This window comes from Amorphus sp. 3PC139-8 (genome assembly GCF_040750475.1).
Classification (GTDB): Bacteria; Pseudomonadota; Alphaproteobacteria; order Rhizobiales; family Amorphaceae; genus Amorphus.
Genome location: NZ_JABJVY010000015.1, coordinates 57672 through 114558, shown reverse-complemented (window position 1 = coordinate 114558; position 56887 = coordinate 57672). Strand labels below are relative to the sequence as shown.

Here is a 56887-nt window from a genome sequence, read left to right as displayed (position 1 = left end):
TGGATGAAGATGGCGCACGCCGATACACGATGGCGCAAACAGCCTGAGCTTGCCTTCGATTTCGCGCCCATCGCGTCGCACGCCCTCCATCGCCGCGTCGATTTTGGCTAGGGCCTCGCAACTGGCCTCGTAGAGAGCCAGTCCGGGAACGGTGAGGCGCACGGCCCGAGCGGTGCGCTCCAGCAGTCTGGCGTCGAGATGCTCTTCCAGCCTGTGGATGTGCTTTGTGATGGCAGGCTGCGAGATCGCAAGATCCCGCGCCGCGGCGGAGAGCGAGCCGCATTCGACGGTGCGCACGAATGCCCGCAGCGTATTGAGATCCATCTATTCCATCCGGTTATGGTAACTATCGTACCATAACCATAGACACTCGCCATTCCCTTCGCCACGAAAGACGCGAACTGAACGCCTAAGAAATGGATGGAACATGTCGATAAGCAGACGATCGGTGCTCCTGGGAATGACGTTCGCACTTGGCGGCTGCATCACGCAGCGTCCCGTGACGACCCAGACCGCCTCGAACGGTTACGTGCCGGATCCGTACTATGTCAGCATGTACGGTCCGATCACCACGGAGCCTTGGCCGATTCCCGCAATCGACATTTCAAAGATCGATCCGCTGCTGTTGCGGCAGGAGGTCGACTACGCGACCGACCAAAAGGCGGGCACGATCGTTGTCGACGTCAACAGCCGCTTCCTCTACCTCATCCGAGAGAACGGCAAGGCGCTGCGCTACGGCGTCGGCGTCGGTAAGGTCGAGGCGTTCAACTTCGAGGGCAATGCCGATATCGGACGCAAGGCGAAATGGCCGCGCTGGACGCCGACCAAAGACATGATCGCCCGCGAGCCGGAACGTTACGGCCCCTATGCCGGAGGCATGGACGGCGGTCCGGACAATCCGCTGGGACCACGTGCCCTCTATCTCTACCGGGATGGTCGCGACACCCTCTACCGGCTGCACGGGACCACTCAGCCCTACACGATCGGCACAAAGGTTTCCTCGGGATGTATCCGGCTGTTCAATCAGGACATCATCGATCTTTACCGCCGCATACCGGTCGGAACCAAAGTGGTGGTGCTGCCTTCCGACCCGAACGCATCGACCCCCAACTTCGCCGCTCCCGCAACCGGCGTGTAACGGCGAAGCTGACAAAGCGGCGGTGGCTCTACTCCGGCAGCGCGTAGGTCACCACCTGATCTGAGACCTTGGGCAGCAGGATCGTGTTGCCGCCGACGGCGAACGTCACATACTGCTTGCCCTTGTAGGTGTAGACCGCCGGCATGGAAACCGCCGGGGCATCGACCAGATCCCGCCACAGCACGTCGCCGGTCCTCATGTCGAGCGCCCGCACACGGCTGTCCATCGACGCGCCGATGAAGATCAGCCCGGACTTGGTGATCACCGGCGCCCCGATCGTCACCGAGCCCCACGACTTCGGCATATAGAAGCCGTGCTTCTGGACCTGCCCGAACGGCTTGTTCCACAGACGATCGCCGGTCTTGAGGTCATAGGCGGCGATGGTGCCGTAAGGCGGCTTCCAGCACGGCATGCCGGCCCAGTTGAGGAATGTCTCCAGCTTGAAGCCGTAGGGCACCTCGCCCTGCTTATAGTAGCCGCTGGTCTCGCCTTCCTGCGACTTCTGTTGATAGTCCTCGCGCGGAATAAGCGTGTAGATCTGGGCCACATGGTTGGCGTTGATGACGTAAATTCCGGAGGTGGGATCGACGGCACCGCCGCCCCACTGGCCGCCGCCGGTCGTCGGCGGAAAGGCGAGCGTTCCCTGGGTGCTCGGCGGCGTGAACTTGCCCTCGTAGCGCAACTCCTCGAACCTATCGGTGCAGCCGCCGAACGCCACCGCATCGGCGATCTGTGAAATACCGGGAAACTCGTTGGGCAGCACCGGCGCCGGCGTATCCACCCACGGCTGAGTCGGCGAGGCCTGTTCGCCTTCGATGTCGGACGCCGGAACGTCGCGTTCCTCGATCGGATAGATCGGCTCGCCAGTTTCCCGGTTCAGAACGTAGAGAAAGCCTTGTTTGGAGTTCTGTACCAACGCCGGAACCGTCTCGCCGTCCTTTTGGATATCGACCAGCGTCGGCGGCGCGACCGTGTCGTAGTCCCAGATGTCGTGATGGACGAGCTGACGCGACCACACGACCTCGCCGGTGTCCGTGTCGAGTGCGGTGACCGAGGTCGCCAGCGGCAGCTTTTCCTTGCGGTTGCCGCCATAGTAGTTGGGGCTCGGCGACGACACCGGGATGTAGAGCAGGCCTCGCTCCGGATCGATCGACATCGAGGCCCAAACATTGGCCGTGCCAGTGCGTTCGATCACGTCGTTGGGCAGCGCGTGGAACATCCACTTGAGCTCGCCGCTCTGCGCATCCAGCGCGAACACAGTGCCGGGAGGGGCTGCGGAATCGGTCCAGTCCTTGCCGGCCCAGCCGACGAACAGCGTGTCGTGATAGACCGTCGGCGGCTGCAGAAGCGACAGCGGCCACGCCGCGTTCACTGTGTTCCACTGGTTGACGTCAACCACGCCGTTGTCGCCGAACGAAGCACAGGGCTTGCCGGTGTCGGCGTCGACACCGTGGAGCTTGGCGTCCATGGTACCGATATAGACGATCTTCTGACAGGCTTCGCCCTCGGCCGGCTCATCGGCCTGCCAGTAGGCGACACCCCGATTCTTCATCGCCGGCTGGGTCAGCGCCTCCAAAACCGCGTCCGGGTCGTAAACCCATTTCTCTTCGCCCGTGTCCGGCTCCAGCGCGATGATCCGGTAGAACGGTGTCCCGAGATAGAGCGTGTCGTTCACGAACAACGGCGTGGCGGACCAGACCGACGTCGGAATATCGCCGGAGCCGTCCGACACGTCTCCGGTATGATACTCCCAGGCCTTCTTTAGCTTGCCGACATTCTCCGGCGTGATCTGGTCGGCGGGCGAATATTTCTGCGCCCTCAAGTCGCCATTGAAGGTGGCCCAGGTGTCGGTGGTCTCCATCCAAGCGTCCGGACCGGACTTCCCGGGCGCTTTTGACGCCTCGCCGGGCGCGGTTCCAGCCGGCCCGGTTTCCACGGTTGCCCCTTGGCCCGCAGGCGAAATCGTGGTCCGCGGGACGCTCTCCGGACCGTTCTCGACCGCACCGGTGTTCGGCGCGTCGGACGAGGATGCCGCCGGCGCATTTCCTGCGCCCGCGGCACCGTCCTGATTCTGCGCCAACACGGGCATGCCGGCCAGTGAAAGAGACAGCGCCGTGGAAAGAGCTAAGACGAATTTGGATCTTATCATCATGGCCGGTCAGGCTCCCTTTCCGGCAGCAATGGCGGAGCGGCTATCGCGGGCAGGATCGATCACGATGTAGATCAGCCAGGCGAAGCCCGCGACGGCGACGGCCGCAAGCAGAATGTTCGTTTCCAGCAGCCAGGCGGCGAAGCCGGTTCCGAGAATGTCGAGCAGGACGAGGATCGCCATCACCACCACGACCCAGCGCGGCAGGTGATGGCCGAAGGCGAGAATGAGCCCTCCGAGAAGGAGAAGCCCGGTCGTCACCAACACCAGGTAGGATCCCGGCGTGAAGGCTATGCCGTTTCCGGCGCTGAAAGCTGCGAGCGCGGCAAGGACCACTGCAACGAGCGCAGCCAAGCATAGGAGCCAAGCGCCGAATGCGCCGGCTCTCCTCGATTGTGATGCCATTGGTTGTTTTCCCCGTGATTACGCGCCATGGACCGACCACGGAATGGCCATCCTTTCGTCAACGAGCGGCCCGGTACCGCCGTTCCATGGCTGTGGCCCGCTGTCGCGGACAGACGCGAAATCCACGCCCATGTCGGGCGTTATCGGGATCAAAAACGCAGGATCAACAGGTGGACGGCCAAGCTTCCGGCAATGGCGAGAAATAGCGAAACTGTTCCAGCCGGGATTGTCTATCCGATATATCGACGTATATCTAAATCCATGCGCGACAGATCTTCTCACTCCGGCGGAAATCGCCCCGATCCTTTTTCCGACGATGCCCCCGGCAAGCGGTGGCGCCATCGCCGGGGCGGCCGGCGTGGCGGGCGATTGTTCGACTATGGCGAACTTCGGCTGCTCGTTCTCGCCATGATCGACCAGGCGCCGAGCCACGGCTACGAGCTGATCAAGTCGATCGAAGAGCGTTTTTCAGGCCGCTACAGTCCGAGCCCGGGCGTGATCTACCCGACCCTCGCCTGGCTGGACGACATGGGCTACGTCCAGATCGACGCCGAACACGGCGGTCGCAAGCGCTACGCGGTGACGGAGGACGGCAAGTCCTTTCTGGAGGCCAACCGCGCAGCGGCGGAAGACCTCCTATCCCGTAGCGCGGACACCGGCCCTGACGATCCGGTCCCCGCCCCGGTGATCCGGGCGATGGAAAATCTGAAGCTCGCCTTGCGGCTTCGGATCGACCGCGGCGCCATCGACCAGGAGACCGCCGACAAAATCGCCGCAGCGCTCGATGCCGCTGCCCAGGCCGTGGAGCGCAGTTGAGCGCGAGCGTTCCAGGTGATCCGCTTTACACCGGCTACGCTTCGAGGGCCGCTTGCAGCACCTGGTCAAGGACCGCTTCGTCGTCGGCATCCGGACGAGCACCGATCGCATGGAAGTAAACGCGGACATTGGCGCGAGCGACTTCTTCGGCAGACTGATCCGTCGGAGCCGACGTTCCCTCACCGGCCGCTGCCGCGATCAGGAGCTGTTCCAGATGCTCCGTCTCGATCTCAATCGTTGACAGCCGTTTGCGCACATCCAGCACGAGATCGAGCGCAACCCCCTCCGCGCCGCGCTTCATCCGCCGACGCGCCTTGCGCAGCGGCTTGACCACATTCTCATGCCAGTCTTCCACCTGCCCAAGCAGGGCCGCCATTTCCGCTTCGCCAAACGTCGCGCGGCCGGCTTTCGCGCACCAGAGGCAAAAAAGGAGCAGATTGACGTCGACCACCAGCCGGTCCTGCAGCTCCAGGCAGGCATCCGACACGCCGGGCTTGCCATAGGTTTCCAGGGAAAAAGTCCAGAAGGGATGGTCGGGAAACGCCGACATGCGCAAACTCCGCTGAAGCCTGAATCGCGCAGCATATGGCTACGCCGCAGCGCAGCATTCGCGCACCGGCCCCAATGCCGCAACAGGCAGCAAAAAGATTGATCGGAGGCGGCGTTTTGCATACAGTATACATATGAGCGTGTCCCTCTCCCTCCCCGTCCGCCAGCCCCGCCTGCGCGACCAGGTTTATGCGAGCCTTCGCGAGATGGTGCGTCTGGGCACCTTTCCCGACGGCGGCGCCGTGGAACAGGATCTGTCGAAGCAGCTCGGCGTCTCCAGGACGCCCGTGCGCGAGGCCCTGTTTCAGCTCTGCCGGGAGGGCGTTTTAGAGGATACCGGACGGGGCTATCGCGTTCCGGAAGTCACCCGCGAGGCGATGGAGGAGATTATCGAGCTGCGGCTACTGATCGAGCCTCAGGCGGCGGCAATGGCGGTTGCCCGTGCCGAAGTGGCCGAAATCGCCGCCATTGCATCGGAGGTCCGCGGCGAAGAGGCCGCCTACGAGGAGAGCGATACCCAGGCTTTCATTCTCCACAATTCCAACTTCCGGACCCGCCTCTTGCGCGCGTGCGGTAACGCGCGCCTCGCCCAAGTTTTGGAGACGCTCGACGACCAGATCCAACGGATCCGGGTCGCGACGCTATCGGTCGCGGAAAATCAGGCCACGACCCTCGACTATCACCGCGCCATTTGTGCCGCCTTCGAACAGCGCGACGAGGCGGCCGCCGCGGACAGCATGCGCAGCTTGCTGGCGACGGCAAAGAGCTACTACGAAAGCCAGTGGTAGAGCCTCCGACGCGCTTCTTTCGGCAGTATCTCGCCAACCTGCCAAAGCGCCATTCGGCCTGGCCGGCCCAGTGGCGCAAGGCCGATCTCAAACGCTCCTACGATGTCGTGATCGTGGGCGGCGGCGTACATGGTCTGGCGACGGCCTATCATCTTGCGCGCGACCATGGCATCCGCAGCGTCGCGGTCATCGAAAGCGGATGGCTCGGCGGCGGCAACACCGCCCGCAACACCGCGCTCCTCCGGTCCACCTATCGCCATCCGGCAAGCGCTGCTTTCTTTCAGGATGCGCTTCGGCGGTACCGGACCCTCGGTAGCGAGCTCGACTACAATTTGATGGTGACGCAGCGCGGCTATCTTCAGCTCGCCCACGACGAGGTCGATCGCAGCGAGTTCCGGGCGATGGTCGACACCATGGCCTCCGTCGGCGCCCACGCCGAAATTCTGTCAGCCGAAGCGGTGTGCAAACGTCTTCCCCTTCTTCAGGCGGAGATCGTCGGCGGTCTCTGGCAACAAGACGCCGCAACGGTCCGACACGATGCGGTCGCCTGGGCCTACGCCCGCGCCGCGTCGCATCTCGGGGTCGATATCGTCGAAGGCGTCAGCGTATCGACGCTTCTGGAACGCATCGGGAAAGCCGTGGGCGTCGAGACGTCCGCCGGCGCGGTCGAGGCCGATCAGGTCGTGCTAGCCGCCGGCTGGACATCCAAGCCGCTCGCCGAAACCGTTGGCTTGTCGCTCCCGATCGTCCCTTATCCGCTGATGGCGGCCGTCACCGAACCGATCGCGCCGGTCCTGGATCCGGTCGTCGTCTCCATGCGCCACCGGGCCTTGGTCCAGCAGACCGCGCGTGGCGAATTCGTGCTTGGCATCGCGCAGAGCGATGCGGAGGGAGAAACCGAGCCCGACCCGTTCGGCCTCGCCGCCCAGTCCGTGCGAGGGCTTGTGACGCTGTTTCCGACGCTCGCAGGGGTTCGGCTGATGCGGATGTGGGAGGGCGTGATCGACGTCACCCCCGACGCAAGCCCGCTGTTGGGGCAAACGGCTGTATCCGGTCTTTTCGTCAATTGCGGCTGGTCGGCGGGCGGCATGAAGGCCGCGCCCACCGCCGGCCATGCCCTCGCCACCGAAATCGCGACGGGCACACCGACGAAGCTCGCCGCCCCTTTCTCGCCCCGGCGCTACCAGAGCGGCGCGCTGATTGAGGAAAAGATCGAGGCGCGAGGACGATGAAGATCCCCCCGTCCGAGGGCGACATCTCCTTCGTCTTCAACCGTCGTCGTCTCGTCGGTCGGTCCGACGATACCGTCGCCTCGGCTCTTTTGCGCAATGGCATCATCGCCACAGGCTTCAGCCCGCGCCGGCGCCGGCCGCGTGGCATTATGAGCGCCAATTTCGACGAACCGGCCGCGCTGGTCCATCGCCTAGCACCCGCCCCGGTGCACGCCAATGCCCGCGCGACCACTTTGCCCCTGACGCCCGGACTTGAGGTGCGTGGCGCTCACGCCGATCGCCGTTCCGCCCTGGCGATCGCAAGTCTCGCGCGCTTCACGGTCGCCGGCTTCTACCACAAACTCTGGACCGGCACCCGCGCCTGGCACACCGTGGAGCCGATCTTGCGCCGGCTCGCAAGCGACGGCCCGATCGGCGGGAAGCCGGACGCCTTCTCGGTGAAGCGGATCGATTGCGACGTCCTCGTTGTGGGGGCCGGGCCGGCGGGACGCGCCGCTGCCGCAAGTGCCCAAAAGGACGGACAGTCCGTGCTGATTGCAGATGCGGCACCATCCACGTCCATTGAGGCGTCCTTCGGCGTCACATGCCTATCCGCGACCTTGGTCGTCGCACTACAGCGGAACGGCGCGCTCGCCCTGGAAGAGCAAGCCAGCGGCGCCGTGCTCTGGGAGATCCGAGCGCCCCGCGTGGTGCTTGCAACCGGGCGCACGTCCCTCCTGCCGATCTTCGAGAACAACGACCTGCCCGGCGTGATGCTCGCCTCAGCCGCCGCCGACTATGTTGAACATTTCGCAGTTCTGCCCGGTCAGCGCGTGCTTGTCGCAAGCGATGAACCGAAAACCGCCCAGCGCGCCGCCGAACTTTTGAAACAGGCGGGCGCCGCCGTGACCGTTCTCGATCCCAGCGACCGGATCGTCGCCGCGCTCGGACGTGGCCGCGTTACGGCCGCCCGGGTCGAAACCAAGCACGGATACCAAACCCTTCCCGTGGACCTTCTCGCGGTGGATGCCGGCAGCCTGCCCCGGCTCGACCTGATCGATGCCGCGCCGACCGTTTGTCCCGAGATCGAATTGGCCGGAAGTGTTGCCGCCCCGGAGGCTTCCGCTCTCGCCGTCCCCAAGGGTGATCCCTGGCGGCAATTCGTCGACATCTGTAACGACATGACCGTCGGCGATTTGGCACTTTCGTTGCGCGAGGGGTTTGCGCATCCCGAACACGTGAAGCGTTACACCACCGCCGCGATGGGGCCGGACCAGGGCGCACTTGCCCGTCACTCGGTCGCAGCGACGCTCACTCATTTGACCGGAGAACCGGTGGCGCGGTCCCGCCGCCGAATGCCAATCGCTCCGATCCCGCTCGGCACCCTCGCAAAGCTTGCGGAATAGGACGCTGGGCAAAAATCGATGCCGATTAATCGCCTGCTGCATGCAGCCCCGGCCGGCCCGTGAGAGCGAACCAGATTGTCAGGACGGCCCGCCACCTTTAAGCACGGGCGGTTCGCAGGAGCAGGCATAAATGACGCGTGAGAACGAAAGCCGCAAAATAACGGACCGCGACATTTCGCTGACCTTCGCGAAAGGTATGGGCGTGTTGAAGGCCTTCGATACGTCGTCGACCCATTTGACGCTCCCCCAAATCGCCCGCACGACCGGGCTGGACCGTGCAACCGCCAGACGGCTGGTCCTGACCCTCGTGCATCTGGGCTACGTCCGGCAGGACGACCGCGTCTTTTCGCTGACGCCGCGCATTCTGGTTCTCGCCAGCGGTTTCTTGCAGGCACGCCAATTCGGAAAGACGATCGATCCCGTCCTGCGCTCTTTCTCGCAGCAGGTTCCGGGCGGTATTTCCATGGCGATGATCGACGGCCTGGAAGCGGTTTACGTGGCCCATGCCAGTGCCGACGCCAGACCCGCAAGCATCGGGTTCACGGTCGGCAGCCGGGTGCCGCTGCTCAGCACTGCGATCGGGCGCGCCCTTGTCTCCTCGTGTTCGCCGGAGCAGGCCCAAATCCTGATCGAAAATGCTCCGTTGAAGAGCTTTACCGCCAGCACCCTTCTCGACCGCGAAAAGGTTGCCGCCGATATCGCGCTCACGTCAGAGCGCGGCTACGCATTCGTCGACGGTGAGTTCGAAGCCGGCGTGGCCGCTGTCGCGACGCCCGTGCGCTCGGAGAGTGGCGAATGCGCCTCGCTCGGCATTTCGGGCGACAGCGCGCGCTTTCTGGATGAAGGCTATCGGAGCAGCATCGTCAACACACTACGGGAGTGCTCGAAGGCCGTCGCCGGACTTCTATGAATTCTCTGTATGTGATGTCGGAGCAGCCTACTGGTTAGAGACGTTGTGCGAATTCGAGCGCGTCCCGGTCCGGGTGATCCGGGCTGACATCGACCAGCACATGGTCCCAGTCGCTCAGCGAGGCAGACGCAGGAAGCGACGCTACCTCTCGGCTCAGTTTGTCCGTTCCGACCGCGCGCCCGAAAAGGCTCGAAGGCACGTCCCGATCATCCGACCGCCGAATGGCCGGGACGCCCGTCTCAAACCGCCACGCCCGGCTTGCCTGCCAGCCGAGACGACGGGTCGCCGCTTCGAGCTCTCGGTCGATCGGTTCGGACGGATCCAGACGTGCGAGTGCGACAGACATCCGCGTGCCCGCTTCCGCGTCCGCCTCTCCGATCCCGATGCCGCGCACGAACGCCGGCTCGCCCAGACGGGTGGAGGGCGGAAACGTGTCCACCTCGTCGCGCCCGTCGACCCAAAACCAGTTTCCCACCCCCACCAGATGCACGCGGTTGTCGGACGAAGCGGCCCCCAATGCCATGTGCTCGATCATGCCGGCATAGGTCTTGGGCAGTGAAAATGGCACCGGATCGGTTGGCGCCAACCCTTTCAAGGTCATGACCGGCGCGTGCAGCACCGTGATCCACATCGACGTGAAGCCGTGCCGCACCATCATCTGCCGCACAGATTCGCTGAGCGGAAAATAGCCGTCGAGAATATCCTCGAAGGCACGCCCGGCCACCGCGCGCACAGCACACTTCATATTCGCACCCTGCGCCATCTGGAATCGCTCGACACGGTCGTGTTCCCGCCGATTAGACGGAGGCGTCCCAAGGACAGTCGGCGCGGCGCTTCATATCCGCCTGCCAGCTCGCCTCTTTCCAGTCATGGGTCGAAGCGATCGCGTCGTTGGAAAGCGGTCCGACGAGATCGGCAACCGATCCGTTTCGCATCGGCAGGGCGTCTTCCTTGTTGTTTTCGACGGCCTTGATGGCTTTGCGCAGCATCAGGCGGTAGCGCACGATCGCTGCGTCCCCTCGCCCGAGATGTTCCCGCGTGCGGTCCTGGATCCGGCCCTGCCCTTCCACGGCCCATTGATCATGGACGTTGATGTCCAGACCCATGCCCGTATAGGTCAAGGTGTCCTGCTCTTCCGGATCGTAGTGATAGTTGTTCGACCGGTTCTTCAGGGGCGCATAGTCGGGCAAGCGGTGCTCTTTCAGCCGCTGCTCGCGCATAAGCTCTTTGTTCACCGGCTTCGCGAAGCTGGTGAAGATCGTATACCAGTAGCAATTCTCGTCATCGATCGGCACATGCCACTGCGTGATGATCATCTCGCGCGACATGGGAATGCAGATCGCCTCGGGGAAAATCTGGTTCGTGACGCGCACATGCGTCAGGTCGTTTTGCATGTGACGAAGCGCGGTGATCTTCAGTCCGAAATCCGTCTCCTCGACCTGAAGATCCGGACGCGGATACTCGCGCAGGACCTGGGTCATCGGCATGTCGGTGTGGGCCGCCTTGTCGCGAAACTGCTTGCCGTAGCTGTCGGCTGGATCGTCATCCTGCAGGAATCGGTGGAGGAACGAGGCGTGCGAGGGATCGATCCCGACCTCGAGCGCCTGAAGCCAGTTGCACTCCCAAAGCCCCTTGAACGCAAATACGTGGCTGTCCGGCGCGCGGAAACAGTCGAAATTGGGAAAGTCCGGCGCATCGCCCGGCCCCATATAGGCAAAGAAGATGCCCTTCTTTTCCACCACCGGATAGGTCGGGCCATCTTCGACTATGTCGATTGCATCGGAGTCGGGATAGTAAATCGGCGGTTCGTCGACAGAGGCCACGCGCTGCTTGAGAACGAACTTCCCGTTTTCATCGCGCGTGAGCGCCAACCGTTCGCCCAACAGGTTGACGGGCACGATCGGCCGTTGCTCCTGCAGCTCGTCGACCAAGGCGGCGGGCTGCCAATAGCGCCGCAAGACAGCGCCGGCCGGAGTGCCGGGGCCAATTCGGGTAATCTGATCGTTCAGCTTCTGACTGATCATTCGAACGTCCTCCGATCCGATCTGCGTTTTTATCTCAGCGCAGGAGCGGGATCCTAGTTGTCGAGTGAATGGGCTGCGTCCGCGACGACCGTGTCGGCCGGCGGCTCGCCCTCGCCCATATAGGCGAAGATCGCCTCGCCCTGCTCGCGCACCGGAAAGCTGGGCAGCTTGATCGTCTTATACATGGTCGAATCCTCCGGCTCCGCCGGCTGCTCCACGCATTGGCCGGTACGGTCGAAATGCCAGCCGTGAAAGGGACAGCGCAGACCGTTGTCCTCGCGCCTGCCGAAGACGAGATCGGCGCCGCGATGCGGACAATGACGTCCGATCAGACCGAGTTCCCCTTGATCGTCGCGGAAGAGCACAAGGCGCCGGCCATAAAGCGTAATCGGAATGACGGGACGGCGTCCCGCAAGATCGACGATATCGGCTATCTTGACCCAGGCGTTCGGCGCCGCCGCGTCTTCGGTGTCCAACTGATCCGTCATCTCAGATCCCATGTCGTTCGAATCTCTCATGCCCGCGCCGGTGCCGCTCTTGACAACGTCGCCTTAGGCCAACATTTTTGCGCGATATCCGAACTAAAAGTCGTATAATGAACATATGCCATTCGCAACGGGTGTCAATGAGCTCGCCGGCAACGGTTCAAAAGCGCGTGCCGGACAATCGGCGCACGAGAGCCAGATCCTTCGCTTGTTGCGTGGAAGCGAAAGCATCGGCGCGGTCCCATTCAGCCTCTAGGGTTGAGGCTCCTAAACAGCGGGATATGGACAGATGAGGATTTCCGTCCTTTACGGCACAGAGACCGGCAACGCGGAGATGCTGGCGGAAGACATTCAATCGGCGCTCGCTGAGGAGCACGACGTCACCTGCGCCAATCTCGCCGACACCGATCCAGCCGAGTTGGAAGGTGAGACCTTCCATGTCATCGTCTGCTCCACCTATGATGACGGTAATCTTCCTGCCTCGGCACAGCCCTTCGCCGACCGGTTGAAAAAAGGCGCACATGACCTTGCCGGCATTCGCTTCGCGATCTTCGGACTGGGCGATTCCGAATATGACGAGACCTTCACCCATGGCTCTTTGAAGCTCTCCGAGATGCTCATTGCCCATGGCGCCACCCAGGTCGGTACCCGCTCCGTGCACGACGCAGCCGGAAACGACCTGCCGGAAGATCTGGCGGTGCCGTGGATCACCGATATTCTGACCGACCTGTCCGTCCAGCCAGAGGAAGTGTGAAGCGTGTCGGAAAGCTCAAAGACCGTGCCGGCAGATCTGAAATCCGGCAAGTCGCGGTTCACCGATGAGCAGGCTCGGGTGGCAGCCGAGGTTATCGAGCGGGCAAAGCGTGCCGAATTGGAAACCGTGCGGCTTTCCTTCGTCGACCAGCACGGGGTCCTACGCGGCAAGACGCTCGTCGCGGACGAGCTGGCAGGTGCCTTCCGCAACGGCTTGGCGATGACATCGACGCTGCTGTTGAAAGACACCTCGCACCGGACGGTGTTTCCGGTGTGGGACGACGATATCGGCTTCGGTCCCGGCAGGTTCACCGGCGCCGGAGACGTTCTGATCGTGCCCGATCCGGAGACGTTCAAGATCCTGCCGTGGTCGCCGCATAGCGGCTGGATGCTGTGCGATGTGCGCGACAAGAACGGCGACGAGATGCCGTTTTGCACCCGCTCCATTCTGAAACGGGCCGTCGCGCAGTTGAAGGAAGACAATCTCGCTCTGGTCTGCGGGCTGGAGTTCGAGTTCTACGTCTTCCGCGTCGACAACACGCGCCTCGACCACGCCGATTCCGGGATGCCCTCCGCCCCGCCCGACACGAGCCTCGTCTCGCACGGCTATCAATACCTGACCGAAGCCCGCTACGACGCGCTGGAAGAGGTGATGGACGAGCTGCGACGCGCGTGCCAGAAGCTCGGATTGCCCGTCCGCTCCATGGAAGCGGAGTTCGGCCCCTCTCAGTGCGAGTTCACCTTCGCGCCAGGTTCTCCCCTGGAACAGGCCGACGGGACGGTTCTGTTCCGCTCTCTGGTCAAGCAGGTGTGCGCGCGCAGGGGCCTGCACGCGACCTTCATGTGCCGCCCCAAGCTGAATGGCATCGTCCCCAGCGGCTGGCATATGCATCAGTCGATCGTCGATACCGACACCGGCGACAATCTGATGATCCCGCACGATGATGGCACTCTGTCCAAGATTGCCGGAAACTGGATTGCCGGTCTGCTCGACCATGCCAAGGAGAGCTGTCTGCTGACGACGCCGACCGTCAACGGATACAAGCGCTACCAGCCGTTCCTGCTTGCCCCGGACCGCATTCAATGGGGCCGCGACAACAAGGGCGCGATGATCCGCGGCTTGATGGCTCCCAACGATAAGGCGTCGCGCGTGGAAAGCCGGGTGGCCGAACCCACCGCGAACCCGTATCTCTTCATCGCGTCGCAGATTCTGAGCGGTCACGATGGCGTCCGGCGCAACCTGAAGGCACCGCCGCCCGTGGAAAATCCCTACACCAGCGATGCCGTAAGCCTACCGCGCAGCCTGATCTCCGCGCTAGAGCACTTCGACGAGAGCGCCTTCTATCGCGAGGCGCTGGGCGCGGATTTCACGCGCTACCTCTCGCAGATCAAGCACGCCGAATGGTCACGCTATCTCACGACCGTCTCTGAATGGGAGCAGAGCGAATATTTTTCGCTGTTTTGATCATGCCCCACCTTGTGCTCGAATATTCCGATACGCTCGATCCGGCTCCGGATGTCGCCGTCATGATGCGCTCCCTGTGCGATGCGGTCGTGGAGACCGGCATCGTGCGGCGCGCCGATCTGAAAGCGCGGGCGATCCCTTATGCAGATTTTCTGCTCGATGACGGATCGACCGGTTTCGTCCATCTGACGCTATCGCTTCTGGAAGGCCGCACACCGGAGAAAAAGGAAGCGTTGGCCATCGCCTGCCGCGCCGCCCTTGTCGAAACCTGTCCGCAGGCCGATGCCATCAGTGTCGACGTCCGCGACATGGATGCGACGGCGTACAAGAAGCATGTGAAGCATCGAGACACCTCGGCATGATCGAGGCGAAGGCGCTGACGCCGGAAGCCTTCGCGCCGTTCGGTCAGGTGCTCCAAAACGGCGTCGGGACGGTGAAAGCGATCCGCGATGGCTCCGTGACGCTCACCAAGACGGCGACGCGGTGCGTCCACGACGCAACCGCCGACAACTTCGCCATCGATTTCTACGAGGCGGCGCCCGAGGCCGGCCGTCTCACGATGACACAGGCCGAACAGCATCCGCATTCCGCTCAACTGTTCGTGCCGTTGAACGCCAATCGCTATCTGGTCGTCGTCTGGGAAAGCGAGCCCGGCGACCGCAGCGTTCCCCAAGCCTTCCTCGCCGGCGGTCGCGACCTCGTCGTTTACAATCCCGGTGTCTGGCACCACGGCATCGTCGCGCTGGACCGGCAAACGCTGTTCGTCTCGGCCATGTGGAAGACGCCAGACGGGACGGACACGGTTTTCCGTACGCTACAACGTCCTTTCGAGGTGTCTTGGCTGCGATGAAGACCGGGGTCCTGGCCGTTGATATCGGCTTCGAGTTCGTCGACCTGGCGTTCGACCGGAACGGCCGGGTCACCACGGCGAAACATCCGGTTGGTCAGGCAGCTCCGGACCAGGCCATCCTCCGCGCAATCGAAGCCATTTCGGCCGATGCCGACTTCGAGCTCTCCCAGCTAACAGCTATCCGCGTCGCGTCTACCGGCGGTCTCAACGCGCTTTTTTCCCGGCGCGGCGGCCGTGTCGCGCTGATCACCAATACGGGCTTTGCCGATACGCTCTTTCTCGGCCGACAGAACAGGCGCGACCTCTATGATCCGGTCGCCCGGCTGGCAACGCCCGCCTTTCTCGTCTTGACTGACGACATCCACGAGGTGGGTGGCCGGCTGGATGCCACAGGCGACGAGATCGCCCCGCTCGACACGCAGGGCCTGTCGGAGATCATCGACCGGCTCGAAGCCGATCCGGTCGACGCGGTCGCCATTTGCCTGCTTCACGCCCACCTCGAGCCCACGCACGAGAAAGCCTGCGCGGACGCGATTACGGCGCGCCTTCCCGAGTTGCCGGTGGTCGTGTCACACGTCGCAGATCCGAACCCGCGCGAGTTCGAACGGACGGTCTCGACATGTCTGGAAGCTTGGCTGCTGCCCTCGCAAGCGACGGTCATGCGCAATCTCGCAGCCGCTTTCGAGCAGCGCGGGTTCGCAGGCAACTTGCAGTTCTGCGATGGGACGGGCCAGCTTCTGTCGCTCAAGGCCGCTTGCGCGGACGTCAGCGCGCATCTGACGAGCGGTCCCGCGTCTGCGGCCCGCCACGCGGCCGATCTTGCCCGCGAGGCTGGCGTTGTAACGGCGATCACGCTCGACATCGGGTCCACGACCACGGACATGGCGCTGATCCGCGACGGCATGCCGACCACCACGCGGCATTCGCAGGTAGCCGACGTTCCGCTTCGCCGGATCATGAGCGACGTCCACAGTTGCACCATGGGCGGACTGGCGCAGGCAAAGCCCGACGGCTTGGGCGGCATCCTCATGCAGCTGCCCGACGGTGACACCTATCCGATATTGACCGAATGCCTCGCCAGGCTCGGCACGCTCTCGCTCGCCGCTGACGAGAAAACGGCAACGCGGCTCGATGCCCTTGCCCGCGAGACGGGCAGCGAAAGCCGGGAGGAGGCGGCACGAGCCGTCGTGGCGGCCGCCGAGCAAACGGTGGCCCAGGCCGTGCTGCGCTATGCCGTCCAGCGCAACGTCGATCCCGCCCGCGTCACCCTGGTCGCCATGGGCGGACTGGGCAGCACACTCGTTCCCGGCATCGCCGACCGGTTGGGGTGCACAGACATCCTTTTGCCCGTTGCCTCTGCGGTTGCCGGTGCGATGGGGATGCTGTCCATGACGTCGAGCGACACGGCTCGCATCCGCGTCGACGCCGCGCTGAAGGATCTCGGCCAGACAGGGCTCGATAGGTATTTCCGCCGGCTGCGTGCTCTGCTTCCAGCCGCGTCCGATACCACCGTCGAGTGGCTGAGCCTGGAGATCGCGCCGACGGCCTCCATGCACCCGTTCGACGTTGAGCTCGACACGCCGACCAATGCGCCGGACCGGATCATCGCTGCCTTCGTGGAGCAATATGCAGCCCGCTACGGCATCACGCCCCCCTTCTCCGGTCACCTGTTCGCGATGACGCTGTCGCGCGGGGCGGCCACACCGGACAGGCGCTGGCCGCTTCCGAGCATGGACGAAAGCGTGACCATAGCTGAAGGCTGGACGCGTGCCGCCGTTCCGGGCGGCTTCAGGATGACGAGATCGCGGTCATGACCCAGCCCGCCGTTCCGGACGCATTCAATCTCGACGTCGTGCAGATGCGCCTCGATGCAATCGCCCAAGGCATGCAAGAGACAATCTTCCGGACCGCCGTTTCGCCGGTGGTGCGCGAAGGCGCCGATGCGTCGTGCGCCCTGTTTTCCGCCACAGGCGAACTGCTTGCGCTGTCCGATGCCATCCCGCTTCTGCTGGGCGCCCTGCCAGGTTCTGTAGACGCGATCCTCGCGCGCTTTCCCGCCGAGACCATGGCGGAGGGCGACATCTTCTTCATGAACGACCCCTTCGATGGCGGAACGCACCTGCCCGACATCACCGTTCTCGTCCCGATCTTCTCGCAGAGACGGCTTATCGCATTCGCGGCGAGCATTCTGCACCACCAGGACATTGGTGGCATGCGCCCCGGCTCTGTGCCTCCGGATGCGACGAGTATTTTCCAGGAAGGGTTGCGCCTGCCCCCGACCCGCCTTGCCCGCAACGGGACGATCCTGCCTGAGGCGGAAGGCCTGATCCGGCTCAATTCCCGCGTTCCAGACACGGTGCTCGGCGATATCGCGGCCCAGATCGCCGCGGCCGAGGACGCCGCCCGCTCATTGCGCACCATCGCTACCGAAACCGGGGAATCCGCCTTTCTGGACGCCACCGCAGCCTGTCTCGACCGAGCAGAACATCAGTCGGAAAGCCTAATCGCCGCCCTGCCCGACGGACCGTTCCAGGGAGCTGACGGACTCGACCCGACACCGGGCCGGCCGCCGGTGGAGGTTCGGGTCCGCCTGACGCTCGCAGATGGGCGCATCTCGGCCGACTTTACCGGCTCGTCGCCGCAAGTCGCAGCTCCAATCAACTGCGTGCGCTCGGGGCCCCTTTCGGCCCTGCTCTACGCCGTGCTCAGCCTCGCTCCGGCCACGATGTACCGAAACGGCGGCCTCTTGCGCCGCATCTCGTTGACATTGCCGGAGGCGAGCGTGGTGAACGCGGCACCGCCAGCGCCCGTCAACGCGCGCACGGGCATGGTCCGCTGCATCACCGCGGCCGTACTGCAGGCGCTGGCCCAGGCCGCGCCCGAGCGGATGCCGGCTGCCAATTCGGGCATGTCCTTCGTGCTTGCCTTTTCAGGCTCCTGGCCGGACGGACGTTCCTTCGTCACGACCGAAATCATCGCTGGAGGCGCCGGAGGCGGTCCGGATGCCGATGGCGCCGACGCGGTTTCGACCGACGTCGGCAACGCCATGAACATGCCCGCCGAAGCGCTGGAGGAAATCGCACCGATCCGCCTCGTGTCCGCCCGGATCAGACGCGGCTCCGGCGGCCCCGGACGCTGGCGCGGCGGCAATGGCATCGAGCGCGTCTACGAGGCGCTGGTCGATGCCGTCTCTGTCTCGCTGCGCGGCGACCGGTTCGAGCGGGTCTCCGAAGGCCTGATGGGGGGCGGCCGGCCACAGTCCTCGCGCGCGACGGTCCTGCGCACCGACGGGACCCAGATCTCCCTAACTGCCCGTTCCGCCTTCACCCTCGATCGAGGCGACCGTCTCGTCGTCGAAAGCTGCGGTGGGGCCGGCTACGGAGCCGCGACGCCCGCCTGAGACCGCCGTCGGGTCAGAGCCGGCCGGGAAGCAGCAGCACGATCTGCGGCACGAGGATCAAGATCGCAAGCCGCACGATATCGCTGAGGATGAACGGCACGACGCCGGCCATGATGGTCTTCAGCGGCAATTCCGTCGCCACCGACTTCACCATGAAAAGGTTCATGCCGACCGGCGGGGAAATCAGGCCGAGCTCCACCGTGACGACGGCGATGATGCCGAACCAGACCGGATCGAACCCGCTGTCGACGATGACAGGGAAGAAGATCGGCACGGTGAGAAGGATCATCGCCAGGCTTTCCATGAAGCAGCCCAGCACGATGTAGAAGACCATGATCGCGATCAGCACCTGCCACGGCCCGAGCCCGGCATCGCGCATGAAGTCGACCATACCGAAGGAAAGCTGCGACGTGGAGACGAGGAAGCCGAGCACTTCCGCGCCGATCAGGATGAAGAATATCGTCGCCGTCGTCTCCACCGTTGCCCGAAGCGCCTGCACGAAGCCCTTCCAGCGCATCCCCTTCGCGACCGCATAGACGAGCGCGAACGCGGCGCCGGCGCCGCCCGCCTCAGTCGGCGTGAAAAAGCCGCCATAAAGCCCGCCCATCACGAGGGCGAAGAGCCCAAACGCCGGCGCGAACAGCCGACCCGCCTCGAGCCACGAGGCAAGACTGGCTGGCCCTTGTTCCGGGTCCAGCTCGGTCTCTCCCCGCCAAATGCGCGCCATGATGAAGACGGTGATGACGTAGAGGATGTAGGCCAGTACGCCCGGCAGGATGCCCGCGAGGAACATCTCGCCGACCGACTGCTCTGTGATCAGCGCATAGAGCAAAAGCGCGATCGAAGGCGGGATCATGATTCCGAGCGTCCCGCCGGCGGCGAGCGATCCGGTCGCAAGCCGCGGATCGTAGCCCCGCTTGCGCATCTCTGGATAGGCGACCTTGGTCATGGTCGAGGCGGTCGCCAGCGACGAACCGGAGACGGTGGAAAACACGGCGCTCGCCGTCACGCCTGCAGCGCCGAGCCCGCCAGGCCGGCCGCGCGTGAGCTTTTCCGCGCCATGAAACAGATCGGCCGCCATGCCCGATTGAGAGATGAGATTGCCCATCAGCATGAACAGCGGCACGAGCGTGAAGGAGTAGTTCGAGGCCGTTTCGAACGCAGCGGTCTGCAACACGCTGAGCGCCGGCGCGATCCCGACGATCGCGGCGAACCCGCCGACGCCGACCAACACCATGGCGAGCCCAACGGGAGCACCCAGAAGCACGATCGCGAACAAAAGCGCGATCGAAATGAGACCGATCGACAGCGGATCCATCATCCCAGCTCCGCTTCCTTAACGATCGGGTCGAACACTTCGGCAAGCGAGACGATGGCGAAGGCCACGCATTCGATCGTGACCACGACATAGATCGCCCACATCGGAACGCCCCAGTCCTGGGTCACCTCGCCCTGCTCCCAGGTTTCCAGGACCTGATTTGCGAAAAGCCACGCCAACGTCGCCGCGAAGGCGAAAAGGATCACAAACCAGAAACGGTCGAGAACCCGGTGCACGCCACGCGGCAACAGTCCGGTCAGGACGTCGACCCGGATGAGCCCGTTTTCGAGACCGGCCGGCAATGCGGCGAACACGGCGATCAGCAGCGCGTAGCTCGCCAGTTCCACGGCCCCCGGGATCATCAGATTAATCTGTGCTCCCGAGGCATCGAAGACGCTACGAGCCAAAATATTGAATGCCACAACGACGAACAGAGCCAGGACGGCCGCGATCGCGAGCAGTTCGCTGGCCGCAACCGCAAGACGGGCAACGCGCGCGAGCGGACCGTGATGGCGGGTTGAGAATGTCATGATACGGGCTCGATCGAGGCAGGAACAAAAAACGCCGGCCCGACCCTGACGGGCCGGACCGGATTAGGTCTTGTATCCCAAGCTGCCGTCGATGCGACGATCAGCTCAGCTCCGCCTCGCATTGGGCCACGTATTCCTCGACCTTTTCGTAGGTCTCGGTGCCCGGAAGGCCCTTGGAATCGAGCTCTTCGAGATAGATCTCCTTCGCCCGCTCCGCGGCGGCTTCCCATTCGGCAAGCTCGTCCTCGGGAATCTCGTAGATTTCCGAGTCCGTCTTCAGCATCTCGATGGCTTCCGCATCAGCCGCGTCATAGCCCTGGCCGGCGATCAGCGACCATTTCATGCCGGAATTCTCGTCGATAGCGGCCTTGGCCTCGTCCGATAGAGCCTCATACTTCGCCTTGTTCATCGTGGTAACGAAAGCGAGCGAGTAGAAGCCGAAATCGGTGTGGTACTTGGTGAGCTCGGCCAGTCGGAAAGCCACGACCGATTCCCACGTGATCATGTAGCCGTCGATGACACCTCGCTCGAGGTTTTCATAGATGGCCGGAGCGGGCAGACCGACGGGCTCCGCGCCCAGCTCGTCGAGCAACGTACCGATGACGGCAGTCGGGCGGCGCAGCTTCTTGCCCTGCAGATCAGCGAGCGTCTTCACCGGCTCCTCGCCCATGTGGAGCTGGCCCGGCCCGTGAGTGTGGACGAACAGGACATGCGTGTCCTTGTATTCGTCGTCCAGCGCGCCGGAATCGTAGAGCTTCTGGAACGCGCACGAGCCGACTTCGGCCGTGTCGAACAGCCCTGGCAATTCCATGATCTGACTCAGCGGGAAGCGGCCGGCGGTATAGCCCTGAACCGTCCAAGCGATGTCGGCGACGCCGTTTTTGGCGTTGTCATAGCCCGCCGGGGCCTTGCCGAGCGTCTGTGCCGGGAAGATGGTAACGTCGAGCTCGCCGCCCGAAGCCTCGTTGACGGCATCCGCCCACGCCTCAAAGAGCTTATCCTGCTGCCAACTCTGCGCCGGCATGAAATGCGCATAGCGCAGGTTCTCCGCGCCCGCGGACGCCGTGCTCAACCCCACTGCGACAAGGGCGACGGGCAGCATTTTCAGTTTCATGGAAGCCTCGCTGTTGGCAGGAACACCCAAATGCGATCTTTCGCGCGATAATCGCCAATCCGACATTTAATCTCGCAATTAGGAGTGCGAGGCACCGTTCTGTCAAACGAAACCAATGCCGAAATGCCAAAGAAATCGGCGTGGCCTATTTTTTGATCAGAAACGAGCAGTCCGGCGGCATCATTGCGCTGTCGTGCGTCATCCGCCACTGGCAAAGCGCTTGCGAAGCCCGGGCAGAAAGGCCGCGACCAGAAAGGCCAGGCTCACCAAGAGAAAGGCCAGGCTGATCGGCCGCTGAACGAAGACGGCGACATCGCCGTGCGCAAGCAGCATTGCCCTGCGGAAATGCTCCTCCATCAGAGGGCCGAGAATAAAGCCCAATAGGACCGGCATGGCGGGATAGTCGAAAAGCCGCATGAGATAGCCGACAAGACCGAACCCGAGCACTACGAAGATGTCGAAGACGCTGTTGTTGGAGGAATAGACGCCAACGCAGACCAGGACGAGGATTGCCGGATAGAGCAGATGATAAGGGATCGACAGAAGCCGGACCCATAGACCGATCAGGGGAATATTGAGCACCAACAGCATAAGATTGCCGATCCAGAAGCTCATGATAAGCCCCCAGAACATCTCAGGCTGCTCATTGATAAGGTTCGGGCCCGGCGTGATGCCATGCAGGATCATCGCGCCCAATAGAACTGCCACGACGGCATCGCCGGGAATGCCGAGGCTCAGCGTCGGAATGAACGCCGCCTGGACGGAGGCGTTGTTGGCAGCTTCGGGAGCGGAAATCCCTTCCAGGGCGCCCTGCCCGAATTCCTCTGGATGTTTCGACAACCGCTTCTCGCCCGCGTACGCCATCAGCGATGCGATGCCCGGTCCCGTACCTGGCAGCGCGCCAACGAAAGACCCGATCAGCGAGCCGCGAAGCGTCGGCGGCCAAATCCGTTTCCATTCCACCTTCGTTGGCCACATCTCCTTGAAGGCAATGCGCCCGACACCCATCGGCTTGGTCGGTGCCCCTCCGATATTGGCGATGATTTCGGCCACGCCGAACAAGCCCATCGCCAGCGCCACCAGGCTGATGCCGTCAGCCAATTGAAGGATGCCGAAGTTGAACCGGAACATGCCGGTGTTGACGTCGGTCCCCACTAGGCCAAGCGCCACGCCGAAAACCACCATAGCCAGCCCTTTGAAGGGAGAACCGACAGTCATCGTCGATGCCGCGATCAGGCCCAGAAGCATGACCGAGAAATATTCCGGCGAAGAGAATTCGAGCGCCAACTCCGCAATCAGCGGCGCGAACCCCATTACCAACACGATGCCGACCGACGAGCCGACAAAGGAGTTCACCGCCGTCACCAGCAGGGCAAGTGGCGCTTTGCCCTTCTTGGCGAGCGGATAGCCGTCGAGACAGGTGATCGCCGCCGTTGCCGTGCCGGGCAGGTTGAGCAGGATCGAGGCCGTCGAGCCGCCATATTGGGCGCCGTAGAAAATCCCCGCCAGCATGATCAGCGCCGCCGTAGGGTCGAGATAGTAGGTCATCGGTAGCGCCAGCGAGATCGCCGCAAGCGGCCCGATCCCGGGCAACACACCGACAATCGTGCCTACCGTCACACCGACGAAGCAGAACAGCAGCCCGTCGACGCTGAGCGCCTTGTGCAGGCCGAGTGCGATGTGCGCGTAGAATTCGCTCATCGTGGTCCGATCGTGTTGACGGGCAAGCCAAGCCCCCAGATGAACAGGAGTGAACCGAAGAGGGCCATAAACGCGGCGACGAAGCCGACCGCCCACCAGTTCCTCCGGGCTTCCCCAAGCGACGAGATGAACACCAGCGCGATCGTTGCCGGCACGTATCCCGCGCGATCGACAAGGGCCGCGAAGGCCACCATGCCGATTGCGACGGACAGCGCGGAGCGCCAGGCGAAGACGTCGGGGCCCGACATCCCTTCGTCCGCCGGTCCCTCATCCGTCCGTCTGCTGCCGACCCAGGTCTCAGCCGCAATCACGAGGCCGAGCAGCGCGATCAGGCAGCCGATCCCTAGGGGGACAAATCCCGGCCCTGGCCGAAACATGCTGCCGAGCGGATAAGTCGCGGACACGCTCGCCAAGCCGACACCGAACGCGACCACGACCGCAGCCGCGGAATACTCTCTGACCGATGTGTGGATGGTCACGCGCCCTCCCCTCCAAGGGTGTGAACGGCCACTCTAGAGACTTCGCGGGCATCGGGAGCGTTGGCCCGATGCCCGGTCCACGTCATGCGATAGCGTCAATTCGGCCCGATTCCGGCGGCCTCGACAACGCCCTTCCACTTCTCGACTTCGGCAGCGATAAACGCCTTGGACTCCGCTGGCGGCATGCTTTCGATGAGAAAGCCCTTCTCCTCGAAGAAGGCCTGGAGCTTTTCCGACTCCAGCGCCTTGGAGATCTCGTCATAAAGCGTGTCGAGTATCGGCTTGGGCGTCCCTGCCGGCGCGAATACGCCCTGCCAGGAGAAGGCCGCAAAGCCATCGACGCCAGCTTCCTCGATCGTAGGCACATCCGGCAGCAGATAGTGCCGCTGCGTGGAGGTGACGCCCAGCGCCCTCAATCGGCCCGACTTCACATATTCTGAGGTGACCAGAATATCGCCGAACATGCCGTCGATCTGACCGCCCAGAAGGTCCTGAAGCGCCTGCGCGCTACCCTTGTACGGCACGTGCAGAAGCTTGGTGTCGGTTTCCAGCCCGAACAGCTCGCCCGTCATGTGCATCGACGTTCCGACACCCGGCGTGCCGTGGGTAAAGCGCTCCGGATTTTCTTTCGCGTAGTCGATGACGTCCTGAACGCTTTGGAAATCGCTGTCGGCATTGACCACAAGGGCCAACGGCGCAGCGATGACGATGGAGACCGGGTCGAAGTCCGTCACGGGATCGTAAGGCAGGTCGTTGCGCAGCGCGGCACTGATGGCGTTCGAGCCGGTCACACCCATCAGCAGCGTGTAGCCATCCGGCTCGGAGTTGACCACATAGTTGGCCCCGACCGTGCCACCGGCCCCGCCGCGATTCTCCACCACGACCGGCTGACCGAGCGGGCCGGAAATCGCCTCGCCGATCTGTCGGGCGAGAAGATCCGTAGAGCCGCCCGGCGGGAACGGAACCACGAGAGTAATCGGTTTATCGGGATAGCTGTCCTGCGCGGCGGCCGGCGCGACGAGACCAGACGCGATGCCGGCAATCGACGCCACGCCGAGGACAGCGGCCAACAGTTGCCGCCTCTTCAATGTGGTCATTCTGGAAGGCTCCTTCTTTTTTGCAGGCTGAGGACGTTATCGAAAGCGCGTGGGACTGAAGGGGGAGAGATCGACCTCCGGGTCTCGCCCGCTCACCAGGTTCGCGATCTCCCGTCCGGTCGTCGCGCCGCCGCACATGCCGACATGACCATGGCCGAAGCCCAGGAACGCGTTGTCGGCCTTCGGCGCGAGCCCGATGACCGGAAGGCTGTCGGGAAGACAGGGGCGATGCCCCATCCAGTAGGACTCCCTCGACCCGTGCAGGCCGGGGAACAGGTCGTTCCCCTTGCGCAGTAATGACTCTGCGCGCTCGTATCGCGGTGGTGCATTCAATCCGGCGAATTCCACCGTTCCCGCAAGCCGCAGGCCGGAATGCATCGGATTGACCATGATGTTGTGCTCCACCGCCATCACGTTGCGTTCCAGGATCACATTCGGATCGGCCACGGTGACATGATAGCCGCGCTGGCTTTCCAGCGGGATCCGAGCACCCAGTTGACGCGACAGCCGCGCCGACCAGGCTCCGGCCGCCAGCACAACGCCATCGACCTCAAGCCGCTCCCCATCGTCGAGGACGAGCCGATCGACCACGCCGCCCGTCAGCTCGAAACCAGTCACGGACGAGCGCACATGAGTGGCGCCATCCTTGATGGCCTGTCCGTAGATCGCCTTCACCAAGGCCGATGGATCGGGGGTGGATCCGTTGTCGGACGCAAACTGACCGAACCGAAAGGTGCCTTTAAGGGCCGGCTCCAGCTCGGCGAGCTCGTCGCTGTCGACCTCCCGCATTTCCACGCCCAGGTTTCGGCGAAGGTCCATCCCCCATTTCCATCTCCGCGCACTCTCGCGGGAAGAATAGACGTAGAGGCAGCCATTGCGCCGGATCAGGGACGAGGCGCCGGCACGCTGAGCTAGCGGTTCGTACGCTTCGAAAACCGGACGCAGCAGATTGCGAACGGCCGTCGCGATGCGGACAACCTCCTTTTCCGTCGATGCCTGCATGAATTGCAGAAGCCACGGCAGGATGCGCGGCAGATAGTGCGCGCGGATAACCAGCGGCCCTTCCGGGTCGAGCAGCCATTTCGGAATGTTGCGCCACATGCCGGGCATCCCGACCGGCAGACAGGCGCTTGGCGACAGCGAACCGGCATTGCCGAAGGAGCAGGCCTCACCGGCCTCGCGCGGGTCGACGAACGTGATCGTATGGCCGTCGCGTTGAAGCCAACCTGCCGTACAGGCCCCGACCACCCCAGTCCCGACAATCGCGATATGCACCTGGCCCGCTTCCGCTCAATTTCTCAGCACAACACCCTTGCGCATTCTGTTTAGGCACTTAGCATCAGACAAATGAATTATTTTTCTAATTGGATCAGGCCGACTTATGAACGTCACCCTGCGCCAGTTGCGAGCCTTCTTCGAGGTTGCCCAGGCACGGAGTTTTACGGTCGCCGCCCGAAAGATGAATCTGACCCAATCGGCGGTCAGCATGCTGGTTCGCCAGCTGGAAACCGAATACGGGATGCCGCTGTTCGACCGTGCGCAACGGGAAGTCAAATTGACCGAGATCGGGCGCCAGATGCTGCCAGTGACCACCCGGATTCTCGAGGACCTCAAACAGGTCTACGATAGCGCCGAGGATCTGAAGGCGCTCAAGCGGGGTAAGGTGCGGCTGGCCGTGTCGCAGGTGTTCGCCTGCTCCCTGCTGCCGTCCTTAGCGTCCGAGTTTGCCGAACTTTATCCCGACATCAGCCTGCAGGTCATGGACACGACGGGCGATCGCATCATGCCCGCCGTTCAAGACAACGAGGCGGAGATCGGGATCGGCCCGGAACGCCCCATGCCGGCTGGGATCGACGCCGAACTTCTCTGGCGGGAGCCGATCCGAATCGTCGTGCCGCAACATTCGGATCTGGCGCGCGCAGAAACCCTGTCTTGGTCCGATCTGCGCCAGTACAATTGGATCCAGTATTCCGACGATTTCACGCTCTATCTTGAGCGGTCGATCTGGACCAGCCTTCCCTTCGCTCCTGTCCGGCAAACCCGGGTTCGTTACCTGACCACGGCACTTGCCTTCGTCGGACAGGGAATGGGCATCACCGCCGCTCCCGGCTATGCGCGCATTTTCGAAGATCAGTTCTCTGTCAAGTTCGTCGCGGTGACGGGAGAGCAGATCGTCCGTCGTTTCTTTCTGTTCCGCCGAACGGGTCACAGCCTCTCGCCACCCGTCGCGTCTTTCATATCCATGGTCCAAGCCCGACTCACCCAGTCGCACGAGATCCCCCAAACGGACCAAATGTGAACAAGGTTGGGAGAGACGTCTCGCCGCTCACGCCGGCTCGTGTCGCTTGCAGCTCCGCGATCCAGAGGATCCGTCTTCATTCGTGCCTTGCCCTGAGCGCCAAAGGAGCGCAAACCTTGCGGCGCTTTCGACCGGGTTTTCGCCAGCCCGCCGACGATTTTTGAGCCATGGACGATCACCAGCGCACCGACTCCCCTTCCAAATCCGCATCCGAGCCAGACGCCGGCAAAGCCGATGATCGGGATGAAGTGACGGACGCGAGCAAGCGGCGATCGCCGCCGAAGCGGCGCCGGATCGATTGGTCGATCCTGGCCTTCGTGATCCTCGCGATCGTTGCGGCCGTCGCGATCTGGCGCCGTGGCGGTCCGGCGGAAGTCGTCGAAAGCGCCACAGAGGCTGGTTGGACCATCGTCGCGATCGTGCCGCAGCTGGTGCTGGGCATCTTGGTGGCCTCGTTTGCGCAGGCCATCGTGCCCCGCGACAAGGTCGCTCGCGCGCTCGGCACAGATTCCGGAATGAAGGGGCTGATGATTGCCACCTTCATGGGAACGATTATGCCCGGAGGGCCGTTCGCGTCCTTTCCGATCGTGGTCGCGCTCGCTCAAGCGGGCGCGGACACCGGTGCGCTCGTCACCTTCGTCACGGCCTGGGCGACCGTCAGTCTTGCCAGATTGTTCGTCTGGGAAGTTCCCTTCATGGGGCTGGATTTCGGTCTCCTGCGCTTTCTGGCGAGTCTGCCTCTGCCGATCATTGCCGGCCTGATCGCGCGCGCCCTTTGCCGGGCCTATCCGTCGCTTCGCCTGACGGGAAGCTGACGATGGACCCCTCGCTCATTGTCCTGGCCGTGGTTTTGGTGATCCTTCTCGGCTACCTCGCCGTTTGCGATCCCGGCAAGATCATCGAAGCCTTGCGCTCAGCCGGGCGGATGGGGCGCCTCCTGGTGTTCCGGATTCCGCTTGCGATTCTCGCCGCAAGCTTGCTCGGACGTCTAATCCCGACGGACTATGTCTCCGCGCTGATCGGCCACGACAGCGGCTTCCTCGGCATCCTTCTGGCAACGGTCGTGGGCGCCGTCGTTCCCGGCGGGCCGATGCTGTCCTTCCCGCTCGCGCTGATCGTTTGGCAACTCGGTGCGGGCCAGCCGCAAATGGTCGCGTTCCTGACGTCCTGGTCGGTGTTCGCGCTACACCGGATTCTCAGCTACGAGCTTCCCTTGCTCGGACCGCGTTTCGTCCTGGTCCGGATGGTCTCCAGCTTGGTGCTGCCGACGCTCGCCGGGCTGATCGCCGCCGGGCTGATCCTGCTCTGGCACGGTGCCGATCCGCCGCCCGGCGACACCAGCAAGCCCGGACGGTCTGCGGCCCATGCTGCTGAAGCAGATACGAACGCGGTCATGACGTTGCAATGACCGCAACGCAGATTGTGCCGCGCACCTCTGCGCGGCCAATCTGCGCACGCGACCGCGCACCGGTTCGCTGTTCGGAAACATCGCAGGAGAATGACCTATCGCCTCATGCAGCAACCACGTTCGTGGAAGGTCTAGCCTCGCCATGCACCGCCTCACCTTCAGCATCCTCGCGGTCATCCTCGGCCTGGCCGCGTCATTTCCCGCCCATGCCGACAATGTTCTCACGCCCCGCGAGCCGCGTTCGATCGATTTCGATCGCATCGAGCTGAAAACGCCGCCGGACGGCGTGCGTCGTCCGATGGCAGAGCTCTTGCCGGAGGGGCCCGTGCTCGTCCATTTCTGGGCAACCTGGTGCGGTCCGTGTCGGCGCGAATTGCCGGAACTGGCCCGATTTGCCGAGTTGCTTGATCAGGCAGGCGCCGAAGATCGGCTGCTGGTCGTCTCCATCGACCGGGCCGACTACGACCACGTCGCCTTCATGCTGGCCAGCCGTTTCGACGTGATGGATCTCGCCACCTTCCAGGATGGCGATGGCTGGTCGTCGCGTCTGTTCGGGATCAAAGGGCTGCCGACCACCGTGCTTCTGGACTCCGACCATCGCCTGGCCGCCATGCATGCCGGCGTGCTCGACTGGGATGATCCCGACGTCCGCGCCGAACTCATGGCCTCGCTCCAGTCGCCGGAGTCCGCTGCCGGGGACTGATCGACGAACGCCACAACTCTCCGGACATCAGAACCAAGATACTGTTCCGGACGGCGACCGGATTTCCACTTCGCCAGGAACCACCTCAGTGCTGGTGGCCGGCGTGGCTGTGGGCCTTGGCGTTCTCCGCGCCAACCTCGACATGCACGTCCATGTGGCCGCTGTCGAACTCGATCTCGATTTCGACCTCGTTGCCCTGGTGGAGTGGTCGGGTCAGGCCGTTAAGCCGAAGTGCGAGGCCTTCGGGTTCGAGCTTCAGCTCCTTGCCGGGCTGGATCGGCACCTCCGGCAAGACGACGTAGCCAGGCTCGCCGCCCTGGAGTTGGAAGCCGACCAAATCCACCGACCCGGCGAAGTCGGCCTCTCCGCCTTCGATCGCGACCGGCTTATCGGAGCCGTTCTCGATCTCCACGAACACCAAGGCGGTCTCGCCCGATGTGGCGCGGGTCCAGGCGTGAACGGCGCGCACGCCGCCGAGTTCGCTCACATGGTGGTCGTCGTCATGGTCGTGATCGTCATCGCCGGCAAAGGCAGGGAACGAGGTGGCGGCGACGAGAAGGACAGCAAAAGCAACGGCGCGGATCATGACAAGGCTCCGAGAGGTCGTCAGGCGCGGAGGTCGGTAACCACCGGGCGGGTCGAGGCGATCAAAGCCGGGGTGAGCGCGATCAGCACGGTCAGGCTCACGAAGCCGGCAACCAGATGGAGCTCCGGCCAGCTCATCGCCGCGCGCACGAGAATATCGGTGCGTGCCGTCACGATCCGCGAGATCACCGCGGTCGCCGCGACACCGACGGCGAGTCCGGCGACCGCGCCCAGTCCGATCAGGATCGCGGCATAGCTCCAGACCACCGCGAACACGAAGCGGCGCGGAGCGCCGAGCGCGCGCAACAGCGCAAGCCGGCGCGCAAACAGGCGCGTCAGAATCACGAGACCGGCAAGCACGCCCGCCGTCACCAGAACCTGGGTCACGATCGCCATCACCGACATCACTTCGCGCACATCGCCCATCAGGCTGTGCAGGCGGGCAAGCACCGCGCCGGGAAAAAACGCCATGGTGTCAGCTCGGCTGAATTCGGAGCGCAGCGCATAGTTCGCCCAAAGCTCGTCGGCGCGAACGAGCACGGCCGGCGTGCCGGGGAAAAAGTCGGCATCGAACGGCGGGCCAAGCTGATCGATGCGCTCCGGGGCATGGCCGAGCGCCAAGCCGTGCACATCCCAGACTGCCTCGACCGGCACCAGGATCGCCCGGTCCCAGGGCGTCCCGGAAAGTTGCATGCGCCCCACGACCGTGTAGGCATAGTCGCCATGGGCGTCATGCTCGGCTGCCGCGCCGACGCCATGGGCGGCCGTGAAGGTCGCGCCCAACTGAAGCGGCACGCGTGCACCGATCACGGCTTCGGTACGGGACGCAAACATCTGCCCGACAGCGAGGTCGCCGGAAAGATGCGTAACGAAGTCCGCCGTGGTTCCGATCACCGGCGACTGGCCATAGGAATCGCCGTAGGCGATCGGCGCGGCCAGACTCACATGATCGTGGTTGGCGATCTCGCCGTAGACCTCGCCGGACAAAAGCGGCACGTCGCTTGGCTGCAGGTAGACGGCGGCCATCAGCATCGTGATTTCGCTGCCCGGTGCCGCCACGATCAGATCGAACTTTTCGGCGGCCCTGGCCGTGCCATGGCGCAGGCCGCGCTCCTGGGCGATTAGCCCGACGCCGATCCCAACGGAAACCGCAATCAGAACGATGAACAGAAGGTTGGTCCAGCGGAAGCGCCACAACAGCGCCCGAACGAGCGGAAACGGACGATAGCCTGCCACCACGATGGCGCCGACGATCAGGGTCGGCAGCAAAAGCAGGACAAGGACGATCGCGTCCTGGGATGCCGGCGACAGCGAGGCCCAGAGATCGGAGAGCGCGTCAGGCATCGCCGGTCACCGTCTCTCGCAAGCCGCCGTCGACCACCTCGATCATGCGGTCCATCCGGGCATGTACGGCCGGATCGTGGCTGACGGAGATCAGCGTTTTGCCGCCTTCGCGGGCGAGCCGGACGAGATCGTCCACGAGCCGGTCGGCTGCCTCCCGGTCGAGGCTTGCCGTCGGTTCATCGGCGAGAACGATATCGGGATCGGTCGCGAGCGCACGCGCGACCGCGACCCGCTGACGCTCGCCTCCGGAAAAGCTCGCAACTGAGCGGGCGCCATCGAGCCCGATCCCAAGCTTTTCCAACATGCCGGCAGCCCGGCTGGTGATCGGCTTGCGCCGCGCGCGCTTGGAATAGGCGCCGGCAAGCCCGGCATTGGCGAGCGGGGTCAGCTCCTCAAACAGGAGATAGTCTTGGAACACCATCCCGATCCGCTGGCGCCGAAAGGCCGCCCGCTCGGCGTCGGACAGGGCCGAAAGCTCCACCTCTCCCCAACGCACCGTGCCGCCGGCGATCGGAAGCAGGCCGGCCACGGCGAACAGAAGGGTCGACTTGCCCGCACCCGAAGGGCCGCGCACGCCAACGGCCTCGCCCGGCGCGATCGACAATCGATCAACGTGCAGAATGATCCGGCCGCGATCGCCGGAGATCTTCAAGTCCGAGATCGTGAGCGGGAGCCCCATTGCGCCCGCCTAGCTGCGGTCGTAGGTCGCGTCGACGATCCTCGCCCGGCTGACGAAGCCGGTCTCCGGATCCTTGAAGGTGCCGAGTTCCAGACGACCTCGGGTTTCGATCTCCACATTGAAGGGCACGACGTCGACCACGCGTTTGGAATAGATGGCGAGAATGTCGTCCGGCCACTCCGCCTCGGTTTCGCAGAACGGGCAGACCGCCATTGGCCGCGCGGTCAACACAAAGAAGGTCGATTCCGCCTTGAGCGGCGGTGCCATGAAGCCGCGCACGCTGACGCGGTCCCCGGCGATTGAGTTGGCGAGGTCGGAGAAGGAAAGGTCCTTGTTGTAGAGCTCGCGGATGCGCAGGAGATTGTCCGCCGCGGCGGGCCGAACCAGGGCTGCGGCCAGACCTGCCGTTCCCAACAAAAATGCGCGCCGATCCATCACTTCGCCTCCAAACTGGGCCGCCAGTTCCCGCAACCGGTAGCGGATCCCCATGACAAATGAGCGAAAGGCCCGCGCAGGGCGGGCCTTTGCTAGCTGTGACAAAGCGTCCGTAGAAAAGCGGACTGCTTACTGGGCGGTCTGCGGGTTCACCGCGTAGTTCATCACGTGGAAGATGTAGTTCTGCTCGATCATGCCATCGAACAGGTGCGCCCACGGCCCCTTGGCGAACACGGCGACGTCTTCACCGGAGTGGGTTTCCGACGACATCGGGATCAGCGCCTGCTGAACGTAGTCCTTGTCGGTCGCCGCTTCCTGGGTCAGGTCCGGACGCGAACCCGAATAGTCGTTGCCGTTCTCCTTCAGGACGGAGCCGACGCCGTTGAGGTAGCCCACCACGGTGTAAGGCTTACCGTCGGCGGCGACTTCCGGCTCGTTGGTGTGCTCGATCTTGTCCTTAGAAACACCCATGCAAAGGCCGTTGATCGGCGAGCCGCGACCGCAATAGCCGTTGAAGGCAATCGCATGCTCGTGGTCGGCCGTAACGATGATCAGCGTGTCGCCGTCGTCGGTCAGCTCGTCGGCAGCGGCCACCGCGTTGGCGAATTCGACGCCGTCAGTCAGCGCGCGGAAGACGTTGCCGTCATGGTTGGCGTGGTCGACGCGGCCGGACTCGATCTCCAGATAGTAGCCGTTCTCGTTCTTGGAGAGATACTCGATCGCCGCCTTGGTCATGTCAGTCAGAGACGGCTCGTCGCTGTCGGCGCGATCGGTCTCATACTTCATGTGGCTATCTTCGAGCAGCGCGAGAACCGGGGTCTGGCCGTCGAGGTTCAGGCCGTTCACCGTCTCGGTGTTCCAGGCGTACTGGAAACCGGCATCCTTCGCCGCCTGGATTAGATCCCGGCCGTCGGGGCGGCGCCCCTTGGTGTTTTCATCACCGACCGCGTCCTTCGGGAGGAAGTAACGGCGACCGCCACCCATGGCGAAGTCGACGGTGCCGGCCTGCATCGCCTCGAAAAGCTGAGCGGCGATGTCCATGCAGCCTTCCGGCGCCTCGCCTTCCCAGTCGCGGTTGGCCGTCTTGGCATAGACGGCAGCCGGGGTCGCATGGGTGATGCGAGCGGTCGTGACAACGCCGACCGACTTGCCCTGCCCGCTGACGAGTTCGGAGAAGGTGGTGAGCTTGTTGCCCTCTTCGGACGCGCACTCTTCGTGGATCGCGTTCTCGCCGAGGTTGATCGTGTTGAAGCGCTGCTTGACGCCGGTGTTCATCGAGCCGGCGGTCGGCGCGGAGTCCGGCGTCTGGGCGTTGATGTTGTAGGTCTTCACCAGCGCGACGCTCGGGAAGGCTTCGTAGGGCAGAACGTTCTCTTCGCCGAGCATACCCTTCTGCTGGCCGTCATAGAGGCGAACGGCGTAGTTGGTGCCGATGCCGTTGCCGTCGGCGATGAACAGGATCACGTTCTTCGCCGCGTTGGTGTTCGGCTGGCGCGCCAGCATGTCCTGAATGTGTGCCTGGCCATCGCTGTACCACTGGCTGGAAGCCTGCGGAACGTCCTGGGCCAGTGCCGGCGCGGCCACAAGGCCAAGCGCGACAGTCGTCATCAGTGCGGTACGAAGCATGGGGGGAGCCTCCTCGGCGTAGGGAACCTGCGACGGCCACGTACACGGCATCTGTGACACTTGCGCTGAGGTTCCGTGACACTCCGATGAAGGATCGGGCGCGGAAAAGTAAGGGGAGCGGTTTGCCGTGCTTTCCGGAAGACGCACGGGCTCGATCGCCTCATATTTCCGCATATGGATATTATAACATTACGCGACCTTTGCGTGGTTCGATTGGTTCGAAAAAGTGGTGGTCGCCGACTTTACGGAATAGACGCTGTTCGCCGGTCAGCCGAAACGCCCTTCTCCATGCTCCAGCAAGATCGGAACGATGATGTCCTCCTCGTCGGTGAGGTGACGGTCGAGAAAACCCTCGAACGTTCCGATCCCTTCCGCGAAAGCCGCCGCGCGCCCGGCCGCGATATCGACCGGTTCGGTTTGCAGCGTCTGGAGAAGGACATTGGCCTCGTCGACGAATCGCCCCAGGTGCGCGTCGAGTGACTTGTGATCGCCGTCCAGCAGCGTGAAACCGGCTTCCAGGCGCGGTTCGGCCGCCGCCAGCAGCGGAAAATAGTGCATATCTTCCAGGTGATGGTGCTCGTGAAGTTGCGAGACGAAAAAGCTGCCATAGCGCGCCAGCTTGTGGACATAATCGGATGCCGCCCCGCGCCGATCGGCGACCTCTTCGCCCCCGCCGCGAAGCTCGGCGAGAATCTGGCGAAACATCAAATGCCGCTCGAGTCAGAAGGCCGTTAGGCCGCCGACGGGCGTCCGCTCCGTCCAAAGTGCCCGCGGGTGCGCGTCCAGCAAGACGCTGAGCGCATCGGGAAGACCGGTCCGGATTTCCAAATCGTCGCTGGCCATTCTTCCCTCGTTGCGTCCATTCACTGGCGATGTTGCGGCGCGGCTTGCGATGTCCGTCGATGGATGCCAAAGCTCAAGCGAGACTGTTAAGGGCTGGCGATCAAGCGCCGAAACAGAAACAATAAAATGGAGGCACACCCGATGATGGCGCTCCCCTTTTTCGGCGTGGTCGTTGCCTGCCTTTTGGCCTGGCGCAATCTTCGCTGGCCGGCGCTTTGGATTGTCCTGGCGACAATCGTCTTGACTGTCTACCTGTTCCGTTATCACGCCTCTTCGGCGATCAACATCAGCCTTTGAGGGACACGCGATGACCGCAAGCCTCGCCCGTCCTCTCAACGCCATCGGCCTGCTCGCGATCACCTGCGTGCTGATTGCCGCGTTTGTCGAACAGATCCTCTACGGCGAACTGCCCTGCCCGCTCTGCCTGTTGCAGCGGGTTGGTTTCGTGATCGTCGGCGCCGGCCTTGCCATGAACCTTCTATGCGGCCTGCGGCCGGGCCATTACGGCATCATGCTGCTTGGCGCGGTGATCGGCGGTGCGATCGCACTGCGCCAGGTCGCGCTCCATATCGTGCCCGGAACCGGTGCGGACGGCGATCCTGTGCTGGGTCTGCACCTTTACACCTGGGCGTTCGTGGTGTTCGGCTTGGTGGTGATCGGTGTCGGTCTAATGCTCTTGCTCGACGGCCAATTTTCGTCGAGCGGCCGCGCCCATGGACAGCTCGCCCGGATCGCCGTCATCCTGTTTGTCGTCGTTGCATTGGCAAACGGTCTCTCCACCGTGCTGGAGTGCGGCAGCGGCTACTGTCCCGACAATCCCACCAGCTATCAGCTCCTCGACGAATTGACGGGAAACTGAACGTAACGCAGGCAATCGGCTGGCCCTACGCACCTGAAATCTAACAATAGAGTGACCCGGCGCACCGCACGTGTGGCTTGCGCAGCGTGCCGCTTTTGGCGAAGACTTATCGCATTGCGAAGACAATCGCGTGCGCTCGTTCCCATTTCGATATCGACCCATTTTTCGATATCGACCCATTGAGCGGGCAGCGCGGGCAAGGGCCTGTCGAAAAGGGGTGACGGCCCCGGCCGGCGAGCACCGGTCGGGCCGAGATTCGTGCGTCCGTTCTCGATTTTGGTTGTCGACGCCTCCTGGCAAGCTGGCGGATCCGGATGGGACTGATACGACAACTGGTGATCGTTCTCGTCCTGGCCGGTCTCGCCTGGGGCGGCTACGAGCTCTATCAGCGCTACGGCGCCCCTGCCGAACAAGGCGGATCGGCTCAGCGCAGCGCACCGCGATCGGTCAACGTCCAGGTCGCCACCGCGGAGACCGTAACCCTGCAGCGCCAGGTCGAGGCGGTGGGAACCACGCGGGCGAAACAATCGGTCGACATCGTCCCCTCCGCCGAAGGGCGGATCACGGCGCTCGAAGTCGAGCCCGGTCAGGAAGTCGCTGCCGGCGATGTGATCGCACGCCTGGACGACGACATCGAGACCGCCGCCCTTGCCGAAGCCAAAGCGACGCTGGAGGAAAAGACCAAGGCCGTCGAGCGTGGCGAAACGCTGCTGCGCTCCAGCACCGTGAGCCAGGCCAGCCTGGAACAGTTGCGCTCCGATCTCGCGATTGCCCAGGCCGCGCTGGCCCGGGCGGACCGCAACCTCTCCGACCGCACGATTCGTGCCCCCTTCGCCGGGGTGGTCGGCATGACGTCCGTCGATCTCGGCGCACGGGTCGATAGCGATACGGTGCTGACCACGCTCGACGACCTGAGCGACGTGGAAATCGAGTTCCGATTGCCGGAGACCGTCTACGGCCAGATCCGGGACGGACAGGCCGTCGAGGCCGACAGTGCCGCGTTCCCCCAGCGCAGCTTCGCCGGCAAGGTCACCGCGATCGACACCCGCGTCGACCAGGGATCCCGATCGTTCCGGGTCCGCGCCCAGCTCCCCAATCCCGATCGGGCGCTGCCGGTCGGCATGTTCATGCGGCTCGATCTCAACCTCGCCTCCCGCCAGGGGGTCGTGGTGCCGGAGGAAGCGCTGCTGGTCCAGGGGCCGGCGACCTATCTGTTCGTCGTAGAAGACGGCAAGGCGGTGCGGCAACGCGTCGAAACCGGCCAACGCCGCGACGGCCTGGTCGAAATCACCGACGGCGTGGCGTCCGGAGCGACCGTCGTCTCCCGGGGCATCCAGTCCCTGCGCGACGGAAGCCCGGTGGAGATCCTGAACGCCCCGTCCAGCGCACCGGTGAAGCCGAGCGCAGCCGATCATCCCGACGATGAGCGGCGACGCACATGACGCTTTCCGATCTTGCCATCCGCCGTCCCGTCCTAGCCGCGGTCGCCAATCTTCTGATCGTGGTCTTCGGCATCGGTGCGTTGATGCAGATCCCGATCCGCGAGCTGCCGGACATCGACACGGCAATCGTGACCGTGCGAACCGACTATATCGGCGCCGCACCGGAGATCGTCGATACCGACATCACCGAGATCATCGAGGGTGCCGTTGCCGGTATCGCCGGCGTCGACACCATCTCCTCCTCCTCAAGGCGCGGGCAGAGCCGCGTCACCATCGAGTTCGCGGTTGGGCGCGACATCGATGAGGGGGCGAACGATGTCCGCGATGCCGTCGCGCGCGTGCGCAACGACCTGCCGGACGACGCGGAAGAGCCGCAAATCGTCAAGAGCGACGCCGACGCCGATCCGGTGATGCGGCTCGGCGTCACCAGCGATCGAATGAGCGCTGCGGAAATTACCGACTATGTCGACCGTTATGTGGTCGACCGGCTTGCGACCGTGCCGGGCGTGGCCTCGGTCGACATGGCCGGCGAGCGCCCCTTCGCCGTCCGGGTCTGGCTGGACCGGCGCGCCATGGCGGCACGCAACCTGACCGTTGCCGACATCGAGGCCGCCTTGCGGCGCGCGAACCTGGAACTTCCCGCCGGCGAGATCGAAACGGCGAGCCGGCAGTTCACGGTCCGGCTCAACAGCCGACTTCCCACGGTCGAAGCTTTCCGCGACGTGGTGATCGATCGCGTCGCGGGCTACCCAATCCACCTGTCGGACGTCGCGCGCGTGGTGGCCGGGGTAGAGGACGACAGCACCATCGTGCGCTCCAACGGTGAAACCGCCGTCGGCCTTTCGGTGATTCGGCAAAGCCAGTCCAACACGATCGCGATCTCAAACGGTATCCGCGCCGAGATCGACGCCATGGCTGCGAGCCTCCCCGCCGGCATGGAGATCACGGTCTCCTCCGACGATGCGATCTTCGTGGCCGCCTCGATCCAGGAGGTGGTGAGCGCGCTCGGGATCTCGCTGGTCCTGGTCGTGCTCGTGATCCTGGCTTTCCTGATGTCCTGGCGTGCCACACTGGTGCCGGCGATCACGATTCCGGTCGCGTTGATCGGCACGTTCGTCCTGATCGGCGCGATGGGCTTTTCCATCAACGTTCTGACCCTGCTTGCGCTGCTCCTGGCGATCGGCCTCGTCGTGGACGATGCCATCGTGGTTCTGGAGAACATACAGCGCCGGATCGATCTCGGCGAAAGCCCGCTGCTCGCCGCCACGCTGGGCACCCGGCAGGTTACCTTCGCGGTTCTCGCCACTTCGCTGACGCTGATTGCGGTGTTCGTGCCGCTCTCCTTCCTGCAAGGCCAGGTCGGCAAGCTGTTCGTCGAATTCGGTCTGGTGATGGCCGGCGCGGTGATGATCTCCACCTTCGTCGCGCTCACCGCCTGCCCCGCCCTCGCCTCCAAGGTGCTGCGCGGCAAGCCGACCGGCGGTGCTGCCGACAAGCCGCATCGCGAAGGCCTCGTGCTACGCGGCTTTCGTCGCATCCTCTCCGGCGCGATCCGGATGCCGCTGGTGGTCGTTGCGATCGCGCTTGCCGTCGCCGGCCTCGGCAGCATCGTCTATACATCGCTGCCACAAGAGCTCGCGCCGAGCGAGGATCGCGGCGTCGTCTTCGTCGCCCTGAGCGCCCCGCAAGGCAGCACCATCGACTTCACCGACCAGGCCGCGCGCGAAGTCGAACGCGCCGCCGAGCCGCTGCGGGAGGCCGGGGATGTCGCCTCCATCTTCACCTTCACCGGAAGCTGGAACCGGCCGAACCGGGCGTTCGTCGTGCTCCGGCTCGCCGATTGGGACAAGCGCGAGCGCAGCCATCAGGACATCGTGGCCGAAATGGGCAAGCGGATGGGATCGGTAACCTCCGCGCGCGGCTTTCCTGTCGCACCCGCCGGGCTCGGTCTCAGAGGCAGCCGAACACCGCTTCAGGTGGTCGTCTCGGGGCCCGATTTCGACAGCGTGAAAACCTGGGCCAACCTGCTTCTGGAACAGGCGGAAAACAATCCGGGGCTGCGCAACGTCGAACTCGACTACGAGGAAAACCAGCCGCAGTTCAACGTGTCCGTCGACCGTACCCGCGCCGACGATCTCGGCGTCTCGATCGAGACCATCGCCAGCACGCTGCAGACTCTGCTCGCCTCACGCGAGGCCACGCGCTTCGTCGATCGCGGTCGGGAATATCCCGTCCTGCTGCAAGCCTCCAACGAGGACCGCAGCTCCTCGGCCGACATCGATTTCATCTTCATCCGCACCGAAGACGGCCAATCGTTGGTGCCGCTGTCCGCGCTCGTGAATGTCGACGAGGGAGCCGCGGCGGCCGAATTGCGGCGCTACGACCGGCTGCCCTCCATCACCATCGAGGCCTCGCTCGCCGACGGCTATTCGCTCGGCGAAGCGATCTCGTACATGGAGACCGCCGCCGCCCGCACGCTCCCGGCAGAAGCGCGGATCGGTCTCTCCGGCCAGTCGAAGCAGTTCAAGGAGACGGCAAGCGGCGTGCTTTTGACGTTCAGCCTGGCGCTTCTGATCGTCTTTCTTGTGCTCGCAGCCCAGTTCGAGAGCTTCGTCCACCCGCTGGTGATCATGCTGACGGTGCCGCTCGGCGTCGCAGGTGCGGTGTTCTCGCTGGCGGTGGCCGGCCTCTCGCTCAACATCTACAGCCAAATCGGGATGATCCTCCTAATCGGCCTGATGGCGAAGAACGGCATTCTGATCGTGGAATTCGCCAATCAGCTCCGCGATGAAGGCCTGAGCGTGCGAGACGCTGTCGTGGAAGCGACCACGCTGCGGCTGCGCCCGATCGTCATGACGGTGGTCTCCACGGTGCTCGGTGCGGTGCCGCTGGTGCTTGCAACCGGCGCCGGGGCGGAAAGCCGGATCGCGATCGGAACGGTGATCGTCGGCGGGCTGGTGCTCTCCAGTCTCCTAACCCTGTTCCTGACGCCGGTCCTTTACGATCTGTTCGCTCGCTTCACCCGGCCGCGCTCGACGATCGAAAAGGCGATCGAGGCGGAGCTGTCCGCCCCGCCCAAAGCCAAAGGCCCGACGCCGGAAGCCTCATAGGCGACCAAAGACCATTTCAGGGCGAAGTGGACCTCCGCTTACGGATTCGCAGGGCGGCGACGCAGCGGCCAGGCCGGTGCACGGACATGGTCCTGATAGCTGTCCGCAATCCCGAGGATCAGCGCGAACAGCGCCATGCGGACCGGCACGCCGTTGTCTGTCTGGCGGAAGACGGCCAGGTTCGGCAGCGGGTCGATATCGGTGGCCAGTTCGCCGAACACCTCGTCGCGCGGCAGGGGATGCAGGATGACCGCGTCTTCGGGCGCATAGGCCCGGAAATTCGTTCGATCGAGACGGAGTTTCTCGGCCGCGTCGCGCACTTGCGGATCGATCTGGAAGCGTTCGCTCTGGTAACGCGTCGCGTAGATCACGTCGGCGCCGGCAAGCCCCTCCTCCAGCGTCCGCGCAATCTTGACCGTATGGCCGTTCTGGCGAGCGATCTCGGCGTAAGCGTCGGGCATCGCAAGCGCTTCAGGCGACACCAAACGAAAGCTGATGTCCTCGAAGACGGACATCAGCGCGATCAGGGAATGGGTGGTGCGGCCGTAGCGCAAATCGCCGAGAATCACGATGGTCGAGCCGTCGATCTCCTTGCCGCGCGCCTTCAGCTCCTTGGCGATGGTGTAGAAGTCCGTCAGCGCCTGAGTCGGATGCTCCGCCTCGCCGTCGCCGGCGTTGATGACCGGCACCAGCGCCGCGCTCGCGATGATCTTGGCGGCTTCCGGCGTCGGATGGCGAACCACGATCACATCGGCATAGCCCGACACCACCCGCGCCGTATCCGCAAGCGATTCGCCTTTCACGATCGAGGTGGTTTCCAGGCCGGACGTATCGAGGACGGCACCGCCCAGACGGGCGAACGCGGTCCCGAAGGAAATCCGGGTCCGGGTGCTGGGCTCGAAGAAGAGATTGGCCATCACCGCGCCCTCCAGGACGCGGCACACCATTTCTCCGCGCGAAATCGGCTCCAGCCGCTCCGCCACCTCCGCAAGGCGAGCGAGATCGTTGCGGTCGAACTGACGCGCCGACAGCACGTCACAGCCGATGTCGAGCATGGGGCCTCCCGAGGGGAAGACAGCGGATCAGGCCGCTGCCGGTCGGGGCCGCACACTGCCGTGAAACACGCCGGCAATCAACGCCGCAGCGCGGAATGAGGAAGATGGTTCCCAGATTTCCTCATCCCACTCGTCCGGCGATCAAACCGACAGCAGTTCCGGATCAGCATCGCTCAAAAGCGCGTCGAGATCGAAGTTGCCCTCGTCGGTGAGGAAGCCGAACGTGATCGTCTGCCCCGGTGCGATCTCCCCATTCCAGGCCGCGTTTTCGATCTCGTAGCGACCATCCTCGCTTTCCACGATGGTCCCGTTCCAGAGTTGGGTGATCTCGAACGGCAGGTCGATCCCCAGGTGCCAGGCGTCGATCGCCGCATCGCCGTCGTTGGAGATCGAGACCTGATACTGGGCGCCGCTGCCCCAGTCGTTGACGAGGGCGAGCTCGAACGACAGCTCGCTATCTTCCACCGGCGGGTCCACAGGCCCCGGCTCACCGCCGTCCTCGTCGTCCGTGATGGTGGCCTCGGTCACGAGATCGTCGCCGAAGGGATTGGAGATCTTCAGCGAGAAGCTCTCCGTTCCCTCCTGCACGTCGTCGTCCACGAGCGTGACGGTTACCGTCTTCTCGGTTTCGCCGGGGGCAAATTCGAGATCGCCCGACGTGGCCTCGTAGTCGCTGCCGGCGAGCGCCGTCCCATCCACGGTTTCGTAGGAGACCGTTACCGCCTCCTCCTGGGCTTGATCGATCGACACCGTGAAGGTGACGCTCGCAGGGCCGGAAGGATCGCCGTTGTCCGCCTCGATCAGCGGCTGAAGCTGGTTCACGGCGTTCTGACGAACGGTGGTCCAGTCGTCTTCCAGGATGCCGCCTGTATCGCCGGAATTCGGGTTCCAGGACCACCACGCCCAGCTCATGGCGCTCTCGCCGGCCCCGAGATCGCTGGTACCGTCGAGATCGTAGTCGCCACCGAGATACTGGACGATCGCATCGGCCCAGGCCTGATCTACGGAGGTCTCCAGCTTGGAGCCGAACTCGCCGAGCAGGATCGGGGCGATTTCCTGCTCGTGGATGTAGCCCCAATGATCGGAGAACACCTGCGACAGGTCGGAACCGTCGGTGAACCACGGCTGATCATAGACCGACTGCGGATAGTCGTGGGGCGAATAGACCACCTTGTTGTCCTGGTCGAGATCGACAGGACGATCGGCGACGCCCTGCAGGTTGCCTCCCCACCAGTAGTTGTCGCCCTGATAATCGCCCACGCCTTCCACGACGATCAGCCAATCCAGATTGACCGCATGGATGGCGTTGCCGGCCGCTTCCGCCGCCGCGGCCCAGTCGGTGGGGCCGCCGCCGCCCCAGGTCGCCGGGCCGTGCGGTTCGTTGTGCAGATCGGCGCCGATCACGGCATCGGTGTCGGCATAGCGTTCGGCAAGCGTCGTCCAGTGATCAATCCAGTCCTGGGCGCTGTATTCGTCCGTGTACCAAAGCCCGCTTGCCTGGGCCCCGTCGCCGGCATCGACCCGGTGATGATCCAGCAGGATCTTCATCCCGATTTCGTCGGCATAACCGACGATCTTGTCCATGATCTCCAGACCGTTGAGGCCGACCAGATCCGGATTCTTGGAGAAATCAATCCCGCTCGGCGAACCGCCGGTCGCGACGAGCTCGCCGGAGAAAGGCAGACGGATGGCGTTGAAGCCCTGGTCCTGCATCTGGTCCATCATGTCCTGCCAGTTGCGCGCCCACAGGCCATGCGGCGCCGACAGGGTCGTCTCCAATCCGAACCAGTTGACCGCGTGGATCTCCACTTCGTTGCCGGCGGAATCCACGATCGCGTTCCCGCTGGTGGAAAACGGCCCATCGGCGATGGTGGCCGTGCCGCCGCCGCCATGGCCGCCTTCGCTCACCGGACCGCCAACGGAGACGGAAAGCTCCGGCGGCGTCGGCGGGGCGACATCGTCATTTTCGATGGTGCCGGTGGCGGTGGCGTCGGCAATCGTCCCGCCTTCGGCACTCGTCAGGCGTACGGTGAAGCTTTCGGAAGCCTCGACCGTCGTATCGTCGACCAGGTCGACGACGATGGCCGCCTCTTGTGCGCCTGCGGGAATGATCACGCTGCCGGATCCGGCGACGAAATCGACGCCTGCCTCCGCCGTCCCGGCAAAGGTCTCATAGGTGACCGCGACATCGTGATCGACCGCTTCAGACAACCGCACGGCAAAAGCGGCGGAGCCCGCATTTTCGACAACTGTCACGTCCTGAATGGAAACATCCGGGATCACAGGTTCCGGCTCGGGTTCAGGTTCACCGCCGCCATCGTAGCTCGCCGCGACACCGTTCAGCGTGACATTTGAAAGCGCAACGGCGTTGCCCGATGCCTGGAAGCCGAAGCCTGCCTCTTGCCCTCCGGAGAGCGCGCCATTGTAGCTTTCGTTCTCGATCACGTAGCGGTCGCCCTCGTGGGAAACGATCCGACCGTTCCAGATGTTGGTGATCTCGGCGTCGAGGGTGAAGGCGATCTGCCAGTTCCCGACCGAACTCTCCGGCGTGAAGCCGAGATCGGCCACGAACCCGCCAGCCCAGGACGAGCGCACCTCGTAGCTGAGATCGCCGTTGTTGGCGGCATAGAGGAGTTCGCCATCCGCCGGATCGGGCGCCGTGCCGGTCCCGGTGTCTCCGCCGTCGCTCCCGCCCGTGTCGCCACCGGTATCGGAGAGCGCGGCGAGCGTTTCCTGTACTTCCGCACGCGCGTTGCTGTCGGAGAATTTCAGATGATCGGCGAGCGTATCGACCAGATCTTGCGCGGCCGGCTCCATCACCATAACCACGAAGCCGGTGGAATCGACCTTCAGGTTTAGATGGCCGTTGTCGTCAACGAAGGCGGAGAAATCGTCGGCGTCGACGTCCACCTGGATGTAATCGTCATCCCCATGGAGATGGACGTGGTCCATGCCCTGGCTGGTGCCGTCGATGGTGAGGACCAGGTTCGGATCGGCCGGAGCACCGTCCCCTCCGTCCGACAGGTCGTTCAGGAAGCCGTTGAAGCGATCCTTCTGCAGCCGACCGTCTTCCAGCGCGCTGTCGTAGCGCCAGAGCTGGTCCAGTCCGATGAGATCGTCCGGCCCGACGTTGGTAATGACCGTCTTGCCCCACACATCGTTGTAGCCGCCCCAGCTTTCGCCGAAGTGCGAGATCGTCATCTGGTTGGCGGCATCGTCATACTCGATCCTCATTTCGCGACCGGTAAAGGTCGTGAAATTGAGCACGATGTCCTCACCATGGGCGGCCCGCATGGCCGCGAAATCGTAGGTGGTGGTCTCGCCGGCAACGCCGGTCTGGACCACGATCTGGTTGTCCGGAAATGTGCTGGTGGGATCGATCGAATAGACCGAAGCAACCAGATCGTCCTGGAAATGGTTGTTGGTCGCCGCCCAGCTCTGGATCAGGGTCGACAGGTCGGCGGGGTCGATGTCCGGGATGCTTCCGATCGGCTCCTGGGATTCCCAGATGCTAACGGGCATGACACTCAGCGTGTAGTTCCCGTCCGGCTGCTCCTCCCACAGGACGCAGTAATTGTGGGCGCCCATTTCCGAAACACCGCCGTCGTCGGTCCGAAAGCCGAAGACGAGCTTGTCGGTGGCAGGATCGTAGGTGCTCAAATCATCGGATCCGAACACGACGATTTTGCCGATCTCCGGGCCGCTGCCGGCCGGCCACTCCGCATTGCCGCCGTTAATCCAGCTCGCCGGCGAGCCCACGGGGTAACCGAGCCCGTACGGGTTGAAGTAAGCGGGCCGGTCGCCCTCGTACGCATTCCAATCGACGCTAACCATTCGTGTCACACCCTCACTTGTTTGGTTTTATCGCGACCCCCTCGGCACCGCGCGTCGCACCCCAATTTCAACTCGAACAGTTCAGCAGAACTTCCGCTTGCCTCGCGTCTCGAATACGCGGTTGTGAACCTCGGATTCTTCGTCACGATGACGTTCTTCTACTTGAATTTGTCGCAATTAAGACGGATACAGGGATCACGGATCGCGAAACGTTCGGCGCAATTGCGCCTGAAGCGGTTCCACCAAATAGGACATCACCGTGCGCTCGCGCGTCTGAATAAACACGTCGGCCGGCATGCCGGGGACCAGTTGTTTGCCGCCCAGCCGGGCAAGTTCGGTGTCCGACAGCGCAATCCGAACGCTGTAGAACGCCGTGTCCCGCCGTTCGTCATGGCTGAGATCCGGCGAAATCCGCACCACCTCGCCTTCGATCTGCGGCGTCTCGCGCATGTCGAACGCGTTGATGCTGACGGCCGCGAGCTGGCCGAGATGGAGCTGTTCGATGTCGACGGGCGCGACCCGCACATCGATCACGAGCCGGTCGTCGTGCGGCACCAGATGCAGGATCGGCTCGCCGGGCCCAACCACGCCGCCCACGGTGTGAACCGCCAGTTCGTGCACCACGCCATCGGTCGGCGCGCGAATATCGATCCGGGCGAGATCGTCCTCGGCCGCGATCAGGCGCTCGCGCAGATCGGAGATCTTGGTTTCCACCTCGCGCAGTTCCGCCAGCACCTGCTCGCGGTCGTCGCGGCGCAACTGCAGCGCTTCGATCTCGGTTTCGGCAATCCGCCCGCGAGTCATGGCGATCCGGGCGACCAACTCGCCGCGCTCGCCATCCAGCCGGACCTTGTTGCGCTCTAGCGCCATAACTCGTGTCTTCGGCACGTGACCGAGCGCCAACAGCGAGCGCAGCCCAACCAGCTCGTCGGCGATCAGATCGATCTCCGCCTCCTTCGCGTTGCGCTGAGCCTCCAGGCCGACGATTTCCTCGTTGAGCTGCGCTTTGCGCTCGTCAAGTTGTTCGATCTGACCCGACAGGGTTTCCCGGCGCGCGGCATGAACGCGGCGCTCGCCGGCCAGCGCTTCGGCGACCGCCGGCTCGTCGGTCCGGCCGGACAGCGTATCGGGAACGCTCAGGGTCTCGCGGCCCTCCCGCTCCGCGTCGAGCCGGGCGTGGCGGGCCGCAAGCGCGATCAGCTCGGCATCGAGGATCGCCTTGCGCGCGTTCGCCGCCGTCGCGTCGAGGCGCAGCAGAAGATCGCCCGCCGACACCGGAGTGCCGTTTTCGACGTAGATTTCGCCGACGATGCCGCCGTCGCGATGCTGAACAGTCTTCAGGTTGGACGAGACGACCACCTGTCCGGGGGCGATGACCGCCCCTCCGAGCTTGGCGCTGGCCGTCCATCCGCCAACGCCCACGACGAGGAAGGCCGACACCAGGCCACCGAGGATGAGGTCGCGCTTCAAGCGCCTGGAGACCGTGCTGAAAGTCGGAATATCGCTCATGCCCGCTCCTCCGCCGCTTTGACGTCGGTGGCGTCGTTCGCAACGGCAAGCGACGCCGCCTTTGCGGCACGCCGCCCACCCGGGCGAGCCGCTCGGGCCCCCAGGATCTCCTCGCGCGCGCCAAAGCGCGCGATCCGGCCGGCTTCCATGATGGCAATTTGGTCGGCGACACGGACCGCGCCCGGGCGATGGGCGATCACGACCGCGATTCCGCCACGCCGCCGGACCGCCTCCAGCGCTGCGACCAGCGCCGCCTCGCCTTCCGCGTCCAGGTTGGCGTTCGGTTCGTCGAGCACGACCAGAAACGGGTCCCGGTAAAGTGCACGAGCCAGCGCCAAACGCTGCCTCTGGCCAGCCGACAGGATCGAGCCGCATTCGCCGATCCGGGTCTGATAGCCCTCCGGAAGTGACAGGACACGCTCGTGAATACCGGCACTGCGGGCGGCGGCTATAACGGCTTCGGCGTCCGGAGACGCTTCCATGCGCGCGATATTTTCGGCCACGCTCGCGTCGAACAGCTCGACGTCCTGCGGCAGATAGCCGATGTGGCGGGCGAGATCGGCGCGCGGCCATTGGTCGAGGGGTGCACAGTCGAGCATCACGCGGCCGCGCACCGGGGTCCAGGCGCCAACCAGCGTGCGTGCGACCGTCGACTTGCCGCTACCGCTTGCGCCGATGACGCCCACGATGGAACCCGCCGACACCGACAAAGAAGCGTCGAGCACCAGCGGCGTCCGCGATTCCGGTGCAAGCACCGTCACCCGATCGACCCGCAGGGCGCGGGCGGGTGGCGGTAGTTGCATCGGCTCGGGCACAGAGGTGCCGGTAAGCTCGTCCTTCAGGTTGCGATAGGCAGCACGAGCCGACAGCAGGCTGCGCCAATGCTGCACCACCGTTTCGATCGGCTGCAGCCCACGGGCCATGATGATCGCCGCCGCAATCATAGCCCCGCCGGTCACGGCGCCATCGATCGCAAGATAGGCGCCCGTACCGAGCACCGCCGATTGCAGCGCAAGCCTGCAGACTTTAGTGACCACCCCGGCAGTGCCGACTACTTCGGAGGCCCGTGCGCTCGCGCCCAGAAAGCGGTCATTGAGCGCGGCGAAACGTGCGCCAAGGGCCCCTTCCATGCCGAGACCGGCGATGACATCGGCGTTGCGACGGGCCGCTTCGGCAAGGGCAGCCCGTTCGGCGCCGGCCGCCGAGGCAGCGGCGGCGAGGCGCCGGGCCCGATGGTTGGTGAAGGTCGCAATCGCCACTAGGACAAGCGCGCCTCCCGTGGCGACCAGCCCCAGTACCGGATGGATGAGATAAACGATCGCCAGATAGATCGGGATCCAGGGCAGATCGAACAGCGCCGCCAGGCCGGCCCCGCTGAAGAACTGCCGGATCTGATCGAGATCGGACAACGCCCGACGGCTCGCCGGATCAGGATTTTTCGAAAGAGGTTCCCGAAGCACGCGGGCGAAAACGCTGGGTGCGGCAGTCAGGTCGATGGAGTGGCCGATTTTCACCAGCGCTCGGCTGCGGATCGCATCGAGCGTGCCCATCACCACGTAGAGGCCGGCCAGAAGCACAGACAGCGCCACCAGCGTCGGCACGCTGTGGCTGGTCAGGACCCGATCGTAGACCTGAAGCATGTAGAGCGGGCCGGCCAGCATGAGAATGTTGACGACGGCGCTGAAGAGGGCGATGGCGACGAACCCCCGTCGCAACCCTGCAAAAGCGGACCGGGGGGAACCGATGCCCACGACGGCCTCCAAGCTGGCTCGCACGCGCCCTGCCCACAGGCGTCACCCGAGTCGCGTTCGTCCGACGTGGACACAGCCGAGCGAATGTCGGCGCCCATCCAACCGGAGCATTTGCCTATTCGTTTGTCGAAGCCCCCCCAGCTCCGCCAACCGAATCCGAAGATTCGCGTCTTCGCCCGCACCGAAACCCCAACCGGCGTACGTTTTGCACCCCGACTACGCAGAACGTCTGAAACCGCGAGAACGAATACTGCGGCCCCAAGAAGATCGACGAATTGTGGCAAAAAATGTACTCAACCCCTAAAAAACCCAGGGCGAGACAAAAATCGTTCCAAACGGCGCGTCCAGCCGCACGTCCTGCGCCGAAGCGCGTACTGCGCATTCGCGCACCGACTGGCCTGCGCAGCCCAGGTGCGCAACATTGCGCAAAGCCGATGTCCGGCCGCGATGCGAGAAAGCAGGGTGCCCGACTTTACGCTGGCGCCTTCGCCTTCTTGGCGGTCGCGATCGCCTCCTTCAGCACGTCGAGGTCGCCGATATGGTTGGCGAGCAGGAGGATCAGCCGGATGTTGACGTCCGCGCTCTCCTCCTCCGAGAGGCCGCGGTGGGCATCGACCAGGGCATGATAGGCCGCATCGGGATCGGCGAAGCGGGTTTGGGTGACCAGATTGTCCATCGTCGCGTCCTCCCTCTCAGTGGCCGCTGGCGCGAGCGATCGCCTGCGCGACCTTCCCGGCGTCGAAGCTGCGGAAGCGGGCCGCCAGATGCTGGTCGGGCCGCACCACATAGGTGGCGCCGGGGGTGGCGTCCATGCGGCGCTGGAACAGGCCCTCGCTATCGAGCACCTCGTCGCCGATGACCCTGAGATCCGCCCCCTCGACGGCGTTCGGCCGGCCGCCATCGCGGACATAGAGCACGGTGAAGCCGTCGCCGAGCACGTTGAGGAGATGGGTGTCCTCACCCGCCGCCGTCCGCATGGGGCAGTCGGGCAGCGGCGCTCCAAGCTGAGCGGAGCCGGCAAACGGCGTCTCATCCGGGGTGGACAGCGGGGTCTCGTAAACCGCGGGCATAGAGAGTCGCCCGGAGTTCACCAGGCGCTGGGCGAACGGCTCGCTTCGGGCCAGATCCAGTACGGCGTTGCGCAGCCGCCGCTCGAACGGCGAACGCGGCGAGATGAAGTCGGTGGAGCGGGTAGAGTGGCCGATATTTTCGTCGGCCGCAGCGGAGCGCTCGAGCTGATAGGTTTCGATCAGGCTCTCCGGTGCCTCGCCCTTCAGCACGAGTGCGAGCTTCCAAACCAGATTTTCCGCATCCTGCACACCGGAATTCGCCCCGCGCGCGCCAAACGGCGACACCTGGTGAGCGGAATCGCCGGCGAACACCACGCGACCGTTCACGAACCGGTCGATCCGACGGCACTGGAAGGTGTAAACCGACACCCATTCCAGCTCGAAATTGGAATGACCCAACATCTGCACGATGCGCGGGATCACCCGTTCCGGCTCGCGTTCGACTTCCGGATCCGCCTCCCATCCAAGCTGCAGATCGATCCGCCAGACATTGTCCGGCTGTTTGTGAAGCAGCGCCGACTGGCCGGAATGAAACGGCGGATCGAACCAGAACCAGCGTTCGGTCGGAAAATCCGCCGTCATTTTGACGTCGGCGATCAGGAAGCGGTCCTCGAAGACGTGGCCGAGGAAGCCGATCCCCATCATGTCGCGGATCGGGGATTTCGCGCCGTCGCACGCAATCAGCCATTCCGCATCGAGCTGATAGGGACCATCCGGCGTTTCGATCGTCACGGTGACGCCGTCGTCACGCGGATCGACGGCCGTGACCTTGTTCTTCCAGCGGAGATCGATCAGATCCAGATCGAGGACACGCTCCACCAAATATTGCTCGGCGTAATATTGCTGCAGATTGATGAAGGCGGGCATGCGATGCCCCTCCTCCGGCAGCAGATCGAAGGTGTAGACCAAGTCGTCTTCCAGGAAGCATTTGCCGATCTTCCAGGTGACACCCTTATCGACCATGCGCTGGCCAACTCCGAGCCGGTCCCAGACCTCCAGCGTGCGCTTGGAAAAGCAGATCGCACGCGAGCCCTCGCCAATCCGATCCGCATCGTCCAGGATCACCACCGGGATGCCGCGCTGGGCAAAATCGATCGCGGTGGAAAGCCCGATCGGCCCGGCGCCGACAATGACCACAGGTCGGCGCACCGGCGTCGTGGCGTCCTGGTCCGGCGAGCGTGCATAGGAAAATTCAAAGACGCCCCGACGGGTCTCGACCCCGTGGACGGCACCCCCTTCGGCCATGTCGTTTCCTCCAGCCATGTCCGGCGACCGGCGGATCGCCGGCGCGACAGCATTCTTTTTGCCGGCGGTTTCTGCCGCCGATCACGCCGTGCTCCGGCGTTTTGTTTGCGGGACCGGGCGTCGATCTCACGCCCGGCCCCGGTATTCAAAAAGGATCAGGAGCCTTGCAGGTCTTCCCACATCTTGCGATCCTTCTCCGCCGTCCAGATGCGCGGCGTGTCGATGCCGCGGGCCTCGTCGAAGGCACGCGCCACGTTGAACGGCAGGCAGTGCTCGTAGATCGCGTAGTCGGAGAATTTCGGATCACAGGCCGCGCGGCAGGCGTCCCAGGCCTCCTTCAGCGTCCCGCCGCGCGCAGCCACGCGGGCGACCGGGCGATAGGTCGATTCCAGAAAATCGCGCGTCAGGTCGATCGCTTCCTCGACCTTCCCCTCGCCCATCAGCGCATCGCCGCGTCCCGGCGCAATGGCCGTCGGTCCGAAATCGCGGATGGCATCCAGCGTATCGCCCCAATCGGAGAAGTGGCCGTCGCCGCAATAGCAGGCCGATTTGTATTCGACGATGTCGCCAGTGAACATCACGCCCGCGTCCGGAACCCAGGCAACGATGTCGCCGGCGGTATGGGCGCGCCCGAGATGCATCAGGTCGACCCGGCGATCGCCGAGATAAACCGTCATGGCGGTGTCGAAGGTCATGGTCGGCCAGGTCAGGCCCGGGATCGATTCATGGCCCTGGAACAGGCGCGGGAAGCGGCCAAACTCCGAATCCCAGTCTTCCTGCCCGCGCTCGTAGACCATCGCGCGACAGACATCGGAGGCAATGATTTCATCGGCGTTGTAGGCCGACGCACCGAGCACGCGCACGGCGTGATAGTGGCTGAGCGTGACGTAGCGGATCGGCTTGTCGGTGACGCCTCGGACCTTCTCGATCACCAGATTGGCGAGCCTGGGCGTCGCCTGGGCGTCAAAGATCATCACACTGTCGTCGCCGATGATCACGCCGGTGTTCGGGTCGCCCTCGGCCGTGAAGGCATAGAGGTTCGGTCCGACCTCGGAGAAGGAAACGGTCTTTTCGCTCATGTCGCCGGTGGAGGCGAATTCCTTGGCCATTGGGGTCCTCTCAAGTCTCGTCGATCTCTCCGCCAGTGCCGAGCACTGACGCGGGGTTCGCTCTCGTGTCTCAGTTTGACGTGTTGAACTCGGCGAACGTTCTCATCTCGTTTTTCAAAGAGCTGAAACCGCCATCGCCGTCCGGCGTTCGGATATCGTCGATGACGGCGTGGCCGCCGTCTTCCACCACTTCGAAGCGCGTCTCGGTAGCCTTCTGGAAATCGGGATCGTCGCCGAAACAGGTCGTCGATTTGAAGCGTGCAACGACGACGGTTCGCCCACTTGCGGACGATTGCGGCTTGATCGTCACGTCTTCCAGCGGGCAGCCATCCTGGGCGTTTACGATGACATCGTAGTCGAACGGCGTCCCGGCCTCTTGGGCGAACGCGTTGTCCGACGCCTTACGGAAGAGCGCGACGAACTCTTCGCTGTAGAGCCGGTTCAGCCGGTCCTCCGAGAACAGGTTCTGAAACTCCGACCCGTCCTCCGCCCAGTTCGCCTCGGTCGCCGTCATGATCTCCTTGACCGGCGCGGTCGGGTCGGCCGCCGACGCCGTGCCGGCCGCAAGCACAACGGCGCCGAAGAGCATTGCGGCGGGAACCAGCCGGTTAGCCCTCATACTTCTCCACCGTCTGCTCGATCGCACCGAAGATCGAGTGGTGCTTCTCGTCGAGCATCTCGATGCGAACGTTGTCGCCGAAGGCCATGAACGGGGTTTTCGCCTCGCCCGAGTTGATGGTCTCGACCGTCCGGATTTCCGCCAGGCACGAATAGCCGACGCCACCCTCTTCGATGGTCTTGCCGGGGCCGCCGTCGAGCTTGTTGGAGACAGTGCCCGAGCCGATGATGGAGCCGGCACAGAGCGGCCGGGTCTTGGCGGCATGGGCGATCAGCGTCGGGAAGTCGAACGTCATGTCGACGCCCGCATTCGCCCGTCCGAACGGCTTGCCGTTGTAGTCGACGTTCAGCGGCAGGTGCAGCTTGCCACCATCCCAGGCGGATCCGAGCTCATCCGGTGTCACCGCGACCGGCGAGAAGGCCGACGAGGGCTTGGACTGAAAGAAACCAAACCCCTTGCCGAGCTCGGCCGGAATCAGCCCGCGCAGCGACACATCGTTGACCAGCATGATGAGCCGGATCTTGGAAGCGGCGACCTCCGGCGTGGCCCCCATCGGCACGTCGTCAACGATAACGGCGATTTCAGCCTCGAAATCGATGCCCCAGGCCTCGTCGGCGAGCCGAATCGGATCGCGCGGAGCCAGGAAGGAATCGGAACCGCCCTGGTACATCAGCGGATCGGTCCAGAAGGACTGTGGCATCTGCGCGCCGCGCGCCTTGCGCACCAGTTCCACGTGGTTCACGTAGGCGGAGCCGTCGGCCCACTGATAGGCCCGAGGAAGCGGGCTCAGCGCGTTGTGCTCATGAAAGCGCTCCGAAGGCACAGACCCGTGGGACAGGCTTTCGGCCAAGGCTTCCAGCTTCGCGCCGGCATGCTCCCAATCGTCGAGCGCGTCCTGCAGCGTCGGCGCGATTTCGCCGGCATCGGTCATCTCGGTCAGGTCGCGTGAAACCACGACAAGGCGCCCATCGCGGCCGCCGGTCTTCAAGGTGGCGAGTTTCATCAGTCCCACTTTCCCTCAGGCGTTCCGTCGAAGCGCTTCTCCAGTCCCGACCAGCAGTCGAGATAGTCGTCCTGCAGGGTCTGGGTCTCTGAAGCGTAGCGCGTGAGATGCTGGGGGTATCGGGTTTCGAACATGAAGGCCATGGTGTCTTCGAGCTTGGTCGGCTGAAGCTCGGACGTCGACGCCTTCTCGAAGCCGAACGCATCCGGCCCGTGCGGCAGCATCATGTTGTGCAGGCTCATGCCGCCCGGCACGAAGCCCTTTTCCTTGGCATCGTACTGGCCATGAATGAGGCCCATGAATTCCGACATGATGTTGCGGTGGTACCAGGGCGGCCGGAAAGTGTGTTCCGCCACCATCCAGCGCGGCGGGAAGATCACGAAATCGACGTTGGCCGTGCCCTCCTCCCCGGACGGTGCCGTCAGCACCGTAAAGATCGACGGGTCGGGATGGTCGAACAGGATCGCCCCCACCGGCGAGAAGGTCGAAAGATCGTATTTGTAGGGCGTGTAGTTGCCGTGCCAGGCGACCACGTCGAGCGGCGAATGGTCGATCTCCGTCTCGTAGAACCTGCCGCACCACTTGACCACGACCTTGTGCGGCTCGTCGCGATCCTCGTAAGCGGCGACCGGTGCCTTGAAGTCGCGCGGATTGGCCAGGCAGTTGGCGCCGATCGGCCCGCGATCCGGCAGCGTGAACTTCGCGCCGTAATTCTCGCAAATATAGCCGCGGCCCGGGCCGTCCTTCAGCGCAACCCTGAACATCATGCCGCGCGGCAGCACCACGATCTCGCCCGGCGCGACCAAGATCCGTCCGAGCTCGGTGAAAAGGTCGAGGGTCCCTTCCTGGGGGACCACCAGCATTTCGCCGTCGGCGTTGAAAAAGACCTCGTCGCCCATGTCCTCGTTGAAGGCATAGGTATGCGCCGCCATGCCCACTTGGGTGGGCGCGTCGCCGGCCGTGGTCATGGTGCGGATGCCCTGCAGGAAATTCGTGTCGGCATTCGGCATCGGGGTCGGATCCCAGCGAAGCTGTCCGATTGGGAGCTCGCTGTCGTCCAGGTTCGGCGCCGATTTCCAATCGGCAAGCACGATCGACTTGAAGCGGCTGGTGTGACGGACCGACGGCCGAATCCGATAGAGCCAGGAGCGCTCGTTCGTGCCTCTGGGGGCGGTGAACGGCGAGCCGGACAACTGCTCCGCATAAAGGCCATAGGCGCAGCGCTGGGGCGAATTCTGTCCTTGGGGCAAGGCGCCGGGGAGCGACTCGGTCTCGAAGTCGTTGCCGAAGCCCGGCATGTAGGCAAGCGTCATCGCTTCCTCCTCGTCGAACGCGACGTTGCTCTTGTCACCCGAAAGGGGCAAGGTTGCGGGAAGGTCATATCATATGAAACGAAAGTCAATCCGGTAGCGTTCCATCGACCACCGCAAATCGCAGGATGCAGGAGGCCCCACCCTTGAGCGAGGTGACCATTGGCTTCGATCTCGACGAGTTCGTGCCCTATCTCGTCAACGTGCTCGGCACGCGCCTGTCCGTCGAACTGGGCGCGGAATATGGCGAGCGCTTCGGGATTTCGATCCCGGAATGGCGCGTGCTGGCGCATTTGAGCCAGAATGATCATGTGTCGGTGCGCGAGATCTATCGACGGGTGGAGATGGACAAAGTGAAGGTGTCGCGCGCCGCGACGCGGCTGGAGGCGGCCGGTCTCATCGTCAAGGAGATCCCGGACGACGACCGCCGGCTGGTGGCGCTGACGCTGACCGCGAAGGGCCAGAACGTGGTCGCGGAAATTGTGGATATGGCGCTGGATTTCGAGCGCCGCTTTCTTGCAAAGCTGGAGCCGTCGGAACAGGAAACCTTCCGGCGTCTGCTCAAGCGCATGCTGGCATAACCGTTTCGATCCAGACGACGAGACCCACGTCAGTCGCACCTGTCGCCCAGCTGCCTCTTGCCCCGGCGGGACCAGCCCGCTATTCGCCAACAGGGAGGCTGCGTCCAACCGGGTCGGCCCTTTTTCGCTTCTATGAACGGGAGGGGATTCGAAATTGGCGACGAAAGCTCCGCAATCCTCCAAATCGAACGCCGAGGCGACAGTTGACGCCGCTGACGCCGAACGCGATGCGGACGCACTGCAGCTCGACGCCTTTCTCCCCTATCTGCTCTCGGTGCTGTCGGAGACGGTCAGCCAGTCCCTCTCCCGCCTCTATGGCGAGCGCTACGGTATCTCCATCCCTGAATGGCGCGTTTTGGCGATCCTCGGTCCGCATGGCACCATGACGGCGACCGAGATCGGCGCCATCGGTCAGATGCACAAGACGAAGGTCTCCCGTGCCGTCGCTGCCTTGGTGGAAAAACGCTTCCTCGAGCGCGAACGCAATCGCGCCGACCAGCGAGAGGCCCTGTTGCGGCTGACCGACCAGGGACGCACCATCTACGAGGAATTCGTGCCGTCCGCCCGCGCCTTCAATGCGGCTCTTGTGGATGCCCTATCTCCAAGCGAGCGCGCGCAGCTTCAGTCGATCCTGGAGCGTTTGACCGAGCGGGCTCGCGATCTTTCCCGTTCCATCAGCGAGGACCAATTTTAATGACGCTCGCCCTCTACGACTATTTCCGCTCCGGCGCCGCCTACCGCACCCGCATCGCGCTGAACTACAAGAACCTTTCCTACGAGCACATCCCGGTGCACCTGACCCGCAACGGAGGCGAGCAGCACAGCGACGCCTACAAGGCGATCAATCCGCAGGAGCGAGTCCCCTCGCTGAGGCTGGAGGACGGCACCATCCTGGTTCAGTCGCCGGCGATCCTGGAGTGGTTGGAGGAGGTCCATCCCGAGCCGCCGCTGCTGCCGAAGGACCCGGTCGCCCGAGCAAAGGTGCGCGGCGTGGCGGCGATCGTGGGCTGCGACGTCCACCCGATCAACAACCTCGCCATCCTGAGCTATCTGCGCGGTCCGTTGGGCGTGGAAGAGCCCAAGGTGCAGGAATGGATCGCAACGTGGATCCAACGCGGCTTCACGGCCGTTGAATCCCTGGTCGAGCCCGGCCCCTATAGTTTTGGGGGGACGCCGACGCTCGCCGACCTCTACCTGATCCCTCAGGTCTTCAGCGCCGAGCGTTTTTCCGTCGACCTCTCCGCATTCCCGAAAATCCGGGAAATTTACGCCGCTTGCAACGAATTGCAGGCGTTCAAAAAGGCCCATCCCTCGGTCCAGCCGGACGCTGTGTCGGCATAGCAACAACAGTATGGAACGAATCAGCGCGCGCGAATTTGATTTGCAACCTCCACCGAACCCGGACTAACCGAGTGCAGGTGTGAGGTACGGGTACGGTGGCGTGCCCGGATCGAGCTGTCGTACGCTCATGAAAGGCGCCACGATGACGTTGCCGTCGGCTCCAAGACGCACGGCCCTTCTGGTTGGACTGTTCGCGCTCGCGATCATGATGATCGTCGGTACCGGCAGCGCATCGGCGCAGAGTTGCGCCGCGATGCGCTCGGAACTTTCGCGCCTGAATTCCGCCGGTTCGGCGACTGCCGAGATTGCCTCCCTGGAACGCCGCGCGAATGCCAACGGCTGCCGCAACGCGACGAGCTGGGGCCGGCCGCAAGTCTGCGCCGGGATCGATGCGCAGATCTCCTCCTTGAAGCGAAGCGGTGGGTCCGCCAATCCGGCGCGCGCCCGTCAGCTTCAGCGGGCGATCGCGCGCAACTGTTCCGACCCCGAGCCCCAGCGCCAAGCCAACACCCGCCGCTCGCGCCAGGAGCAGAGCCAGC

The 56887-nt window shown here is 64.0% G+C and carries 55 protein-coding genes (2 of these 55 only partly in view); 24 read left to right on the top strand and 31 right to left on the bottom strand.

The window, feature by feature from the left end; all coding sequences use genetic code 11:
* Positions 1-324, bottom strand: partial view of a LysR family transcriptional regulator gene (locus HNS03_RS15170; RefSeq protein ID WP_367196391.1) — the 5' portion only. 576 nt of this gene lie to the left of the window's left edge; the window shows 324 of its 900 coding nt (coding positions 1-324); its start codon is at positions 322-324; the stop codon falls past the left edge of the window.
* A gap of 103 nt (positions 325-427) precedes the next feature.
* Between HNS03_RS15170 and HNS03_RS15165 the strand changes: the two genes are divergently transcribed.
* Positions 428-1138, top strand: coding sequence for a L,D-transpeptidase (locus tag HNS03_RS15165; RefSeq protein ID WP_367196389.1), 711 nt, complete (start codon positions 428-430; stop codon positions 1136-1138).
* A gap of 28 nt (positions 1139-1166) precedes the next feature.
* On the opposite strand, the gene HNS03_RS15160 is transcribed toward HNS03_RS15165, so the two are convergent.
* Both HNS03_RS15160 and HNS03_RS15155 read right to left on the bottom strand, forming a co-directional pair.
* Complete coding sequence (locus tag HNS03_RS15160; protein ID WP_367196387.1) at positions 1167-3290, bottom strand: pyrroloquinoline quinone-dependent dehydrogenase; 2124 nt, start codon at positions 3288-3290, stop codon at positions 1167-1169.
* Positions 3291-3296: 6 nt separating this feature from the next.
* Entirely contained in the window at positions 3297-3641 is a 345-nt protein-coding gene (locus HNS03_RS15155) for a hypothetical protein (protein WP_367196385.1), read from the bottom strand.
* Positions 3642-3953: 312 nt separating this feature from the next.
* Here HNS03_RS15155 and HNS03_RS15150 point away from each other — a divergent pair, with 312 nt between their 5' ends.
* Positions 3954-4508 (top strand): PadR family transcriptional regulator, encoded by a 555-nt coding sequence (locus HNS03_RS15150; RefSeq protein WP_367196383.1) that lies wholly within the window; start codon positions 3954-3956, stop codon positions 4506-4508.
* 34 nt (positions 4509-4542) lie between these two features.
* Here HNS03_RS15150 and HNS03_RS15145 read toward each other — a convergent pair whose 3' ends face one another.
* Positions 4543-5058, bottom strand: coding sequence for a TIGR02444 family protein (locus tag HNS03_RS15145; RefSeq protein WP_367196381.1), 516 nt, complete (start codon positions 5056-5058; stop codon positions 4543-4545).
* A gap of 133 nt (positions 5059-5191) precedes the next feature.
* Here HNS03_RS15145 and HNS03_RS15140 point away from each other — a divergent pair, with 133 nt between their 5' ends.
* The 4 genes from HNS03_RS15140 to HNS03_RS15125 all read left to right on the top strand — a co-directional run bounded on the left by HNS03_RS15140 (position 5192) and on the right by HNS03_RS15125 (position 9372).
* The gene (locus HNS03_RS15140; protein ID WP_367196379.1) at positions 5192-5845 is read left to right on the top strand and encodes a GntR family transcriptional regulator; all 654 of its coding nucleotides are present in this window, start codon (positions 5192-5194) and stop codon (positions 5843-5845) included.
* A complete protein-coding gene (locus tag HNS03_RS15135; RefSeq protein WP_367196377.1) occupies positions 5839-7077 on the top strand; it encodes an FAD-dependent oxidoreductase in 1239 nt (412 codons plus the stop codon). Before HNS03_RS15140 ends, HNS03_RS15135 begins: the two co-directional genes overlap by 7 nt.
* Positions 7074-8462, top strand: coding sequence for a 2Fe-2S iron-sulfur cluster-binding protein (locus HNS03_RS15130; protein ID WP_367196375.1), 1389 nt, complete (start codon positions 7074-7076; stop codon positions 8460-8462). Before HNS03_RS15135 ends, HNS03_RS15130 begins: the two co-directional genes overlap by 4 nt.
* Positions 8463-8592: 130 nt before the next feature.
* The gene (locus HNS03_RS15125; protein WP_367196373.1) at positions 8593-9372 is read left to right on the top strand and encodes an IclR family transcriptional regulator C-terminal domain-containing protein; all 780 of its coding nucleotides are present in this window, start codon (positions 8593-8595) and stop codon (positions 9370-9372) included.
* A gap of 34 nt (positions 9373-9406) precedes the next feature.
* On the opposite strand, the gene HNS03_RS15120 is transcribed toward HNS03_RS15125, so the two are convergent.
* The 3 genes from HNS03_RS15120 to HNS03_RS15110 are packed head-to-tail and all read right to left on the bottom strand — an operon-like array spanning position 9407 to position 11884.
* Positions 9407-10135, bottom strand: a complete 729-nt coding sequence (locus tag HNS03_RS15120; protein WP_367196371.1) for a hypothetical protein — start codon at positions 10133-10135, stop codon at positions 9407-9409.
* 34 nt (positions 10136-10169) lie between these two features.
* Complete coding sequence (locus tag HNS03_RS15115) at positions 10170-11396, bottom strand: aromatic ring-hydroxylating dioxygenase subunit alpha (RefSeq protein WP_367196369.1); 1227 nt, start codon at positions 11394-11396, stop codon at positions 10170-10172.
* Between the two features lie 53 nt (positions 11397-11449).
* Entirely contained in the window at positions 11450-11884 is a 435-nt protein-coding gene (locus HNS03_RS15110; RefSeq protein WP_367196367.1) for a Rieske 2Fe-2S domain-containing protein, read from the bottom strand.
* Positions 11885-12170: 286 nt separating this feature from the next.
* Here HNS03_RS15110 and HNS03_RS15105 point away from each other — a divergent pair, with 286 nt between their 5' ends.
* From HNS03_RS15105 to HNS03_RS15080, 6 genes are read left to right on the top strand one after another with little or no spacing between them, the layout of a single operon-like run.
* On the top strand, positions 12171-12635 hold the full coding sequence (locus HNS03_RS15105) for a flavodoxin domain-containing protein (RefSeq protein ID WP_367196365.1): 465 nt from the start codon (positions 12171-12173) through the stop codon (positions 12633-12635).
* Positions 12636-12638: 3 nt separating this feature from the next.
* Complete coding sequence (locus HNS03_RS15100) at positions 12639-14099, top strand: glutamine synthetase family protein (protein WP_367196363.1); 1461 nt, start codon at positions 12639-12641, stop codon at positions 14097-14099.
* 2 nt (positions 14100-14101) lie between these two features.
* On the top strand, positions 14102-14461 hold the full coding sequence (locus HNS03_RS15095; RefSeq protein WP_367196362.1) for a 5-carboxymethyl-2-hydroxymuconate Delta-isomerase: 360 nt from the start codon (positions 14102-14104) through the stop codon (positions 14459-14461).
* Positions 14458-14949, top strand: coding sequence for an ureidoglycolate lyase (locus tag HNS03_RS15090; protein ID WP_367196360.1), 492 nt, complete (start codon positions 14458-14460; stop codon positions 14947-14949). The genes HNS03_RS15095 and HNS03_RS15090 overlap by 4 nt, the downstream gene beginning before the upstream one ends.
* Complete coding sequence (locus tag HNS03_RS15085) at positions 14946-16763, top strand: hydantoinase/oxoprolinase N-terminal domain-containing protein (RefSeq protein ID WP_367196358.1); 1818 nt, start codon at positions 14946-14948, stop codon at positions 16761-16763. Before HNS03_RS15090 ends, HNS03_RS15085 begins: the two co-directional genes overlap by 4 nt.
* Positions 16760-18349 carry a hydantoinase B/oxoprolinase family protein gene (locus HNS03_RS15080; RefSeq protein ID WP_367196356.1) on the top strand — a complete coding sequence of 530 codons (1590 nt, stop codon included), beginning with the start codon at positions 16760-16762 and terminating at the stop codon, positions 18347-18349. The genes HNS03_RS15085 and HNS03_RS15080 overlap by 4 nt, the downstream gene beginning before the upstream one ends.
* A gap of 13 nt (positions 18350-18362) precedes the next feature.
* Here the strand turns inward: HNS03_RS15080 and HNS03_RS15075 are convergent, their stop codons facing one another.
* From HNS03_RS15075 to HNS03_RS15045, 7 genes are all read right to left on the bottom strand, one after another.
* Positions 18363-19670: a TRAP transporter large permease gene (locus HNS03_RS15075; RefSeq protein ID WP_367196354.1), complete on the bottom strand. Its 1308-nt coding sequence runs from the start codon at positions 19668-19670 to the stop codon at positions 18363-18365.
* Positions 19667-20197, bottom strand: a complete 531-nt coding sequence (locus tag HNS03_RS15070; RefSeq protein ID WP_367196353.1) for a TRAP transporter small permease — start codon at positions 20195-20197, stop codon at positions 19667-19669. The genes HNS03_RS15075 and HNS03_RS15070 overlap by 4 nt, the downstream gene beginning before the upstream one ends.
* 100 nt (positions 20198-20297) lie before the next feature.
* The gene (locus HNS03_RS15065) at positions 20298-21311 is read right to left on the bottom strand and encodes a TRAP transporter substrate-binding protein (RefSeq protein ID WP_367196351.1); all 1014 of its coding nucleotides are present in this window, start codon (positions 21309-21311) and stop codon (positions 20298-20300) included.
* Between the two features lie 198 nt (positions 21312-21509).
* The gene (locus HNS03_RS15060) at positions 21510-23012 is read right to left on the bottom strand and encodes a tripartite tricarboxylate transporter permease (RefSeq protein ID WP_367196349.1); all 1503 of its coding nucleotides are present in this window, start codon (positions 23010-23012) and stop codon (positions 21510-21512) included.
* On the bottom strand, positions 23009-23491 hold the full coding sequence (locus HNS03_RS15055) for a tripartite tricarboxylate transporter TctB family protein (RefSeq protein WP_367196347.1): 483 nt from the start codon (positions 23489-23491) through the stop codon (positions 23009-23011). Before HNS03_RS15055 ends, HNS03_RS15060 begins: the two co-directional genes overlap by 4 nt.
* Positions 23492-23586: 95 nt before the next feature.
* Positions 23587-24588 carry a Bug family tripartite tricarboxylate transporter substrate binding protein gene (locus HNS03_RS15050; protein WP_367196346.1) on the bottom strand — a complete coding sequence of 334 codons (1002 nt, stop codon included), beginning with the start codon at positions 24586-24588 and terminating at the stop codon, positions 23587-23589.
* 36 nt (positions 24589-24624) lie between these two features.
* Positions 24625-25863 (bottom strand): NAD(P)/FAD-dependent oxidoreductase, encoded by a 1239-nt coding sequence (locus tag HNS03_RS15045; RefSeq protein ID WP_367196344.1) that lies wholly within the window; start codon positions 25861-25863, stop codon positions 24625-24627.
* 106 nt (positions 25864-25969) lie between these two features.
* Here HNS03_RS15045 and HNS03_RS15040 point away from each other — a divergent pair, with 106 nt between their 5' ends.
* The 4 genes from HNS03_RS15040 (at position 25970) to HNS03_RS15025 (ending at position 28998) form a co-directional block, all read left to right on the top strand.
* The gene (locus HNS03_RS15040; RefSeq protein WP_367196343.1) at positions 25970-26887 is read left to right on the top strand and encodes a LysR family transcriptional regulator; all 918 of its coding nucleotides are present in this window, start codon (positions 25970-25972) and stop codon (positions 26885-26887) included.
* Between the two features lie 167 nt (positions 26888-27054).
* A complete protein-coding gene (locus HNS03_RS15035; RefSeq protein ID WP_367196341.1) occupies positions 27055-27702 on the top strand; it encodes a permease in 648 nt (215 codons plus the stop codon).
* Positions 27703-27704: 2 nt separating this feature from the next.
* Complete coding sequence (locus HNS03_RS15030; RefSeq protein WP_367196339.1) at positions 27705-28295, top strand: hypothetical protein; 591 nt, start codon at positions 27705-27707, stop codon at positions 28293-28295.
* Between the two features lie 142 nt (positions 28296-28437).
* Entirely contained in the window at positions 28438-28998 is a 561-nt protein-coding gene (locus HNS03_RS15025) for a TlpA family protein disulfide reductase (RefSeq protein ID WP_367196338.1), read from the top strand.
* A gap of 85 nt (positions 28999-29083) precedes the next feature.
* Here the strand turns inward: HNS03_RS15025 and HNS03_RS15020 are convergent, their stop codons facing one another.
* From HNS03_RS15020 to HNS03_RS14990, 7 genes are all read right to left on the bottom strand, one after another.
* On the bottom strand, positions 29084-29584 hold the full coding sequence (locus tag HNS03_RS15020; RefSeq protein WP_367196336.1) for a copper chaperone PCu(A)C: 501 nt from the start codon (positions 29582-29584) through the stop codon (positions 29084-29086).
* A gap of 20 nt (positions 29585-29604) precedes the next feature.
* Complete coding sequence (locus HNS03_RS15015) at positions 29605-30927, bottom strand: FtsX-like permease family protein (RefSeq protein WP_367196334.1); 1323 nt, start codon at positions 30925-30927, stop codon at positions 29605-29607.
* Complete coding sequence (locus HNS03_RS15010) at positions 30920-31606, bottom strand: ABC transporter ATP-binding protein (RefSeq protein WP_367196333.1); 687 nt, start codon at positions 31604-31606, stop codon at positions 30920-30922. Before HNS03_RS15010 ends, HNS03_RS15015 begins: the two co-directional genes overlap by 8 nt.
* Before the next feature lie 9 nt (positions 31607-31615).
* A complete protein-coding gene (locus HNS03_RS15005) occupies positions 31616-32041 on the bottom strand; it encodes a hypothetical protein (protein WP_367196331.1) in 426 nt (141 codons plus the stop codon).
* Between the two features lie 129 nt (positions 32042-32170).
* A complete protein-coding gene (locus HNS03_RS15000) occupies positions 32171-33667 on the bottom strand; it encodes an alkaline phosphatase (RefSeq protein ID WP_367196329.1) in 1497 nt (498 codons plus the stop codon).
* Between the two features lie 267 nt (positions 33668-33934).
* Positions 33935-34372 carry a hemerythrin domain-containing protein gene (locus HNS03_RS14995; RefSeq protein WP_367196327.1) on the bottom strand — a complete coding sequence of 146 codons (438 nt, stop codon included), beginning with the start codon at positions 34370-34372 and terminating at the stop codon, positions 33935-33937.
* 15 nt (positions 34373-34387) lie between these two features.
* The gene (locus tag HNS03_RS14990; protein WP_367196326.1) at positions 34388-34510 is read right to left on the bottom strand and encodes a hypothetical protein; all 123 of its coding nucleotides are present in this window, start codon (positions 34508-34510) and stop codon (positions 34388-34390) included.
* A 141-nt stretch (positions 34511-34651) separates the two neighbouring features.
* Between HNS03_RS14990 and HNS03_RS14985 the strand changes: the two genes are divergently transcribed.
* From HNS03_RS14985 to HNS03_RS14970, 4 genes are all read left to right on the top strand, one after another.
* The gene (locus tag HNS03_RS14985; protein WP_367196324.1) at positions 34652-34807 is read left to right on the top strand and encodes a DUF5993 family protein; all 156 of its coding nucleotides are present in this window, start codon (positions 34652-34654) and stop codon (positions 34805-34807) included.
* 10 nt (positions 34808-34817) lie between these two features.
* Positions 34818-35369, top strand: a complete 552-nt coding sequence (locus HNS03_RS14980) for a disulfide bond formation protein B (protein ID WP_367196322.1) — start codon at positions 34818-34820, stop codon at positions 35367-35369.
* A gap of 314 nt (positions 35370-35683) precedes the next feature.
* On the top strand, positions 35684-36811 hold the full coding sequence (locus HNS03_RS14975; RefSeq protein ID WP_367196321.1) for an efflux RND transporter periplasmic adaptor subunit: 1128 nt from the start codon (positions 35684-35686) through the stop codon (positions 36809-36811).
* Positions 36808-39921 (top strand): efflux RND transporter permease subunit, encoded by a 3114-nt coding sequence (locus HNS03_RS14970; RefSeq protein ID WP_367196319.1) that lies wholly within the window; start codon positions 36808-36810, stop codon positions 39919-39921. Before HNS03_RS14975 ends, HNS03_RS14970 begins: the two co-directional genes overlap by 4 nt.
* 38 nt (positions 39922-39959) lie before the next feature.
* Here HNS03_RS14970 and pyrB read toward each other — a convergent pair whose 3' ends face one another.
* The 10 genes from pyrB to hmgA form a co-directional block, all read right to left on the bottom strand.
* On the bottom strand, positions 39960-40976 hold the full coding sequence (gene pyrB / locus HNS03_RS14965; RefSeq protein WP_367196318.1) for an aspartate carbamoyltransferase: 1017 nt from the start codon (positions 40974-40976) through the stop codon (positions 39960-39962).
* Positions 40977-41117: 141 nt separating this feature from the next.
* Positions 41118-44810 carry a cellulase family glycosylhydrolase gene (locus tag HNS03_RS14960; RefSeq protein ID WP_367196316.1) on the bottom strand — a complete coding sequence of 1231 codons (3693 nt, stop codon included), beginning with the start codon at positions 44808-44810 and terminating at the stop codon, positions 41118-41120.
* A 195-nt stretch (positions 44811-45005) separates the two neighbouring features.
* On the bottom strand, positions 45006-46319 hold the full coding sequence (locus HNS03_RS14955) for an HlyD family type I secretion periplasmic adaptor subunit (protein ID WP_367196314.1): 1314 nt from the start codon (positions 46317-46319) through the stop codon (positions 45006-45008).
* The gene (locus HNS03_RS14950) at positions 46316-48070 is read right to left on the bottom strand and encodes a type I secretion system permease/ATPase (RefSeq protein WP_367196312.1); all 1755 of its coding nucleotides are present in this window, start codon (positions 48068-48070) and stop codon (positions 46316-46318) included. Before HNS03_RS14950 ends, HNS03_RS14955 begins: the two co-directional genes overlap by 4 nt.
* A gap of 472 nt (positions 48071-48542) precedes the next feature.
* Positions 48543-48746 (bottom strand): DUF2783 domain-containing protein, encoded by a 204-nt coding sequence (locus HNS03_RS14945; protein ID WP_367196310.1) that lies wholly within the window; start codon positions 48744-48746, stop codon positions 48543-48545.
* 16 nt (positions 48747-48762) lie between these two features.
* Positions 48763-50385 (bottom strand): FAD-dependent oxidoreductase, encoded by a 1623-nt coding sequence (locus HNS03_RS14940; RefSeq protein ID WP_367196308.1) that lies wholly within the window; start codon positions 50383-50385, stop codon positions 48763-48765.
* 155 nt (positions 50386-50540) lie between these two features.
* Entirely contained in the window at positions 50541-51494 is a 954-nt protein-coding gene (locus HNS03_RS14935; protein WP_367196306.1) for an MBL fold metallo-hydrolase, read from the bottom strand.
* Positions 51495-51564: 70 nt separating this feature from the next.
* Positions 51565-52113, bottom strand: a complete 549-nt coding sequence (locus HNS03_RS14930) for a hypothetical protein (RefSeq protein WP_367196304.1) — start codon at positions 52111-52113, stop codon at positions 51565-51567.
* Positions 52103-53116: a fumarylacetoacetate hydrolase family protein gene (locus HNS03_RS14925; RefSeq protein ID WP_367196303.1), complete on the bottom strand. Its 1014-nt coding sequence runs from the start codon at positions 53114-53116 to the stop codon at positions 52103-52105. Before HNS03_RS14925 ends, HNS03_RS14930 begins: the two co-directional genes overlap by 11 nt.
* Positions 53116-54429, bottom strand: a complete 1314-nt coding sequence (hmgA, locus tag HNS03_RS14920; RefSeq protein ID WP_367196302.1) for a homogentisate 1,2-dioxygenase — start codon at positions 54427-54429, stop codon at positions 53116-53118. Before hmgA ends, HNS03_RS14925 begins: the two co-directional genes overlap by 1 nt.
* A gap of 152 nt (positions 54430-54581) precedes the next feature.
* On the opposite strand from hmgA, the gene HNS03_RS14915 reads away from it, so the two are divergent.
* The 4 genes from HNS03_RS14915 to HNS03_RS14900 all read left to right on the top strand — a co-directional run.
* Positions 54582-55007: a MarR family winged helix-turn-helix transcriptional regulator gene (locus HNS03_RS14915; protein WP_367196419.1), complete on the top strand. Its 426-nt coding sequence runs from the start codon at positions 54582-54584 to the stop codon at positions 55005-55007.
* Between the two features lie 154 nt (positions 55008-55161).
* Positions 55162-55701, top strand: coding sequence for a MarR family winged helix-turn-helix transcriptional regulator (locus HNS03_RS14910; RefSeq protein ID WP_367196301.1), 540 nt, complete (start codon positions 55162-55164; stop codon positions 55699-55701).
* Entirely contained in the window at positions 55701-56348 is a 648-nt protein-coding gene (maiA, locus tag HNS03_RS14905; RefSeq protein WP_367196300.1) for a maleylacetoacetate isomerase, read from the top strand. Before HNS03_RS14910 ends, maiA begins: the two co-directional genes overlap by 1 nt.
* A 142-nt stretch (positions 56349-56490) precedes the next feature.
* Positions 56491-56887, top strand: partial view of a DUF2865 domain-containing protein gene (locus tag HNS03_RS14900; RefSeq protein WP_367196299.1) — the start only. It continues 923 nt past the right edge of the window; the window shows 397 of its 1320 coding nt (coding positions 1-397); its start codon is at positions 56491-56493; the stop codon falls past the right edge of the window.

Coding starts and splice junctions, on each gene's coding strand:
- HNS03_RS15165 (WP_367196389.1), top strand. CDS start 428: ATGTCGATAAGCAGACGATCGGTGCTCCTGGGAATGACGTTCGCACTT.
- HNS03_RS15160 (WP_367196387.1), bottom strand. CDS start 3,290: ATGATGATAAGATCCAAATTCGTCTTAGCTCTTTCCACGGCGCTGTCT.
- HNS03_RS15150 (WP_367196383.1), top strand. CDS start 3,954: ATGCGCGACAGATCTTCTCACTCCGGCGGAAATCGCCCCGATCCTTTT.
- HNS03_RS15145 (WP_367196381.1), bottom strand. CDS start 5,058: ATGTCGGCGTTTCCCGACCATCCCTTCTGGACTTTTTCCCTGGAAACC.
- HNS03_RS15140 (WP_367196379.1), top strand. CDS start 5,192: ATGAGCGTGTCCCTCTCCCTCCCCGTCCGCCAGCCCCGCCTGCGCGAC.
- HNS03_RS15130 (WP_367196375.1), top strand. CDS start 7,074: ATGAAGATCCCCCCGTCCGAGGGCGACATCTCCTTCGTCTTCAACCGT.
- HNS03_RS15125 (WP_367196373.1), top strand. CDS start 8,593: ATGACGCGTGAGAACGAAAGCCGCAAAATAACGGACCGCGACATTTCG.
- HNS03_RS15120 (WP_367196371.1), bottom strand. CDS start 10,135: ATGGCGCAGGGTGCGAATATGAAGTGTGCTGTGCGCGCGGTGGCCGGG.
- HNS03_RS15115 (WP_367196369.1), bottom strand. CDS start 11,396: ATGATCAGTCAGAAGCTGAACGATCAGATTACCCGAATTGGCCCCGGC.
- HNS03_RS15110 (WP_367196367.1), bottom strand. CDS start 11,884: ATGACGGATCAGTTGGACACCGAAGACGCGGCGGCGCCGAACGCCTGG.
- HNS03_RS15105 (WP_367196365.1), top strand. CDS start 12,171: ATGAGGATTTCCGTCCTTTACGGCACAGAGACCGGCAACGCGGAGATG.
- HNS03_RS15095 (WP_367196362.1), top strand. CDS start 14,102: ATGCCCCACCTTGTGCTCGAATATTCCGATACGCTCGATCCGGCTCCG.
- HNS03_RS15090 (WP_367196360.1), top strand. CDS start 14,458: ATGATCGAGGCGAAGGCGCTGACGCCGGAAGCCTTCGCGCCGTTCGGT.
- HNS03_RS15085 (WP_367196358.1), top strand. CDS start 14,946: ATGAAGACCGGGGTCCTGGCCGTTGATATCGGCTTCGAGTTCGTCGAC.
- HNS03_RS15080 (WP_367196356.1), top strand. CDS start 16,760: ATGACCCAGCCCGCCGTTCCGGACGCATTCAATCTCGACGTCGTGCAG.
- HNS03_RS15075 (WP_367196354.1), bottom strand. CDS start 19,670: ATGATGGATCCGCTGTCGATCGGTCTCATTTCGATCGCGCTTTTGTTC.
- HNS03_RS15070 (WP_367196353.1), bottom strand. CDS start 20,197: ATGACATTCTCAACCCGCCATCACGGTCCGCTCGCGCGCGTTGCCCGT.
- HNS03_RS15065 (WP_367196351.1), bottom strand. CDS start 21,311: ATGAAACTGAAAATGCTGCCCGTCGCCCTTGTCGCAGTGGGGTTGAGC.
- HNS03_RS15060 (WP_367196349.1), bottom strand. CDS start 23,012: ATGAGCGAATTCTACGCGCACATCGCACTCGGCCTGCACAAGGCGCTC.
- HNS03_RS15050 (WP_367196346.1), bottom strand. CDS start 24,588: ATGACCACATTGAAGAGGCGGCAACTGTTGGCCGCTGTCCTCGGCGTG.
- HNS03_RS15040 (WP_367196343.1), top strand. CDS start 25,970: ATGAACGTCACCCTGCGCCAGTTGCGAGCCTTCTTCGAGGTTGCCCAG.
- HNS03_RS15035 (WP_367196341.1), top strand. CDS start 27,055: ATGGACGATCACCAGCGCACCGACTCCCCTTCCAAATCCGCATCCGAG.
- HNS03_RS15030 (WP_367196339.1), top strand. CDS start 27,705: ATGGACCCCTCGCTCATTGTCCTGGCCGTGGTTTTGGTGATCCTTCTC.
- HNS03_RS15025 (WP_367196338.1), top strand. CDS start 28,438: ATGCACCGCCTCACCTTCAGCATCCTCGCGGTCATCCTCGGCCTGGCC.
- HNS03_RS15020 (WP_367196336.1), bottom strand. CDS start 29,584: ATGATCCGCGCCGTTGCTTTTGCTGTCCTTCTCGTCGCCGCCACCTCG.
- HNS03_RS15015 (WP_367196334.1), bottom strand. CDS start 30,927: ATGCCTGACGCGCTCTCCGATCTCTGGGCCTCGCTGTCGCCGGCATCC.
- HNS03_RS15010 (WP_367196333.1), bottom strand. CDS start 31,606: ATGGGGCTCCCGCTCACGATCTCGGACTTGAAGATCTCCGGCGATCGC.
- HNS03_RS15005 (WP_367196331.1), bottom strand. CDS start 32,041: ATGGATCGGCGCGCATTTTTGTTGGGAACGGCAGGTCTGGCCGCAGCC.
- HNS03_RS15000 (WP_367196329.1), bottom strand. CDS start 33,667: ATGCTTCGTACCGCACTGATGACGACTGTCGCGCTTGGCCTTGTGGCC.
- HNS03_RS14995 (WP_367196327.1), bottom strand. CDS start 34,372: ATGTTTCGCCAGATTCTCGCCGAGCTTCGCGGCGGGGGCGAAGAGGTC.
- HNS03_RS14990 (WP_367196326.1), bottom strand. CDS start 34,510: ATGGCCAGCGACGATTTGGAAATCCGGACCGGTCTTCCCGATGCGCTC.
- HNS03_RS14985 (WP_367196324.1), top strand. CDS start 34,652: ATGATGGCGCTCCCCTTTTTCGGCGTGGTCGTTGCCTGCCTTTTGGCC.
- HNS03_RS14980 (WP_367196322.1), top strand. CDS start 34,818: ATGACCGCAAGCCTCGCCCGTCCTCTCAACGCCATCGGCCTGCTCGCG.
- HNS03_RS14975 (WP_367196321.1), top strand. CDS start 35,684: ATGGGACTGATACGACAACTGGTGATCGTTCTCGTCCTGGCCGGTCTC.
- HNS03_RS14970 (WP_367196319.1), top strand. CDS start 36,808: ATGACGCTTTCCGATCTTGCCATCCGCCGTCCCGTCCTAGCCGCGGTC.
- pyrB (WP_367196318.1), bottom strand. CDS start 40,976: ATGCTCGACATCGGCTGTGACGTGCTGTCGGCGCGTCAGTTCGACCGC.
- HNS03_RS14960 (WP_367196316.1), bottom strand. CDS start 44,810: ATGGTTAGCGTCGATTGGAATGCGTACGAGGGCGACCGGCCCGCTTAC.
- HNS03_RS14955 (WP_367196314.1), bottom strand. CDS start 46,319: ATGAGCGATATTCCGACTTTCAGCACGGTCTCCAGGCGCTTGAAGCGC.
- HNS03_RS14945 (WP_367196310.1), bottom strand. CDS start 48,746: ATGGACAATCTGGTCACCCAAACCCGCTTCGCCGATCCCGATGCGGCC.
- HNS03_RS14940 (WP_367196308.1), bottom strand. CDS start 50,385: ATGGCCGAAGGGGGTGCCGTCCACGGGGTCGAGACCCGTCGGGGCGTC.
- HNS03_RS14935 (WP_367196306.1), bottom strand. CDS start 51,494: ATGGCCAAGGAATTCGCCTCCACCGGCGACATGAGCGAAAAGACCGTT.
- HNS03_RS14930 (WP_367196304.1), bottom strand. CDS start 52,113: ATGAGGGCTAACCGGCTGGTTCCCGCCGCAATGCTCTTCGGCGCCGTT.
- HNS03_RS14925 (WP_367196303.1), bottom strand. CDS start 53,116: ATGAAACTCGCCACCTTGAAGACCGGCGGCCGCGATGGGCGCCTTGTC.
- hmgA (WP_367196302.1), bottom strand. CDS start 54,429: ATGACGCTTGCCTACATGCCGGGCTTCGGCAACGACTTCGAGACCGAG.
- maiA (WP_367196300.1), top strand. CDS start 55,701: ATGACGCTCGCCCTCTACGACTATTTCCGCTCCGGCGCCGCCTACCGC.